Source organism: Acidipropionibacterium jensenii (genome assembly GCF_005890135.1).
Taxonomy (GTDB): Bacteria; Actinomycetota; Actinomycetes; order Propionibacteriales; family Propionibacteriaceae; genus Acidipropionibacterium; species Acidipropionibacterium jensenii.
On record NZ_CP040635.1, the window covers coordinates 1,780,433 to 1,837,537 of the forward strand.

At 67.7% G+C, this 57,105-nt stretch carries 56 protein-coding genes (1 of these 56 running past the window's edge); 48 read left to right on the forward strand and 8 right to left on the reverse strand.

Annotated features, from left to right (window positions below; all coding sequences use genetic code 11):
• Positions 1-261: 261 nt before the first annotated feature.
• The 3 genes from rpoB (at position 262) to FEZ32_RS13545 (ending at position 9,083) form a co-directional block, all read left to right on the forward strand.
• Positions 262-3,744 (forward strand): DNA-directed RNA polymerase subunit beta, encoded by a 3,483-nt coding sequence (gene rpoB / locus FEZ32_RS07875; protein ID WP_175415762.1) that lies wholly within the window; start codon positions 262-264, stop codon positions 3,742-3,744.
• A gap of 224 nt (positions 3,745-3,968) precedes the next feature.
• Positions 3,969-7,847 (forward strand): DNA-directed RNA polymerase subunit beta', encoded by a 3,879-nt coding sequence (locus FEZ32_RS07880; protein WP_138680369.1) that lies wholly within the window; start codon positions 3,969-3,971, stop codon positions 7,845-7,847.
• Between the two features lie 180 nt (positions 7,848-8,027).
• Positions 8,028-9,083 carry a hypothetical protein gene (locus tag FEZ32_RS13545; protein WP_175415763.1) on the forward strand — a complete coding sequence of 352 codons (1,056 nt, stop codon included), beginning with the start codon at positions 8,028-8,030 and terminating at the stop codon, positions 9,081-9,083.
• A 13-nt stretch (positions 9,084-9,096) separates the two neighbouring features.
• Here FEZ32_RS13545 and FEZ32_RS07885 read toward each other — a convergent pair whose 3' ends face one another.
• The gene (locus tag FEZ32_RS07885) at positions 9,097-10,116 is read right to left on the reverse strand and encodes a Gfo/Idh/MocA family protein (protein WP_138680370.1); all 1,020 of its coding nucleotides are present in this window, start codon (positions 10,114-10,116) and stop codon (positions 9,097-9,099) included.
• A 259-nt stretch (positions 10,117-10,375) separates the two neighbouring features.
• Here FEZ32_RS07885 and rpsL point away from each other — a divergent pair, with 259 nt between their 5' ends.
• The 4 genes from rpsL to tuf all read left to right on the forward strand — a co-directional run bounded on the left by rpsL (position 10,376) and on the right by tuf (position 15,015).
• Positions 10,376-10,747, forward strand: coding sequence for a 30S ribosomal protein S12 (gene rpsL, locus FEZ32_RS07890; RefSeq protein ID WP_027587840.1), 372 nt, complete (start codon positions 10,376-10,378; stop codon positions 10,745-10,747).
• Positions 10,748-10,750: 3 nt separating this feature from the next.
• The gene (gene rpsG, locus FEZ32_RS07895) at positions 10,751-11,221 is read left to right on the forward strand and encodes a 30S ribosomal protein S7 (protein ID WP_028702626.1); all 471 of its coding nucleotides are present in this window, start codon (positions 10,751-10,753) and stop codon (positions 11,219-11,221) included.
• A gap of 218 nt (positions 11,222-11,439) precedes the next feature.
• A complete protein-coding gene (gene fusA, locus FEZ32_RS07900; RefSeq protein ID WP_028702625.1) occupies positions 11,440-13,533 on the forward strand; it encodes an elongation factor G in 2,094 nt (697 codons plus the stop codon).
• 288 nt (positions 13,534-13,821) lie between these two features.
• Positions 13,822-15,015, forward strand: coding sequence for an elongation factor Tu (tuf, locus tag FEZ32_RS07905; protein ID WP_028702624.1), 1,194 nt, complete (start codon positions 13,822-13,824; stop codon positions 15,013-15,015).
• Positions 15,016-15,142: 127 nt separating this feature from the next.
• On the opposite strand, the gene FEZ32_RS07910 is transcribed toward tuf, so the two are convergent.
• From FEZ32_RS07910 to FEZ32_RS07925, 4 genes are read right to left on the reverse strand one after another with little or no spacing between them, the layout of a single operon-like run.
• Positions 15,143-16,954, reverse strand: a complete 1,812-nt coding sequence (locus FEZ32_RS07910) for an alpha/beta hydrolase (protein ID WP_138680371.1) — start codon at positions 16,952-16,954, stop codon at positions 15,143-15,145.
• The gene (locus FEZ32_RS07915) at positions 16,951-17,481 is read right to left on the reverse strand and encodes a mycothiol transferase (protein WP_028702623.1); all 531 of its coding nucleotides are present in this window, start codon (positions 17,479-17,481) and stop codon (positions 16,951-16,953) included. Before FEZ32_RS07915 ends, FEZ32_RS07910 begins: the two co-directional genes overlap by 4 nt.
• Before the next feature lie 30 nt (positions 17,482-17,511).
• The gene (locus tag FEZ32_RS07920) at positions 17,512-19,290 is read right to left on the reverse strand and encodes a bifunctional metallophosphatase/5'-nucleotidase (RefSeq protein WP_138680372.1); all 1,779 of its coding nucleotides are present in this window, start codon (positions 19,288-19,290) and stop codon (positions 17,512-17,514) included.
• Positions 19,291-19,300: 10 nt separating this feature from the next.
• The gene (locus tag FEZ32_RS07925; RefSeq protein ID WP_138680373.1) at positions 19,301-21,052 is read right to left on the reverse strand and encodes a glutamine--tRNA ligase/YqeY domain fusion protein; all 1,752 of its coding nucleotides are present in this window, start codon (positions 21,050-21,052) and stop codon (positions 19,301-19,303) included.
• A 187-nt stretch (positions 21,053-21,239) separates the two neighbouring features.
• On the opposite strand from FEZ32_RS07925, the gene gltX reads away from it, so the two are divergent.
• From gltX to rpsQ, 12 genes are all read left to right on the forward strand, one after another.
• The gene (gene gltX, locus FEZ32_RS07930) at positions 21,240-22,649 is read left to right on the forward strand and encodes a glutamate--tRNA ligase (RefSeq protein WP_028702621.1); all 1,410 of its coding nucleotides are present in this window, start codon (positions 21,240-21,242) and stop codon (positions 22,647-22,649) included.
• 516 nt (positions 22,650-23,165) lie between these two features.
• Positions 23,166-23,477: a 30S ribosomal protein S10 gene (gene rpsJ, locus FEZ32_RS07935; protein ID WP_015071250.1), complete on the forward strand. Its 312-nt coding sequence runs from the start codon at positions 23,166-23,168 to the stop codon at positions 23,475-23,477.
• Positions 23,478-23,488: 11 nt separating this feature from the next.
• The gene (rplC, locus tag FEZ32_RS07940; protein WP_028702620.1) at positions 23,489-24,160 is read left to right on the forward strand and encodes a 50S ribosomal protein L3; all 672 of its coding nucleotides are present in this window, start codon (positions 23,489-23,491) and stop codon (positions 24,158-24,160) included.
• On the forward strand, positions 24,157-25,056 hold the full coding sequence (gene rplD, locus FEZ32_RS07945) for a 50S ribosomal protein L4, sunset domain variant (RefSeq protein WP_028702619.1): 900 nt from the start codon (positions 24,157-24,159) through the stop codon (positions 25,054-25,056). Before rplC ends, rplD begins: the two co-directional genes overlap by 4 nt.
• Positions 25,053-25,361 carry a 50S ribosomal protein L23 gene (gene rplW / locus FEZ32_RS07950; protein WP_028702618.1) on the forward strand — a complete coding sequence of 103 codons (309 nt, stop codon included), beginning with the start codon at positions 25,053-25,055 and terminating at the stop codon, positions 25,359-25,361. The genes rplD and rplW overlap by 4 nt, the downstream gene beginning before the upstream one ends.
• A gap of 33 nt (positions 25,362-25,394) precedes the next feature.
• On the forward strand, positions 25,395-26,231 hold the full coding sequence (gene rplB, locus FEZ32_RS07955; RefSeq protein ID WP_028702617.1) for a 50S ribosomal protein L2: 837 nt from the start codon (positions 25,395-25,397) through the stop codon (positions 26,229-26,231).
• A gap of 15 nt (positions 26,232-26,246) precedes the next feature.
• On the forward strand, positions 26,247-26,528 hold the full coding sequence (gene rpsS, locus FEZ32_RS07960) for a 30S ribosomal protein S19 (RefSeq protein ID WP_015071245.1): 282 nt from the start codon (positions 26,247-26,249) through the stop codon (positions 26,526-26,528).
• 18 nt (positions 26,529-26,546) lie between these two features.
• Complete coding sequence (rplV, locus tag FEZ32_RS07965) at positions 26,547-27,014, forward strand: 50S ribosomal protein L22 (RefSeq protein WP_138680374.1); 468 nt, start codon at positions 26,547-26,549, stop codon at positions 27,012-27,014.
• Between the two features lie 3 nt (positions 27,015-27,017).
• Positions 27,018-27,839 carry a 30S ribosomal protein S3 gene (rpsC, locus tag FEZ32_RS07970; protein ID WP_028702615.1) on the forward strand — a complete coding sequence of 274 codons (822 nt, stop codon included), beginning with the start codon at positions 27,018-27,020 and terminating at the stop codon, positions 27,837-27,839.
• A 1-nt stretch (position 27,840) separates the two neighbouring features.
• Positions 27,841-28,260 (forward strand): 50S ribosomal protein L16, encoded by a 420-nt coding sequence (gene rplP / locus FEZ32_RS07975; protein ID WP_028702614.1) that lies wholly within the window; start codon positions 27,841-27,843, stop codon positions 28,258-28,260.
• Complete coding sequence (rpmC, locus tag FEZ32_RS07980; protein ID WP_028702613.1) at positions 28,260-28,502, forward strand: 50S ribosomal protein L29; 243 nt, start codon at positions 28,260-28,262, stop codon at positions 28,500-28,502. Before rplP ends, rpmC begins: the two co-directional genes overlap by 1 nt.
• Positions 28,499-28,774, forward strand: coding sequence for a 30S ribosomal protein S17 (gene rpsQ, locus FEZ32_RS07985; RefSeq protein ID WP_097798429.1), 276 nt, complete (start codon positions 28,499-28,501; stop codon positions 28,772-28,774). Before rpmC ends, rpsQ begins: the two co-directional genes overlap by 4 nt.
• 110 nt (positions 28,775-28,884) lie before the next feature.
• Here the strand turns inward: rpsQ and FEZ32_RS07990 are convergent, their stop codons facing one another.
• A complete protein-coding gene (locus FEZ32_RS07990; RefSeq protein ID WP_138680375.1) occupies positions 28,885-30,786 on the reverse strand; it encodes a glycoside hydrolase family 2 protein in 1,902 nt (633 codons plus the stop codon).
• 144 nt (positions 30,787-30,930) lie between these two features.
• Between FEZ32_RS07990 and FEZ32_RS07995 the strand changes: the two genes are divergently transcribed.
• The 15 genes from FEZ32_RS07995 to FEZ32_RS08065 all read left to right on the forward strand — a co-directional run bounded on the left by FEZ32_RS07995 (position 30,931) and on the right by FEZ32_RS08065 (position 44,535).
• Positions 30,931-33,408: an excinuclease ABC subunit UvrA gene (locus FEZ32_RS07995; protein WP_232020921.1), complete on the forward strand. Its 2,478-nt coding sequence runs from the start codon at positions 30,931-30,933 to the stop codon at positions 33,406-33,408.
• A 302-nt stretch (positions 33,409-33,710) separates the two neighbouring features.
• Positions 33,711-34,079 carry a 50S ribosomal protein L14 gene (rplN, locus tag FEZ32_RS08000; RefSeq protein WP_028702608.1) on the forward strand — a complete coding sequence of 123 codons (369 nt, stop codon included), beginning with the start codon at positions 33,711-33,713 and terminating at the stop codon, positions 34,077-34,079.
• A complete protein-coding gene (gene rplX / locus FEZ32_RS08005) occupies positions 34,080-34,448 on the forward strand; it encodes a 50S ribosomal protein L24 (protein ID WP_028702607.1) in 369 nt (122 codons plus the stop codon).
• Entirely contained in the window at positions 34,445-35,080 is a 636-nt protein-coding gene (rplE, locus tag FEZ32_RS08010) for a 50S ribosomal protein L5 (protein WP_097798432.1), read from the forward strand. Before rplX ends, rplE begins: the two co-directional genes overlap by 4 nt.
• A gap of 13 nt (positions 35,081-35,093) precedes the next feature.
• On the forward strand, positions 35,094-35,279 hold the full coding sequence (locus FEZ32_RS08015) for a type Z 30S ribosomal protein S14 (RefSeq protein ID WP_028702605.1): 186 nt from the start codon (positions 35,094-35,096) through the stop codon (positions 35,277-35,279).
• Between the two features lie 193 nt (positions 35,280-35,472).
• Entirely contained in the window at positions 35,473-35,880 is a 408-nt protein-coding gene (rpsH, locus tag FEZ32_RS08020; protein ID WP_028702604.1) for a 30S ribosomal protein S8, read from the forward strand.
• A gap of 31 nt (positions 35,881-35,911) precedes the next feature.
• The gene (gene rplF, locus FEZ32_RS08025) at positions 35,912-36,454 is read left to right on the forward strand and encodes a 50S ribosomal protein L6 (RefSeq protein ID WP_028702603.1); all 543 of its coding nucleotides are present in this window, start codon (positions 35,912-35,914) and stop codon (positions 36,452-36,454) included.
• The gene (rplR, locus tag FEZ32_RS08030) at positions 36,454-36,837 is read left to right on the forward strand and encodes a 50S ribosomal protein L18 (RefSeq protein ID WP_028702602.1); all 384 of its coding nucleotides are present in this window, start codon (positions 36,454-36,456) and stop codon (positions 36,835-36,837) included. The genes rplF and rplR overlap by 1 nt, the downstream gene beginning before the upstream one ends.
• Positions 36,838-36,860: 23 nt before the next feature.
• Entirely contained in the window at positions 36,861-37,505 is a 645-nt protein-coding gene (gene rpsE / locus FEZ32_RS08035) for a 30S ribosomal protein S5 (RefSeq protein WP_028702601.1), read from the forward strand.
• A complete protein-coding gene (rpmD, locus tag FEZ32_RS08040; RefSeq protein ID WP_028702600.1) occupies positions 37,502-37,684 on the forward strand; it encodes a 50S ribosomal protein L30 in 183 nt (60 codons plus the stop codon). Before rpsE ends, rpmD begins: the two co-directional genes overlap by 4 nt.
• A 1-nt stretch (position 37,685) precedes the next feature.
• Positions 37,686-38,126: a 50S ribosomal protein L15 gene (gene rplO / locus FEZ32_RS08045; protein WP_138680376.1), complete on the forward strand. Its 441-nt coding sequence runs from the start codon at positions 37,686-37,688 to the stop codon at positions 38,124-38,126.
• A gap of 366 nt (positions 38,127-38,492) precedes the next feature.
• Entirely contained in the window at positions 38,493-39,482 is a 990-nt protein-coding gene (locus FEZ32_RS08050) for an ABC transporter permease (RefSeq protein WP_236082554.1), read from the forward strand.
• 10 nt (positions 39,483-39,492) lie between these two features.
• On the forward strand, positions 39,493-40,482 hold the full coding sequence (locus tag FEZ32_RS08055) for an ABC transporter permease (RefSeq protein WP_138680377.1): 990 nt from the start codon (positions 39,493-39,495) through the stop codon (positions 40,480-40,482).
• On the forward strand, positions 40,479-42,593 hold the full coding sequence (locus FEZ32_RS08060) for an ABC transporter ATP-binding protein (RefSeq protein WP_138680378.1): 2,115 nt from the start codon (positions 40,479-40,481) through the stop codon (positions 42,591-42,593). The genes FEZ32_RS08055 and FEZ32_RS08060 overlap by 4 nt, the downstream gene beginning before the upstream one ends.
• Before the next feature lie 226 nt (positions 42,594-42,819).
• Positions 42,820-44,535: an ABC transporter family substrate-binding protein gene (locus FEZ32_RS08065; RefSeq protein WP_138680379.1), complete on the forward strand. Its 1,716-nt coding sequence runs from the start codon at positions 42,820-42,822 to the stop codon at positions 44,533-44,535.
• 252 nt (positions 44,536-44,787) lie between these two features.
• On the opposite strand, the gene FEZ32_RS08070 is transcribed toward FEZ32_RS08065, so the two are convergent.
• Positions 44,788-45,462, reverse strand: a complete 675-nt coding sequence (locus tag FEZ32_RS08070) for a hypothetical protein (protein ID WP_036981048.1) — start codon at positions 45,460-45,462, stop codon at positions 44,788-44,790.
• Between the two features lie 143 nt (positions 45,463-45,605).
• Between FEZ32_RS08070 and secY the strand changes: the two genes are divergently transcribed.
• The 14 genes from secY (at position 45,606) to FEZ32_RS08145 (ending at position 56,701) form a co-directional block, all read left to right on the forward strand.
• Positions 45,606-46,931, forward strand: coding sequence for a preprotein translocase subunit SecY (gene secY, locus FEZ32_RS08075; RefSeq protein WP_028702593.1), 1,326 nt, complete (start codon positions 45,606-45,608; stop codon positions 46,929-46,931).
• Complete coding sequence (locus FEZ32_RS08080) at positions 46,928-47,497, forward strand: adenylate kinase (RefSeq protein ID WP_097798437.1); 570 nt, start codon at positions 46,928-46,930, stop codon at positions 47,495-47,497. Before secY ends, FEZ32_RS08080 begins: the two co-directional genes overlap by 4 nt.
• Positions 47,497-48,336: a type I methionyl aminopeptidase gene (gene map, locus FEZ32_RS08085; protein ID WP_028702591.1), complete on the forward strand. Its 840-nt coding sequence runs from the start codon at positions 47,497-47,499 to the stop codon at positions 48,334-48,336. Before FEZ32_RS08080 ends, map begins: the two co-directional genes overlap by 1 nt.
• A gap of 447 nt (positions 48,337-48,783) precedes the next feature.
• Positions 48,784-49,641, forward strand: a complete 858-nt coding sequence (locus FEZ32_RS08090; RefSeq protein ID WP_051238170.1) for an endonuclease domain-containing protein — start codon at positions 48,784-48,786, stop codon at positions 49,639-49,641.
• Positions 49,642-49,651: 10 nt separating this feature from the next.
• A complete protein-coding gene (locus tag FEZ32_RS08095) occupies positions 49,652-50,020 on the forward strand; it encodes a DUF1707 SHOCT-like domain-containing protein (protein WP_051238169.1) in 369 nt (122 codons plus the stop codon).
• Between the two features lie 132 nt (positions 50,021-50,152).
• Positions 50,153-50,374: a translation initiation factor IF-1 gene (gene infA, locus FEZ32_RS08100; RefSeq protein ID WP_002514837.1), complete on the forward strand. Its 222-nt coding sequence runs from the start codon at positions 50,153-50,155 to the stop codon at positions 50,372-50,374.
• 91 nt (positions 50,375-50,465) lie between these two features.
• Entirely contained in the window at positions 50,466-50,579 is a 114-nt protein-coding gene (gene rpmJ / locus FEZ32_RS08105) for a 50S ribosomal protein L36 (RefSeq protein ID WP_028702589.1), read from the forward strand.
• Positions 50,580-51,052: 473 nt separating this feature from the next.
• A complete protein-coding gene (gene rpsM / locus FEZ32_RS08115) occupies positions 51,053-51,427 on the forward strand; it encodes a 30S ribosomal protein S13 (RefSeq protein WP_028702588.1) in 375 nt (124 codons plus the stop codon).
• Between the two features lie 72 nt (positions 51,428-51,499).
• Positions 51,500-51,907, forward strand: coding sequence for a 30S ribosomal protein S11 (rpsK, locus tag FEZ32_RS08120; RefSeq protein WP_028702587.1), 408 nt, complete (start codon positions 51,500-51,502; stop codon positions 51,905-51,907).
• A gap of 35 nt (positions 51,908-51,942) precedes the next feature.
• The gene (rpsD, locus tag FEZ32_RS08125; RefSeq protein ID WP_028702586.1) at positions 51,943-52,548 is read left to right on the forward strand and encodes a 30S ribosomal protein S4; all 606 of its coding nucleotides are present in this window, start codon (positions 51,943-51,945) and stop codon (positions 52,546-52,548) included.
• Positions 52,549-52,730: 182 nt separating this feature from the next.
• A complete protein-coding gene (locus tag FEZ32_RS08130) occupies positions 52,731-53,753 on the forward strand; it encodes a DNA-directed RNA polymerase subunit alpha (protein WP_028702585.1) in 1,023 nt (340 codons plus the stop codon).
• Positions 53,754-54,032: 279 nt separating this feature from the next.
• Positions 54,033-54,584, forward strand: a complete 552-nt coding sequence (gene rplQ / locus FEZ32_RS08135; protein ID WP_028702584.1) for a 50S ribosomal protein L17 — start codon at positions 54,033-54,035, stop codon at positions 54,582-54,584.
• Between the two features lie 210 nt (positions 54,585-54,794).
• Positions 54,795-55,979 (forward strand): glycosyltransferase, encoded by a 1,185-nt coding sequence (locus FEZ32_RS08140; RefSeq protein WP_051238183.1) that lies wholly within the window; start codon positions 54,795-54,797, stop codon positions 55,977-55,979.
• The gene (locus FEZ32_RS08145; protein WP_028702583.1) at positions 55,976-56,701 is read left to right on the forward strand and encodes a hypothetical protein; all 726 of its coding nucleotides are present in this window, start codon (positions 55,976-55,978) and stop codon (positions 56,699-56,701) included. Before FEZ32_RS08140 ends, FEZ32_RS08145 begins: the two co-directional genes overlap by 4 nt.
• 69 nt (positions 56,702-56,770) lie before the next feature.
• On the opposite strand, the gene FEZ32_RS08150 is transcribed toward FEZ32_RS08145, so the two are convergent.
• A protein-coding gene (locus tag FEZ32_RS08150; protein WP_138680380.1) for a glutamine amidotransferase crosses the window boundary here: on the reverse strand, positions 56,771-57,105 show its 3' portion. Its footprint extends 352 nt past the window's final position; only the last 335 of its 687 coding nucleotides appear in the window; its start codon lies beyond the right edge, outside the window; the stop codon is at positions 56,771-56,773.

Here is a 57,105-nt window from a genome sequence, read left to right on the forward strand (position 1 = left end):
CCGCCCGGGATTCCGGGCGGGCTCCTCGCGTCTGTGGGCGCGGGCACCGGCCGGGTTGCGCGGGACCCGCTCGGTACGGCACAGTGCAGGAGAACCCGCAGGGCCACGGTGTGGTGGTCCCGACTTGTGCTGTGGTACAGTACGGTCTATTCTGTCTTCTTGCCCCAAATGACAACGAAAGCCCGTGCTTGACATGGGCCTTTCTGCATGCCGCCAGACTGGTGTCACCCACCACTCAGGAGTTCTCGGAAGGACCGCACCTTGGCCGCCACGCGCACCGCGTCGAAGAACACCAACGTCATCTCCCCTCAGAGCGGGAGAATCTCATTCGCCAAGATTCGCGAACCACTCGAACTGCCCAACCTGCTTGACCTGCAGGTCGAGTCGTTCAACTGGCTCGTGGGAAACGATATCTGGCAGTCCCATGTCGAGGAGGCGCTGGCCCAGGGTCGCACCGACGTCAACACCAAGTCGGGACTGGAGGAGGTCTTCGAGGAGATCTCCCCGATCGAGGACTACGGCGAGACGATGTCGCTGTCCTTCCGCGATCACCGGTTCGAGGATCCCAAGCACACCGTCGACGAGTGCAAGGACCGCGACGCCACCTATGCGGCGCCGCTCTTCGTGACCGCGGAGTTCACCAACAACGAGACCGGTGAGATCAAGTCCCAGACCGTGTTCATCGGCGACTTCCCGCTGATGACCGCCAAGGGCACCTTCATCGTCAACGGCACCGAGCGGGTGGTCGTCTCCCAGCTGGTCCGGTCCCCGGGCGTGTACTTCGAGCGCACCCCCGACAAGACCTCCGACAAGGACATCTACACCTGCAAGGTGATCCCCAGCAGGGGCGCCTGGCTGGAGTTCGAGATCGACAAGCGCGACACCGTCGGCGTGCGACTCGACCGCAAGCGCAAGCAGAACATCACCGTCTTCCTCAAGGCTCTCGGGTGGACCCCCGAGCGGATCCTCGAGGAGTTCGGCCAGTACGAGGCGATCCGTCAGACCCTGGATAAGGATCACGGGATCGAGACCCAGGACCAGGCTCTTCTCGACATCTACAAGAAGCTGCGTCCCGGTGAGCCGCCGGCCCGCGATGCCGCCCAGCAGCTGCTGGAGAACTACTACTTCAACTCCAAGCGCTACGACCTGGCCAAGGTCGGCCGGTACAAGATCAACAAGAAGCTCGGTCTCGACCTGCCCTTCGACACCCAGGTGCTGACCATCGACGACATCGTCGCGGCCATCCACTACATCTGCGAGCTGCACGAGGGAACCGACGAGATCCCGCGCGAGGGCCGCCCGAACCTCATCGTGGAGCCCGACGACATCGACCACTTCGGCAATCGTCGACTGCGCACGGTCGGTGAGCTGATCCAGAACCAGCTGCGCACCGGCATGGGCCGGATGGAGCGCGTGGTCCGCGACCGGATGACCACTCAGGACATCGAGGCGATCACCCCGCAGACCCTGATCAACATCCGCCCGGTGACCGCCGCGATCAAGGAGTTCTTCGGAACCTCCCAGCTGTCGCAGTTCATGGACCAGAACAACCCGCTGGCCGAGATGACTCACAAGCGCCGCCTGTCGGCCCTGGGCCCCGGCGGCATCTCCCGTGACCGCGCCCAGATGGAGGTCCGCGACGTCCACCCGTCGCACTACGGCCGGATGTGCCCGATCGAGACCCCTGAGGGCCCCAACATCGGACTGATCGGTTCGCTGGCCTCCTTCGCCCGGGTCAACGCCTTCGGGTTCATCGAGACCCCCTACCGCAAGGTGATCGACGGTGTCGTGACCGACGACGTCGACTACCTCACCGCCGACGAGGAGGAGCACTTCCTCATCGCCCAGGCCAATGACCCGCTGAACGACGACGGCACCTTCGCCGACGACCGCGTCCTGGTGCGCAAGCGCCACGGCGACCCCGACGAGGTTCCGCCCTCCGACGTCAACTACATGGACGTCTCCCCGCGCCAGATGGTGTCGGTGGGTTCGGCGCTGATCCCGTTCCTGGAGCACGACGACGCATCGCGAGCCCTGATGGGCGCCAACATGCAGCGCCAGGCGGTCCCGCTCATCAAGACCGAGGCCCCCCTGGTCGGTACCGGCATGGAGTACCGCTGCGCGACCGACGTCGGCGAGGTCACCCTGGCCGAGAAGGCCGGCAGCGTGCTGTCGGTCTCGGCCGACCTGGTCGACATCGCCTGCGACGACGGCACCTACCAGACCTACAAGCTGGAGAAGTTCCGCCGTTCCAACGCCGGCACCTGCATCAACCAGCGTCCGGTCGTGGAGGCCGGTCAGCGCGTCGAGGTCGGCACCCCGCTGGCCGACGGCCCGTCGACCGATCGTGGCGAGCTGGCCCTGGGCCGCAACGTGCTCACCGCCTTCATGCCCTGGCAGGGTCTGAACTACGAGGACGCCATCGTGCTGTCCCAGCGGATCGTTCAGGACGACGTCCTCACCTCGATCCACATCGAGGAGCACGAGGTCGACGCCCGCGACACCAAGCTGGGCGCCGAGGAGATCACCCGGGACATTCCGAACGTCTCCGACGACATGCTGGCCAACCTCGACGAGAACGGCATCGTCCGGATCGGCGCCGAGGTCGGCACCGGTGACATCCTGGTCGGCAAGGTCACCCCGAAGGGGGAGACCGAGCTCACCCCCGAGGAGCGCCTGCTGCGCGCCATCTTCGGCGAGAAGGCCCGCGAGGTCCGCGACACCTCCCTCAAGGTGCCGCACGGCGAGGAGGGCACCGTCATCGGCGTGCGCATCTTCGACGCCGACGAGGGCGACGAGCTGGCCCCCGGGGTCAACCAGATGGTCCGCGTCTACGTGGCCCAGAAGCGCAAGATCCAGGTGGGTGACAAGCTCTCCGGCCGGCACGGCAACAAGGGCGTCATCTCGAAGATCCTGCCGATCGAGGACATGCCCTTCATGGAGGACGGCACCCCGGTCGACATGGTCCTCAACCCGCTGGGCGTGCCCTCCCGGATGAACGTCGGCCAGGTGCTCGAGATGCACCTGGGTTGGATCGCCCACTCCGGCTGGGACATCACCCAGGCCGAGGGCGACTGGGCCGAGCGGCTGCGCGATGTCGGACTGGCCCAGGTCGGTCCGGACTCCCGTCTGGCCACCCCGGTCTTCGACGGTGCCAAGGAGTACGAGATCACCGGGCTGCTCACCAACGGCATCCCGGACCGCGACGGCAACCGGCTGGTCGACCCGGACGGCAAGGCCATCATGTACGACGGCCGCACCGGGGAGCCCTTCCCCAAAAAGGTCGGCGTCGGCTACATGTACGAGCTGAAGCTGCACCACCTGGTCGACGACAAGATCCACGCCCGTTCCACCGGCCCCTACTCGATGATCACCCAGCAGCCGCTGGGCGGTAAGGCCCAGTTCGGCGGACAGCGGTTCGGCGAGATGGAGGTCTGGGCGATGGAGGCCTACGGGGCCGCCTGGGCCCTGCAGGAGCTGCTGACCATCAAGTCCGACGACGTGCCCGGCCGCGTCAAGGTCTACGAGGCGATCGTCAAGGGCGAGAACATCTCGGAGCCCGGTATCCCGGAGTCCTTCAAGGTGCTCGTCAAGGAGATGAAGTCGCTGTGCCTGAACGTGGAGGTGTTGAACTCCGAGGGCATGGAGATCGACCTGCGCGAGTCCGATGAGGACCTGAGGCCCTCCGGTCTGGGCATCGACCTGTCGCGCCGTCCCGGCGCCGACAACGCGATGGCGGACTGACCGCGACCCCCTGCCGATCCGAGGGGGTCGGCAGGGGGTGACCGCGGGGCGGGACCGGGAGGTCCTCCCCGCAGCCACTTCATCCTGAATCACTTCACCCTCAACAACTTTCACACGGGGTGACGGAGGGCCTGGACAACCCGCCGCCGCAGACGCCCCGACAGGGACCTCTCCTGGCGAGGAGGGGCTACCGCCCACCCACGGGTGGGGGAAAGAGAAGCACTGTGCTGGACACCAACTACTACGACAGACTGCAGATCGGCCTGGCCACCGCAGATCAGATCCGTGAGTGGAGCCACGGCGAGGTCAAGAAGCCTGAGACGATCAACTACCGCACCCTGAAGCCGGAGCGCGACGGGCTGTTCTGCGAGAAGATCTTCGGACCGACCCGCGACTGGGAGTGCTACTGCGGCAAGTACAAGCGGGTGCGCTTCAAGGGCATCATCTGCGAGCGCTGCGGCGTCGAGGTCACCCGGTCCAACGTCCGCCGCGAGCGGATGGGCCACATCGAGCTGGCCGCCCCGGTCACCCACATCTGGTACTTCAAGGGTGTCCCCTCGCGTCTGGGCTACCTGCTGGACATCGCCCCGAAGGACCTCGAGAAGGTCATCTACTTCGCGGCCTACATGATCACCTCGGTCGACGACGAGGCGCGCCACCGCGATCTGCCCTCCCTGGAGGCCAAGATCCAGGCCGAGCGCGATCACCTCACCCGGCGCCGGGACAACGAGCTGGAGGCCCGACGGACCAAGCTCGAGGAGGACCTCGCCCAGCTGGAGGCCGAGGGCGCCAAGGCCGACACCCGCCGCAAGGTCAAGGACGGCGGGGAGAAGGAGATCCGCCAGATCGACCACCGCGCCCAGCGTCAGCTGGACCGCCTGGATGCGGTCTGGGACCGGTTCAAGAGCCTCAAGGTTCAGGACCTCGAGGGCGACGAGGTGCTCTACCGGGAGATGAAGAACCGGTTCAGCAAGTACTTCGAGGGGTTCATGGGGGCCGAGGCCGTCAAGCGCCGCCTCCAGGACTTCGACCTGGCCGCCGAGTCCGAGACCCTGCGCGACATCATCAAGAACGGCAAGGGTCAGAAGAAGACCCGCGCCCTCAAGCGCCTCAAGGTCGTCCAGGCCTTCCTGGAGTCGGGCAACTCGCCGGTCGGCATGGTGCTGGACGCCGTCCCGGTCATCCCTCCGGACCTGCGCCCGATGGTGCAGCTGGACGGCGGACGGTTCGCCACCTCCGACCTCAACGACCTGTACCGCCGCGTCATCAACCGCAACAACCGGTTGAAGAGGCTGCTGGACCTGGGCGCCCCGGAGATCATCGTCAACAACGAGAAGCGGATGCTCCAGGAGGCCGTCGACTCGCTGTTCGACAACGGTCGCCGTGGCCGTCCGGTCTCTGGACCGGGCAACCGCCCGCTGAAGTCGCTGTCCGACATGCTCAAGGGCAAGCAGGGCCGGTTCCGCCAGAACCTGCTCGGCAAGCGCGTCGACTACTCCGGCCGTTCGGTCATCGTGGTCGGCCCGCAGCTCAAGATGCACCAGTGCGGTCTGCCCAAGGCGATGGCCCTGGAGCTGTTCAAGCCCTTCGTGATGAAGCGGCTGGCCGATCTGGAGCACGCCCAGAACGTCAAGTCCGCCAAGCGGATGGTGGAACGTCAGCGTCCGGTGGTCTGGGATGTCCTCGAGGAGGTCATCAAGGAGCACCCGGTGCTGCTGAACCGCGCACCCACCCTGCACCGACTGGGCATCCAGGCCTTCGAGCCTCAGCTCATCGAGGGCAAGGCCATCCAGCTCCACCCGCTGGTCTGCTCGGCCTTCAACGCCGACTTCGACGGCGACCAGATGGCAGTCCACCTGCCGCTGAGCGCCGAGGCCCAGGCCGAGGCCCGGATCCTGATGCTGTCGACCAACAACATCCTCAAGCCGGCTGACGGCCGTCCGGTCGCCCTGCCCAGCCACGAGATGATCATCGGCGCCTACTACCTCACGATGGCCCTGGACGGGCTCAAGGGTGAGGGGAAGGCCTTCTCCTCGGTCGCCGAGGCGATCATGGCCCACGACCTGGGCGAGCTGGAGATCGGCGCCAAGATCAAGCTGCGTCTGCACGACATCACCGCGCCGCACGGCGAGGCGGTGCGCGCCGACGGGTCGGTCATTCTCAACACCACGCTGGGACAGGCTCTGTTCAACGAGGCGCTGCCGAAGGACTACCCCTACGTGGACTACCTGGTCGGCAAGAAGCAGATCGGCAAGATCGTCAACGACCTGGCCGAGGACCGCTCGCAGCTGGATGTCGCGGTGATCCTCGACCGGCTCAAGGACGTCGGCTTCCGCTGGGGTTCGCTGTCGGGCGTCACGGTGTCCATCGGCGATGTGCAGACCCCGCCCACCAAGCCGCAGATCCTGGCCGGCTACGAGTCCCGCGCCGACAAGGTCGACCGCGAGTACGAGCGCGGTGCGGTCACCGAGGACGAGCGTCGTCAGGACCTCATCCAGATCTGGACCGAGGCCACCGCCGAGCTCACCAAGGCGATGGAGGCGAACTTCACCCAGACCAACCCGATCTACATGATGGTGCACTCGGGCGCACGAGGGAATATGACCCAGATGCGTCAGATCGCCGCCATGCGAGGTCTGGTGGCCGACCCGAAGGGCGAGATCATCGCCCGACCCATCAAGTCAAACTTCCGTGAGGGCCTGACGGTCCTGGAGTACTTCATCTCCACCCACGGCGGTCGAAAGGGTCAGGCCGACACCGCTCTGCGTACCGCCGACTCCGGCTACCTCACCCGTCGTCTGGTCGACGTCTCCCAGGACGTCATCGTCCGCGAGGAGGACTGCGGGACCACCCGCGGGATGCCGAAGACCATCGCGGTCGACGATGGCAAGGGCACGCTGGTCCCGGTCGGCGATCTGGAGACCTCGGTCTACTCGAGGTGCCTGGCCGCCGATGCGGTGGACGCCGACGGCACGGTCGTGGTCGCGGCGAACTCCGACCTCGGCGACGCCGAGATCACCGAGCTCATCAAGCACGGGATCAGCCAGATCAAGGTGCGCTCGGTGCTCACCTGCGCGGCTCCCCAGGGGTGCTGCGCCCGGTGCTACGGACGATCCCTGTCGACCGGAAATCTGGTCGACGTCGGCGAGGCGGTCGGTATCATCGCCGCCCAGTCGATCGGCGAGCCCGGCACCCAGCTGACGATGCGTACCTTCCACACCGGTGGTGTGGCCGGCGACGACATCACCCAGGGACTTCCCCGCGTGGTCGAGCTCTTCGAGGCCCGTACCCCGAAGGGCAAGTCCGCGATCGCCGAGGCGGCCGGTGTCATCAGGCTCGACGACTCCGAGTCGCGGCGCAAGCTGATCCTGGTCCGTGACGACGGCGAGGAGGATGTCGAGTACCCGCTGCCCAGGCGGGCCCGTCTGGAGTTCGACGCCGACGGCAAGCACTTCGTGATGCGCGACGGCACGCAGGTGGAGGCCGGCCAGCAGTTGATGGGCGGCACCCTCGACCCGCAGGACGTGCTTCGCGTCCTCGGCGTGCGCAAGGTGGAGGAGCATCTCGTCTCCGAGGTCCAGAAGGTGTACAACACCCAGGGCGCCGGTATCCACGAGAAGCACATCGAGATCGTCATCCGGCAGATGCTGCGCAGGGTCACGGTCATCGAGTCCGGCGACACCCCGATGATGCCCGGCGAGCTGGTGGACCGTCCGCACTACGAGGCGGCCAACCGCAAGGCGGTCTCGGAGGGCGGTCGTCCCGCCGAGGGCCGTCCGGTCCTGATGGGCATCACGAAGGCCTCCCTGGCCACCGACTCGTGGCTGTCGGCGGCCTCCTTCCAGGAGACCACCAAGGTCCTCACCGATGCGGCGATCAACGGCAAGACCGACACCCTGGTCGGTCTCAAGGAGAACGTCATCCTCGGCAAGCTGATCCCCGCCGGCACCGGTCTGGAGCGCTACCGCAACCTGCGCGTGGAGCCCACCGCCGAGGCCAAGGCAGCCGCCTTCACGATGAACTACGACCCGTTCGACTACGACTTCGGGTCCAGCTCATCGGCGGTACCGCTGGATGATCTCGATTTCGGCGACATGGACTGACACCGACAGGTTCGGTCAGGGGCCGCGGGCATCCTCCTCAGGGAGGTGGCCCGCGGCCCCTGTCATGTCTCCCGCTCGGCCCGACATGTCGCCGATGGATGCGATCTGGCTCGGCGATGCGATAGCGTTCGCAGCGACGCCCGTGAACCGGGTTCAGCAGTCGTCGAGAGAGGCCGACCCATGTCCCGCAGCAGGTATCTCGTGTCCGGATCTGTGTGCCTGGCGATGCTGACAGGCCCCCTCGGCGCCTCCCTGGCGATGGCCGACGACCCAGCGGCCGGCGCCACCTCCTTCCAGACCTCCGCCACCCCCTCGGCCGGCGGGGACGGTTCGGGATCGGCCCCCTCGGCCGGGGCCGGGCAGTCCGCCGGTACCACCTCGGCCCCTGCCAGTCCCGCAGACCCTGCCAGCCCCACCGACTCGGCCGGTTCCGCGGACCCGACCCCCACGGGTTCCCCCTCCGGGGCGACGGACCCCTCCGGCTCGGCCTCGATCCCCGCCGACTCCGACGACCCCACGGACGACCCCTCCGACGAGGGCCTGGACCTGCCGACCCCGACGGTGGTGGCCAGCCCCGCCGAGGGAGACGCCCCGATGACGATCACCTTCACGGTGACCGGCTGCCAGACGCCGGCGACTGGCATCGAGCTGGCGGTCCTGGGTCCCGAGGCGGACGACTGGGACGACGCCGACGTCACCGACTTCACCACCGCCAGCGCCACCACGACGGTGACGGCCAGGACCCCGGGGTGGTACTCGGCGGTCGCGGTGTGCGTGATCGGCGACGAGTACCACGGCGACGAGTCGGAACAGGCCGACGTGCTGGCCTTCCCGACCGGCATCGGCTTCTCCAGGAGCAGCTGGCACCGCAATGACAGGATCACCCTCACCAGCTACGGGTTCACCGACGGCGAGCGGGTGACCTTCACGGTCTCCCGGGCCGGCGGCGGATCGAGGAGCTGGACGACGACGGCCACCGCGACCGGCGACGCGCGCCGCAATGTCTTCCCCGATGTGACCCTGCCCTACCTGGGCGGCGGGTCGTACACGATCACCATCAAGGGATCGACCTACACCAGGACGGCCGGGTTCTCCTGGGCCGAGTCCGACAGCGCCGGACCCGGTGGGGCCAGCGCCCCGACCCGACCGGTCGCACCGATCTCCACGGTGACGACGTCGACCCCGCAGAGTTCCGGGACCGGCGGGCGGCCCGGTCTGCCCAGCACCGGCGCCTGATCCGACCCGAAGCTCAGCTGCCCGCCAGCCGGACACCCGTGCGGCGACGGATCTCGGCCATCAGGTCGAGCCGCTGGGCCGTCCAGCGCTGGGGGAGTGAGCAGCGGGAGGGATCCTCCACGGCGTCGGCGAAGGCCTCCAACTCGTGACCCATGTCGCGGATCCGGCGGCGCGGGATCTCGATCACCTGGCGCGACCCCCTGGCGGTGAGGGTGAGCTGCGAGGGGTCCTCGATGGAGTCGGCGGTGAGGGTGGCGTCCTCCCCCTGAATCACGCTCGGGGCACTGGAGTCGCTGATCTTCGACCAGGTCACCGTGCACAGATGGCCGGGGTACCGGGCGGTCAGGACGCCAGCCCCGTCGATCGACGGATCGAGCGGTCGATCCTGCCGGTCGGCGGTCCCGGGCTGCTGGTGCCCGATGAGAACGGCCTCGGTGCTGAAGGTCGGGGGCTGGCCGAAGAGCTCGATCATCGCCTCCAGGGCGTAGGTGCCGATGTCCATCAGGGCACCGGCCCCCATCGCCGGGTCGAAGATCCCCGGGGTCTGGCCGGCCAGGAACCGGTCGTACCGGCTGGACCGCTGGCAGTAGCCCAGCTGGGACAGCCGGATCCTGCCGAGCCGGGGGAGTGCCTCGCGCAGGGCCGCGGTGCCCGGGTGCCACACCGAGTTGCGGTTGGCCTCCAGCAGGGCCAGCCCCCTGGCCCGGGCGAGGTCGACCAGATCCTGCCAGCCGGCGGGGGTGACGCAGGCCGACTTCTCGACCAGGACGTGCTTGCCGGCCCGCAGCATGGCCCGGGCCTGGTCGTGGTGCAGGGCACTGGGGCTGGCGATGTAGACCGCGTCGATCCCGGACCCGGCGAGCTCCTCGAGGGTGGTCACCACCCGGTCGACGCCGACCTGGTCGGCGAAGGCCCGGCCGCGGGCGGCGCTGCGGGAGTGGACGACGGTGTGGCGGATCCGGGAACTGTCGGCGACGGCGTCGAGCAGATGCTCGGTGATGGCGCTGGTCCCGATGGTGGCGAGCGAGATCATGACCGAGAGCCTACGACCGACCGTCTTTGCCAATCGGGCCGCGCAGAGATATTCTTCACTACCGTGTCCGGTGTGCCCGGACACTGTGTGCGTGCCCTGGCACGGCGACACGACCTCTCGAGTTGCTGCGAGACGGTCCGCCGGTGCGGAGTTCGTACAGTATCTGAGACGCCAGAGCGAGGGACAGCGGTGATCCCGACGCCGGTGCACCAGGTGCGCAGCCAGGGAACAAGAACCCAACGGAAAGAGATACCAGCCGGTGCCTACAATCCAGCAGTTGGTCCGAAAGGGCCGCACTGACAAGATCAGCAAGAACAAGACGCCTGCCCTCAAGGGCTCCCCGCAGCGCCGTGGCGTGTGCACCCGCGTCTACACCACCACCCCGAAGAAGCCGAACTCGGCCCTTCGCAAGGTTGCGCGTGTGCGCCTGTCCTCGGGTATCGAGGTCACGGCCTACATCCCCGGGATCGGTCACAACCTGCAGGAGCACTCGATGGTGCTCGTGCGCGGCGGCCGTGTCAAGGACCTCCCCGGCGTCCGGTACAAGATCGTCCGCGGCTCCCTCGACACCCAGGGTGTCAAGGGCCGCAAGCAGGCCCGTAGCCACTACGGCGCCAAAAAGGAGAAGTGAGCCATGCCTCGTAAGGGACCGGCGCCCAAGCGCCCCGTGATGGTCGACCCGGTGTACGGGTCTCCGATCGTCTCCCAGCTGGTGAGCAAGATCCTCAAGGACGGCAAGAAGACCGTCGCCCAGGACATCGTCTACACCGCCCTCGAGGGCTGCCGCACCAAGACCAACACCGATCCGGTGCAGACTCTCAAGCGCGCTCTCGACAACATCAAGCCCTCCCTGGAGGTCAAGTCCCGGCGAGTCGGCGGCGCCACCTACCAGGTGCCCGTCGAGGTCAAGCCCGCCCGCGCCACCACCCTGTCGATGCGCTGGCTGGTCGGGTTCTCCCGCGAGCGTCGCGAGAAGACCATGGCCGAGCGGCTCATGAATGAGATCCTCGATGCCTCCAACGGCCTCGGCGCTTCGGTGAAGCGTCGCGAGGACACCCACAAGATGGCCGAGGCCAACCGCGCCTTCGCGCACTACCGCTGGTGATTCTCCGCCCCCTCGTCGATGGACGAGGGGGCACCACCATGCAGTCAGCAGCAGAATGTGCGCCGATGGGCCTGCCGGGCGATGTCCCGGGCTCATCGGCGCCTGCCTGCTCATCACACATCTCGCGGGTTCCCCGGTCGCAGTTCCGCCTCCGGCTCATCCGTGCCAGGAATCAACCCGCCCAGACGACTCATTCAGAGATTTGAGGTTTGAACACTGTGGCCACCACAGACCTGACCAAGGTTCGCAATATCGGCATCATGGCCCACATCGACGCCGGTAAGACCACGACGACCGAGCGCATCCTCTACTACACCGGAAAGTCCTACAAGATCGGCGAGGTCCACGACGGCGCCGCCACCATGGACTGGATGGAGCAGGAGCAGGAGCGAGGGATCACCATCACCTCGGCCGCCACCACCACCTTCTGGCATGACATCCAGATCAACATCATCGACACCCCCGGACACGTCGACTTCACCGTCGAGGTGGAGCGTGCGCTGCGCGTTCTCGACGGCGCTGTCGCTGTCTTCGACGGCGTCGCCGGTGTCGAGCCGCAGTCGATGACCGTCTGGCGCCAGGCTGCTCACTACGGTGTTCCGCGCATCTGTTACATCAACAAGATGGACCGCACCGGCGCCTCCTTCGAGCACTGCGTGACGACCATCAAGGAGCGTCTGCACGCCATTCCGGTGCTCCTCCAGCTGCCGATCGGCGCCGAGGAGAACTTCATCGGCATCATCGACCTCATCGACATGGACGCCAAGACCTGGCGCGGCGAGACCGAGCTCGGCGCCCACTTCGAGACCGAGGAGATCCCCGCCGATCTCAAGGAGGCCGCCGAGGCCGCCCGCGCCGAGATGCTGGAGACCGTCGCCGAGAACGACGAGGAGTTCATGGAGGTCTACCTCGATGACCCCGACTCGGTGACCAAGGAGCAGATCAAGGCGGCGATCCGCCGCGGCGTCATCGCCAACGTGTTCACCGCCGTCACCTGCGGCACCTCCTTCAAGAACAAGGGCGTCCAGCCCCTGCTCGACGCCATCGTCGACTACCTGCCCTCCCCCGAGGACGTCCCGGCGATCAAGGGCTTCAAGCCCGGCGACGAGTCGGTCGAGATCGACCGCAAGCCCACCGATGACGACCCGCTGTCGGTGCTGGCCTTCAAGATCGCCACCGACCCGCACCTGGGCAAGCTGACCTATGTGCGGATCTACTCCGGAGTCCTCAAGGCCGGCGAGCAGGTGCTCAACGCCACCAAGGACAAGAAGGAGCGGATCGGCAAGATCTACCTGATGCACGCCAACAAGCGTCAGGAGGTCGCCGAGCTGGGCGCCGGCATGATCGGCGCGGTGATGGGTCTGAAGGACACCACCACCGGCGAGACCCTGTGCGACCCGGCACACCCGATCGTGCTGGAGTCGATGGTCTTCCCGAACCCGGTCATCGAGCAGGCCATCGAGCCGAAGTCGAAGGCCGACCAGGAGAAGCTGGCCGCCGCGATTCAGCACCTCGTCGAGGAGGACCCGACCTTCCGGGTGCACACCGACGAGGAGACCGGCCAGACCATCATCGCCGGCATGGGCGAGCTGCACCTGGACGTCTTCATCGACCGGATGAAGCGCGAGTTCCACGTGGAGGCCAACATCGGCAAGCCGCAGGTGGCCTACCGCGAGACCATTCACAAGAAGGTCGACAAGTACGAGTACACCCACAAGAAGCAGACCGGTGGTTCCGGCCAGTTCGCGCGGGTGGTCATCTCCATCGAGCCGACCGAGCCCGGCTCCGGCTACGAGTTCGTCAACGCCGTCACCGGCGGCCGCATCCCCAAGGAGTACATCCCCTCGGTGGACGCCGGTGTCCGTGACGCCATGCAGTTCGGTGTGCTGGCCGGCTACCCGATGGAGGATCTCAAGTGCACCCTCCTCGACGGCGCCTACCATGAGGTCGACTCCTCCGAGATGGCCTTCAAGATCGCCGGATCGATGGCCTTCAAGGAGGCTGCCCGCAAGGCTCAGCCCGGAATCCTGGAGCCGCTGATGGCGGTGGAGGTGACCACTCCCGAGGACTACCTGGGCACCGTGATCGGCGACCTCAACGCCCGCCGCGGCCAGATCCAGGAGATGGTGGAGGAGCACGGGAACAAGGTGGTCCGGGCGCTGGTCCCGCTGTCCGAGATGTTCGGATATGTCGGCGACCTGCGGTCCAAGACCTCCGGCCAGGCCTCCTACTCGATGGAGTTCGACTCCTACGGTGAGACCCCGACCTCCGTGGCCGAGGAGATCATCGCGAAGGCCAACGGCACCAAGTGACCGCTGGCAGTACCTCCCGACGGGGGTACTGTCCACGGTGTCGGGCGGGGGAGCAACCTTCCCCGCCCGGCGTCATGACCGCCGAATGGACCCGGGGGACCGGGCCTGTTCTGTCGGCGTATTCTCATGGGTCCGTCAGTTTGACTGAGGGCAGCCCATGCAGCAGACTAGGACGAGTTCCCTGACCTCGGGTCGGGGCCGTCCAGAAGATGTCCGTGGGATCCGCCTACGGGCAACCACACGACGCGCACCGCGCAAGAGCGGGCGACATTTTCAGAAGGAGCCCCAGTGGCAAAGGCCAAGTTCGAGCGGACCAAGCCGCACGTCAACATCGGCACCATCGGACACATCGACCACGGCAAGACGACGCTCACCGCGGCGATCTCCAAGGTGCTGCACGACAAGTACCCGGAACTCAACGAGGAGTCGGCGTTCGATCAGATCGACAAGGCCCCTGAAGAGCGCCAGCGCGGCATCACCATCTCGATCGCTCACATCGAGTACCAGACCGAGAAGCGTCACTACGCGCACGTCGACTGCCCCGGGCACGCCGACTACGTCAAGAACATGATCACCGGTGCCGCCCAGATGGACGGTGCGATCCTCGTGGTGGCCGCCACCGACGGCCCGATGCCCCAGACCCGCGAGCACGTCCTGCTCGCCCGCCAGGTCGGCGTCCCCGCCATCGTCGTCGCCCTCAACAAGTGCGACATGGTCGATGACGAGGAGCTCATCGAGCTCGTCGAGATGGAGGTCCGCGAGCTGCTGACCTCTCAGGAGTTCGACGGCGACAACTGCCCGGTCGTCCGGGTGTCCGCCTTCCAGGCTCTGCAGGGTGACCCGAAGTGGACCCAGTCCATCCTCGATCTGATGGACGCGGTCGACGAGTACATCCCGACCCCGAAGCGTGAGCTGGACAAGCCCTTCCTGATGCCGATCGAGGATGTCTTCACCATCACCGGTCGTGGCACCGTGGTGACCGGCCGTGTCGAGCGCGGCATCGTCAAGACGGGCGAGGAGATCGAGATCGTGGGCGTCCACGACACGACCACCAAGACCACCGTCACCGGTGTCGAGATGTTCCGTAAGATCCTCGACGAGGGCGAGGCCGGCGACAACATCGGCGTCCTGCTCCGTGGCACCAAGAAGGAGGAGGTACAGCGTGGAATGGTGCTGTGCAAGCCGGGTACCACCACTCCGCACACCGACTTCGAGGGTCAGGTCTACGTGCTGAAGAAGGAGGAGGGTGGCCGTCACAAGCCGTTCTTCTCCCACTACAGCCCGCAGTTCTACTTCCGGACCACCGACATCACCGGAACCGTCGAGCTGCCCGAGGGCACCGAGATGGTGATGCCCGGTGACAACACCGAGATGACCGTTCACCTGATCCACCCCATCGCCATGGAGGAGCAGCTGAAGTTCGCTATCCGCGAGGGCGGCCGCACCGTCGGCGCCGGTCGTGTGACCAAGATCCTCAAGTGATCTGATTCCTGTTCGCAGGGCCGTGGCCCGTCCCCCGAGGGGGACGGGCCACTGTGCGTTTCGGGGACTGTGCGTTCCGGGGTGCTGCCGTGTCAACAGCGGTGCGTGTGCGGCACGTGGGAGGAGTTCAGTCCCCGGCGCGGATGGTCCTGGGAACCTGCTCCTTGATCCGCTGGAGCTGGGCCTGCGAGGAGCGAGTGCCCAGCACCTGGGCCCAGGCGTCGACCAGTTCCTCGTGGTAGCTGTGGCCGTGGCCGCCGGGGGTGGCCACCGAGATGGCCATGTCGGCGGTGACCTGCCAGAAGGTGGACCAGGGAGTCCAGGAGATCCTCGGGTTGACGTCGATGCCGGCCCTCTCCCGGATCCAGTCGGGTTCGCGCCAGATGAGCGAGGGGGACCACCACACCACCGGGTCGGAGGTGTGCTGCAGGTAGATTACCCGCGGCGTCTGCCAGCTGCCGTAGGGGGATCCCCAGCGGTTGCGGTCCAGATACCGCGGGGTGGGGGCGAAGCGGATGTGACGGCCGTTGTCGATCACCGGTGCGACCTCGGGGGAGCCCTGCTGCCGTGAGGCGTTGAGATCTCTCCAGATCGGGGTGAATCCCGGGGTGCCCACCCACACCGCACCGTCGACTCTCGACATCATCTCGCTGGCGGAGCTGAAGGCCGCCTGACCGCCGTAGGAACCCAGCGAGACCCCGGCGGCGTAGAGCCGGGGACGATGGACCGGATCCAGTCGACTCCAGTAGGCGTGCACGGTGTCGAGGAGCACCGTCCCGGCTCGCTGGGCGGAACTGCGGTCCAGCAGGAAGGCCGCCGGACTGCCGAGAAAGCTGTACTGCATCGTGGCGGTGGCGCAGTCGCCGCCGGTGAGGTACTCCACCGATGCCACCGACCACTCCTCCACCCAGCCGGCGCCGGTGGTGGTGTGCAGAACCAGCACCTTGCGGTCGAAGGCGCGGGTCCGGATGAGCTCGGCGAGGACGGTCCGCGCCCCGGCGGACAGGTCGTGGTCGGCCGGCAGTCTCGCATAGACCCGGATGGGTTCCTTCGCCGGGTGACCGGTCAGCTCGGCGATGTCGGCGGCCGAGGGTCCGTCGCTGATGTAGTTCTGGCCCTTGCGGCCCAGGTTCGACCAGCTCTCCACCGATCCCGGGCCTCCCGATCTCAGCGTCGAGTCGGGTCGTCGGGCACCGGGAGTGGTCCGGTCGTTGATGACGCTCATCTGATGGGCGACGGCATTCGCAGCCGTCGTGACGATGACATTGTTGGTGGCGATGAGCAGCACCACCAGTCCGAGGATGAGCACACCGCCGGCGGCCACCGGCTGGGTGATGAACCGGCGGACACCGGCGTAGAGCAGTGCCACGCCGTGCCTGAGGGCCCGCACCAGGCCGATCGAGGCGACGACAGCCGCCAGACCCACCACCGCCCCGACCGTCTGGCTCCACCAGATCCGGCCCGGCAGGTGGACCGTCCGGGAGATGTCGCGCTGCTGCTGGATGCTCCAGAACCACACCACGACCGTGGTGGCGACCAGTACCCCGTAGCCGATCCGGCGCAGCACGGCCACCGCTCGCGAGGAGGCGGTGACCCGCAGCCCGATGAGCCGGGCGAATCCTCGTGCGCAGGCCCCCACCAGCACTCCGACCCCGTAGGCGAACAGGGTGGACAGGAAGACGCTGGCGGCGGTCATCCACCAGGTCCGGGAGATGAGGCTGGGGGTCAGTGCGGTCCAGAAGCCGAACAGCCCGAGCACCACCCCGACCACCGAGGCGTCGCTGAACACTCGACGGGCCAGGGTGCGCTGGGTGCTGTTCCATCTCTCGACGAGCAGCGCGATGCGGCCCTCCTCAGAACGCTGGGCGGGGGCCGGCGGCTGGTGGGCGAGATCCTGAGTGGTGTCCTCCGGCGACCCCGGGGAGGAGGGGAGGCTCACTCAGCGGCTGCCCGTTCCGCGATGCCGCGCAGGAATCCCGCCTGGCCCAGATGCTGGAGGCAGTCGGTGATGATCGAGACGATGCGCACCGACAGGGTGACCGGCGGGGTGTAGCTGTCGTCGACGACCCGGTCCAGATCGGCCTGGTCGAGGGCCCCGACCAGTGCTGCGGCATCCTCGCAGGCGGCCTCAAGGTAGGCCCGCAGGTCCTGCACCGGGGCGACCACGTGGATGACATCCTCGGGTCGTTGACCGTAGCCGGTGGCGCCGGCCCCCAGCCGACTGTCCGGAAGCGGCAGCCCGAGTCTCTCGGCCCACTCATCGGCCCACAACTGGTCGCCGCCGAGCACGTCGTGGAGCTGGGCGTCGAGTCCGCGGGCGGTGTGCCACAGCAGCCAGCAGATGGTGTTGGTGGCGGGAGCCGCCTGGTAGCGGGCCAGCTCGTCGTCCAGTCCGTCGCAGACCCGGCCCCCCTCGTCGCGGATGCGACCGATGAAGTCCGTCAGTACAGCGATCGAGTCAGTCATGGGGCCAACACTAGTTGTCCGGGCGGGGACTCAGCGGCCGGCGACGACCTCCCAGTTCCTGGTGAAGAAGTCGGCCGGGTCGATGACCCCGCGTTCGGTCACGGTTTCGATGAGCAGCTGGCGGATCTCCAGCTGGCCGTCCCACAGCACCGGGGCCTGGCGCACGTGCGGGAATCCGCCGCCGCCGTTGAGCCGGTAGTTGTTGACGGCCAGCGCGAAGGGCTGGTCGGTGGCCAGTTCCGTGCCCTGCCAGGCCAGGTCGCAGATCCTGGACCCGACCGGTCGGGTGATGTCGATCCGGTAGGTCACCCCGGTGAGGGCGTCGAAGTTGTAGTCCCAGACCGTGCGGCCCTGGCGGCTGGCCCGGGTGATGCCTCCCTCGGCGACCGGTCTCGGATCGATCGGTGTGCCGGGGGCCACCTGCCCGAAGTAGGACGCCGAGTGCTCCAGGTAGTCGCGCAGCTGACCGCCGGTGAGCCGGATCGCGGCCAGGGTGTTCTCGAAGGGGTACATCCCGGCGATGTCGCGCAGTCTCACCTGGCCGGCGGGCAGTTCGGCGGTCCGGGAGAAGGGGGAGACCTGGGCGATCACCGGCAGGTCGGTGTCCTCGCCGCCGAGATCGGCCAGCGCCCGGGCCACGGCGTCGACCTGGGTCTGGGCCACCAGGTCGAGGATCGGGGTGTCGCGGACGGTCGCCGACCGGGCGCTCAGCGTGGTGGTGCACCGGGCGACCGGGGTGTTGACATAGGCCACCGTCCGGCGGTGGGCGGCCGCCAGCTGCGGGTCGGCGACCAGGCTGGGGTCGTCGTCCTGCCCGGCGGTGGGACAGATGGTGACCCAGTCCGGTACGGCCGAGTGGTCGACCCGGACGGCCGGGCTCCGGTCCGGCTGCGCGGGGTCGCCGAGGAGCAGCGGGATGTCGACGCGGGCGATGGCGCTGGCCCATGCCCCCGGCTGGGCGATGAGCACCCGGTGTCCGGAGGCTCCCTCGACGACCCTCGACAGCGGGGCGGCGTGGGTGTGGCCGGCGATCACCAGATCGATGTCGGGAACCGTGCCGGCCAGCGAGGTGGCGCAGTTCTCCGCCATCTGGCGGTAGATCGGCGGGCGGTCGGCCTCGTCCAGCCCGCTGTGGGCGAGCACCACGACGACATCGGCGCCGGCCCGGCGCAACCGGCCGGCCTGGTGGGCGGCCGCCTCGATGGGATCGGTCAGTGCCACCCGACCGTCCAGGTGGCTGCGGTCCCAGACCGCCGAACCCGGCGTCGTGACCCCGATCACCCCGAGCAGCACCCGGTGGCCGGCCACCGTCTTCTCCACCAGGGCGGTGGCGCGGGTGAGCGGCTCACCGGTGGACCGGTCGATGACATTGGCTCCCAGCAGCGGTGCGGTGAGGCTGCGGGTATGGGCCGCGAGCACCTCGAGACCGGCGTTGAACTCGTGGTTGCCGATCACCGCGGCGTCGTAGCCCATCAGGTCCATCGCCCGCGCCATCGGGTCGCAGTCCAGCTGCTGGTCCTTGCCCGCCCGCTCGGGATGGGCCCACAGATAGGTCAGCGGGGTGCCCTGGATGGTGTCGCCGTTGTCCAGCAGGGCGACCGCCCCGGGAGCCCGTTCGGCTCGGACCCGTGCCACGATGGTCGACATCCGGGCCAGCCCCAGCGGCGGCTGGGCCTGCCCCCCGGTCGACCGGGGGTCGGCGGGGAAGGGGGCGTCGCTGAAATAGTCCCAGTTGTACAGGTGCCCGTGCACATCGGTGCTGGCCAGGATGGTCAGCACTGCGGACGAGACACCGCCGCTGGCGGTCATCGGACCATCCTCACTTGGCCTGCTGCTTCTGGATGTGGGCCCACTCGTCGCGCAGCCCCACCGTCCGGTGGAAGAGCATCGGCTGATCGGTGTCGGCGGCGAAGTAGCCGAGCCGCTCGAACTGGATCACCTCTCCGGGGTCGGTCTGGGCCGCGGCGGGCTCCAGCTTGCAGCCGGTCAGCGTCTCCCGGGAGGCCGGGTTGAGGTCGTCGAGGGCCTCTCCGGTCGCCTCGCCGGGCACCTCGACGGTGAACAGCCGGTCGTAGAGCCGCACCTCGGCCTCCACGGCATGGGCCGCCGAGACCCAGTGCATGGTGGACTTCACCTTCCGGCCGTCGGGGGCATTGCCCCCGCGCGACTGCGGGTCGTAGCTGGCGTGCACCGCCACGACATCGCCCGCCTCGTCCTTGACGACGTCGGTGGCGGTCACCAGGTAGGCCCCGCGCAGCCTCACCTCGCGTCCCGGCGAGAGCCGGAAGTACTTGCGCGGCGGATTCTCCCGGAAGTCGTCCTGCTCGATCCACAGGGTTCCGGTGAAGGGGACCTTGCGGACCCCGTCGTCGGGGTTCTCCGGGTTGTTGACGATCTCGAAGTACTCGACGACCGGGTTGCCCTCGGCATCGGTGGGCCAGCCGTCCAGGATCAGCGCCAGGGGCCGGAGCACCGCCATCCGACGCAGCGCCGTGCGGTTGAGCTCTTTGCGCACGAAGGACTCGAACTCCTCGATGGCACGCACCGAGTTGTTGCGGGTGGTGCCGATCGCGGTGCAGAAGTCGCGGATCGCGGCGGCCGGGTAGCCGCGTCGGCGCATTCCCCGCAGGGTGGGCATCCGCGGATCATCCCAGCCGTCGACCAGCCGGTCGTCGACCAGTTTCTTGAGGCGGCGCTTGGAGGTGATGGTGTGGGTCAGCTCCAGGCGGGCGAACTCGCGCTGCTTGGGAGCCGGACGATCCAGCGGCAGGTGCGCCAGGAACCACTCGTAGAGCGGACGGTGACTGTTGAACTCCAGGGAGCACAGCGAGTGGGTGACCCCCTCGATGGCGTCGGACTGGCCGTGCGCCCAGTCGTAGGTGGGGTAGATCTTCCACTTCTCGCCGGTGCTGTGGTGGCTCAGGTGACGGATCCGGTACATCACCGGGTCGCGCAGCCACATGTTCTCGTCCTGCATGTCGATCCTGGCTCGCAGGCAGCGGGAACCGTCCGGGAACTCCCCGGCGCGCATCCTCTCCAGCAGGTCCAGGCTCTCGGCGGCCGGTCGGTCCCGGTAGGGGCTCTCGACGCCGGGACGGCCGTAGCCGCCGCGCTGGGCCGAGATCGTCTCGGGGTCCTGGTCGTCGACATAGGCCAGGCCCTGCTCGATGAGGTACTGCGCCCACCGGTAGAGCTGCTCGAAGTAGTCGGAGGCGTGCACCACCCTGCCGGGGACGTATCCCAGCCAGGCGATGTCGTCGACGATCGCCTGGACGTACTCGGTCTCCTCGGTGCCGGGGTTGGTGTCGTCGAGACGCAGATTGCACACCCCGTCGAAGTCGGCGGCGATGCCGAAGTCGGTGACGATGGCCTTGGCGTGGCCGATGTGGAGGTAGCCGTTCGGCTCCGGGGGGAAGCGGGTCTGGACCCGGCCGTCGTAGGTGCCCTGCTCATTGTCCTCGCGGATCACCTCGCGGATGAAGTCCGAGGGAGCGGCCGGGGCGGGTGCGGGCTGCTCGGCCGGTCTCCGGTGGGAGGGGGCGCTGACGGGTGAGGGGGTGGGTTCTGCCATGACCCGAAAATTACCAGTACTCGGCCGGACCCCGGGCAACGCGGCACCCGGGTCCCGGGGAGACGGCGGGCCCCAGGGGCCGGCCGGAAAGTACAGTGTCCTCATCATGACTGATTCCCCGCAGACTCCCGCGCGCACCCGCGTCGCCCCCTCCCCGACCGGCGATCCCCATGTCGGAACGGCCTACATGGCCCTGTTCGACAAGGCATGGGCCCGTCAGACCGGCGGGCAGTTTGTGCTGCGGATCGAGGACACCGACCGCAACCGACTGGTCCAGGGATCCGAGGAGCAGATCTACCAGACCCTCGACTGGCTGGGGCTGGGCCCCGACGAGAGCCCCCTGCTGGGCGGCCCCTACGCCCCGTACAAGCAGTCCGAGCGGCTGGACACCTACCGGCCCTATGTCGAGCGGCTGCTCGCCGAGGGCCACGCCTACCACTGCTGGTGCTCCCCCGAGAGGCTGGCCCAGCTGAGGGCCGAGCGGGCCGCCGCGAAGTCCCCCGACACCGGATACGACCGGATGTGCCTGGGGATGACCAAGGAGGAGCGCTCGAAGCTGCCTGGATTCACCGAGACCCCGGTGGTCCGGATGCTGATCCCCGACGACGTCGAGCTCGGCTTCCACGACCTCATCCGCGGCGAGGTGCGGGCACCCCACCCCGACGACCAGGTCATCCTCAAGGCCGACGGCTTCCCGACCTATCACCTGGCCGTCGTCGTCGACGACCACCTGATGGGCATCAACACGGTGGTCCGCGGCGAGGAGTGGATCTCCTCGACCCCCAAGCACCTGCTGCTCTACCGCTGGCTCGGCTGGCAGGCGCCGCAGTTCGCCCACATGCCGCTGCTGCGCAACACCGACAAGTCGAAGATCTCCAAGCGCAAGAATCCGGCCGCCCGGCTGATGTGGTTCCGCGAGCAGGGGTATCTTCCCGAGGCGCTGCGCAACTTCCTCCAGCTGCTCGCCTACCCGACGATCGCCGAGGGTCAGGAGGTGGAGAGCTTCCAGTCCTTCACCCACCGGTTCCGCTGGCAGGACATCTCCACCGGCGGACCGGTCTTCGACGTCACCAAGCTGGACTGGCTCAACGGCCAGTACATCCGCAGCCTGGAGACCGGGGAGCTGGCCGACCGGGTGCTCGCCCACGCCACCTCCGCCGGGCAGCTGGTCGACCCCTCGCAGCGCACCACCGACCTCATCCGGGCCGGCGTGCCGCTCATCCAGGAGCGGCTCACCCTGCTGTCGGAGGCGGTGCCGAAGCTGTCCTTCCTGCTGGTCGCCGATGACGAGCTGACCTTCGACCAGGACTCCACCGCCAAGCTGAAGGGAGACCCGGCGGCCATCCTGGCGGCCGGGATCGCCGCCCTGGAGCAGCTCACCGATGAGCAGTTCACCGCCGAGCCGATCCAGCAGGCGCTGCGCACCGGGGTGTGCGAGGAGCTGGGGATCAAGCCGCGGGTCGGGTTCGCCCCGATCCGGGTCGGCGTCACGGGCAACCGGGTCTCCCCGCCGCTCTTCGAGTCGATGGAGATCCTGGGTCGCCAGTCCTGCCTGGCCAGGCTCCGCCGGTTCGCCGAGGTCATCGCCGCGCGCTGAGCGGGCCGCGTCCCGTCCGGGGGTGGGGACCGAACACGGATCCCTCTCGATTTGGCCTCGGGCGGGATGCGTGAGAGACTGTCCGGGTTGCTCCGAAGCGGGCCTCGGTGCGCTGTCCAGTGATTCGTGGAATCCCGGGAAGGCATCGGAGCCCACACCACTCATCGTGGCGGTCGTCCCAGGACGGTCCGATGCGATGTCCGCCCCACAGCGGGTGTGGCGCCTCGGAGGATGCACAAATGCACAGTGTTCCCCGGTAGTGATGTCCGTTCCCCGGTACATGGCCAGGAGAGCTCAGGTGCAGTGCGTCCCTCAGGTGCGCGACACACCCGACCTCGGGGGCCGGTGGAGGAGCTGGAAGGAGCCTCGTGGATCTTCCGATGACCTGGACGGTCGTCGGAACCATTCACCTGGATCTGACAATGCGGGACGCGGCCTCAGCCGGGTCCCATGCCGGAACCCTCTGAACGCACCGGAGTAATCCGGGTGTGGCAGGGACGAGTAGAAGGAACAACTGTGGCGGGACAAAAGATCCGCATCAGGCTGCGGGCCTACGACCACGAGGTCATCGACTCGTCGGCGCGCAAGATCGTCGACACGGTGACCCGTACGGGGGCCAAGGTCGCAGGCCCGGTGCCGCTTCCTACTGAGAAGAACGTGTTCTGTGTAATCCGTTCGCCCCACAAGTACAAGGACAGCCGCGAGCACTTCGAGATGCGCACCCACAAGCGGCTCATCGACATTCTCGACCCGACCCCCAAGACGGTTGACTCGCTGATGCGTCTCGACCTGCCGGCCGGCGTCGACATCGAGATCAAGCTTCCGTGAGGTTGAGCACCATGAGCAATGAACGCAAAGTGAAGGGCGTGCTGGGCACCAAGCTCGGCATGACCCAGCTGTGGGACGAGAACAACAAGGTCGTTCCCGTCACCGTGATCCAGGCCGGGCCCTGTGTGGTCACCCAGGTGCGCACCCCCGAGACCGACGGCTACTCCGCCGTCCAGCTCGGCTTCGGCGCCGTCAAGGCCAAGAAGGTCACCAAGCCGGAGTCCGGCCACTTCGAGCGTGCCGGGGTCACCCCCCGCAAGCACCTCGTCGAGCTGCGGACCTCCGACGCCTCCGAGTACACCCTCGGACAGGAGATCACCGCCGACGTCTTCGAGGCCGCCGAGATCGTCGATGTCACTGGCACCAGCAAGGGCCACGGCACCGCCGGCGTCATGAAGCGCCACGGGTTCAAGGGCCTGCGCGCCAGCCACGGCGTCCACCGCAAGCACCGCTCACCCGGTTCCATCGGTGGCTGCTCCACCCCTGGCAAGGTGCTCAAGGGCATGCGGATGGCCGGCCGGATGGGCAATGACCGGATCACCGTCCAGAACCTTCCGGTGCACTCGGTCGATTCCGAGCGCGGGATCATCCTGGTCCGGGGCGCCGTTCCCGGTGCCAAGGGCTCCCTCGTGGTCGTCCGCAGCGCCGCCAAGCAGGCTGCCAAGAATGGGGATGCCGCATGAGTGAGAACAAGACCGTCGACGTCCTGAACGCGAAGGGCAAGAAGTCCGGCTCCGTCGAGCTTCCGGCCCACGTCTTCGACGTCGCCACCAACATTCCGCTGATCCACCAGGTCGTGGTGGCCCAGCAGGCCGCCGCTCGCCAGGGCACCCACGCCACCAAGACCCGGGCCATGGTGTCCGGCGGTGGCAAGAAGCCGTGGCGCCAGAAGGGCACCGGCCGCGCCCGTCAGGGTTCCACCCGCGCCCCCCAGTGGGTCGGTGGTGGAGTCGTGCACGGTCCGCAGCCCCGCTCCTACGCCCAGCGCACCCCCAAGAAGATGGTCGCCGCCGCCCTGCGCGGGGCGCTGTCGGACCGGGCTCGCGACGGGCAGCTGTTCGTGCTGACCTCCCTGGTCGAGGGCGACAAGCCCTCCACCAAGGCCGCCAAGGCCGTGCTCGCCTCGATCGGCGAGCTCAACAAGGTCCTGGTCGTGCTGGGACGCCAGGAGGAGAACTCCTGGCTGTCGGTGCGCAACCTCGCCGAGGTGCACGTGCTGGCCGCTGACCAGCTCAACGCCTACGACGTCGTCAAGTCCGACCAGGTGGTCTTCACCCGGGCCGCCTTCGACGCCTTCGTCGGCGCCGGCACGGATGCCGCCGAGGTCGAGGTCCCCGAGACCGACACCGCAGACCTGCACCCCTTCGGTTCGGACTCCTTCCGCGGGGACAACCCGCCCGAGGGATTCGACATCAAGGGCAATGAGAGCTCCATGAAGTTCCACACCCCGGAGTCGCCCTGGTACGGGCGCACCATCGCCGAGGTCTGGTTCGCCACCACCGAGGCCGCTGAGGCCGCTGGTTTCGTCAACGCCGTCAAGTCCGCCAAGGCGGGCTCCGATGAGGAGGACGCCAAGTGAGCGATCTGAAGATTCGCGACCCGCGGGACATCATCCTCGCGCCGGTCGTCTCCGAGAAGAGCTACGGCCTGCTCGACCAGAACGCCTACACCTTCCTGGTGCGGCCGACGGCCAACAAGACCGAGATCAAGATCGCCATCGAGCAGATCTTCGGCGTCAAGGTCGTCGGGGTCAACACGATGAACCGCAAGGGCAAGGCGCGTCGCACCCGCGACGGTCTTGGCCGTCGCAAGGACACCAAGCGCGCGATCGTGACGGTGGCCGAGGGAGATCGCATCGACATCTTCGCCGGCCAGGGCGAGTGAGCCCGAGCAGCGAAAGACAAGGAACGAAGATCCATGGGTATCCGAAAGCACAAGCCGACAACCCCGGGCCGTCGTGGCTCGAGCGTGTCGGACTTCGTTGAACTGACTCGCTCCACCCCCGAGAAGTCGCTGCTGGTCTCCAAGTCGAAGACCGGTGGTCGCAACAACTCCGGGCGGATCACCACCCGTCACATCGGTGGTGGCCACAAGCAGGCCTACCGCATCATCGATTTCAAGCGGTACGACAAGGACGGCGTGCCGGCCAAGGTCGCTCACATCGAGTACGACCCGAACCGCAACGCCCGCATCGCCCTGCTGCACTTCGCCGATGGCGCCAAGCGCTACATCATCGCTCCGCTGGGCGTCGCCCAGGGTGCGAAGATCGAGTCCGGCGTCGAGGCCGACATCAAGCCCGGCAACAACCTGCCGCTGCGCAACATCCCGGTCGGCACCACGGTGCACGCCGTGGAGCTGCGCCCCGGTGGTGGCGCCAAGATGGGTCGCGCGGCCGGTGCCGCCGTCCAGCTGGTAGCCCGCGAGGGCAAGTACGCCACTCTGCGTCTGCCCTCGGGTGAGATGCGGATGGTCGACATCCGCTGCCGCGCCACGATCGGCGAGGTCGGCAATGCCGAGCAGTCCAACATCAACTGGGGCAAGGCCGGCCGCACCCGGTGGAAGGGCGTCCGCCCGACCGTCCGCGGTGTCGTGATGAACCCCGTCGACCACCCCCACGGTGGTGGCGAGGGCCGCACCTCCGGTGGCCGTCACCCGGTGAGCCCCTGGGGCAAGCCCGAGGGCCGCACCCGCAACAAGAAAAAGGCGAGCAGCCGTCTGATCGTGCGTCGCCGCAAGTCCGGCAAGAAGCGCTGATTGGGAGTCTGAGGTATGCCACGCAGTCTTAAGAAGGGCCCCTTCGTCGATGAGCACCTGGCCAAGAAGGTCGATGCTCAGAACGAGGCGGGTACGCACAACGTCATCAAGACATGGTCGCGCCGTTCCATGGTGACCCCCGACATGATCGGGCACACCATTGGCGTGCACGACGGCCGCAAGCATGTGCCGGTCTTCGTCACCGAGGCGATGGTCGGGCACAAGCTCGGAGAGTTCGCCCCGACGAGGACCTTCCGGGGTCACGTGAAGGACGACAAGAAGGCGCGCAGGCGCTGACGAGAGGGAAGCTGATTCATGAGCAACACAGAGAATGAGCCCAGCCGTCGCCGCACCGCGCTGCTCGGCGACCGCCCGGGATCCTTCGCGATCGCCCGGCACGTCCGGATGAGCGCCACGAAGTGCCGCCGGGTCGTCGACCTGGTGCGCGGGATGGACGCCACCGACGCGGTGACGATGTTGAAGTTCCAGCCGCAGGCAGCCGCTGAGCCGGTGGGCAAGGTGGTCGCCTCGGCGATCGCCAATGCCGAGCAGACCGAGGGCCTGCGGGCCAACGACCTGTACATCTCGCAGGCTTTCGTCGATGAGGGCGTCACCATGCGCCGGATTCGCCCGAGGGCCAAGGGTTCGGCGAGCCGGATCCTCAAGCGCGCCGCCCACATCACCGTGGTGGTCGAGCCCAAGGAAGCCCGTCCTGAGCACAAGAAGGCCAAGAAGGGCCGTCCTGCAACCACCGTCAAGACCAAGACCGAGAAGGGAGCCTGACACATGGGCCAGAAGATCAATCCCCATGGTTTCCGTCTTGGTGTGACGACCGATCACACAACCCGCTGGTACGCCGAGAAGCAGTACGCAGAGCTCGTGGGTGAGGATGTCAAGATCCGTGACTGGCTCAAGAAGAATCTTGAGCGTGCCGGGATCTCGTCCATCGAGATCGAGCGTCGCTCCGAGCGAGTGACCATTTACCTCTACGCCGCCCGTCCGGGCATCGTCATCGGCCGTAACGGCGCCGAGGCGGAGCGCGTGCGCGGCGAGCTCGAGAAGCTCACCGGCAAGCAGATCCAGCTGAACATCCTCGAGGTCAAGAACCCCGAGACCGACGCGCAGCTGGTCGCCCAGGGCATCGCCGAGCAGCTCGCTGCCCGCGTCGCCTTCCGTCGCGCCATGCGCAAGGCCCAGCAGTCGGCCATGCGTTCGGGCGCCAAGGGCATCCGCATCAAGTGCTCCGGCCGTCTGGGCGGAGCCGAGATGAGCCGCTCCGAGGGTTACCGCGAGGGTCGTGTCCCGCTGCACACGCTGCGCGCCGACATCGACTACGGCTTCTTCGAGGCCCGCACCACCTTCGGGCGGATCGGCGTCAAGGTCTGGATCTACAAGGGCGATGTGACCGGCACCCGTGCCGAGCGCGCAGCCCAGAAGGCCGCTCGCAACGCCCAGCAGGGCGCTGGACGCGGCGGAAACCGTGGCCGTCGCGGCCGTGGCGACCGTGGTGACCGTCCCGATCGCGGAGGTCGTCGTCGCGCCGAGGCCGCCAAGCAGCCCGCAGAGGCCGGCGCCAAGGCGCCCGAGTCTGAGAACGCAGGAGCCTGACATGTTGATTCCTCGTCGAGTGAAGTACCGCAAGCAGCACCACCCGGGCCGTCGCGGCCTGTCCAAGGGCGGCAATGAGCTGGCTTTCGGTGACTTCGGGATCCAGGCCCTCGAGCCCGCCTACCTGACCAACCGTCAGATCGAGGCCGCTCGTATCGCCATGACCCGTTACATCAAGCGTGGCGGCAAGGTGTGGATCAACGTCTACCCCGACCGCCCGATGACCAAGCACCCCGCCGAGTCCCGGATGGGTTCCGGCAAGGGCACCCCGGAGTGGTGGATCGCCAACGTCAAGCCGGGCCGCGTGCTCTTCGAGCTCGCCGGTGTCCCGGAGGAGATTGCCCGCGAGGCCATGCGCCTGGCGATCCACAAGCTCCCGATGAAGGCCCGTTTCATCTCTCGTGAAGGCGGTGAGAACTGATGGCGAAGAAGACCACTGCAGCAGATCTGCGCGCCCTGTCCGGAGACGATCTCCGGGCCAAGGTGAGCGAGCTGAAGGAGGAGCTGTTCGGGCTCCGCTTCCAGTCCGCCACCGGACAGCTGGAGAACAGTGCCAGACTGCGCGAGGTCCGCAAGGACATCGCCCGGATCTACACCGTGCTCCAGGAGCGCAGCCTCCATATTGTTGACGATCCCGATGCCCCGAAGGAGGCCGCTGAATGAGCGAGAAGACCGCTGAGGAGCGGACCACCCGGCGCAAGGTGCGCGAGGGCCTGGTCGTCTCCGACAAGATGGACAAGACGATCATCGTGGCCGTCGAGGACCGGGTCAAGCACCCCCTCTACGGCAAGGTGATGACCAAGACCGTCCGCCTCAAGGCGCACGACGAGTCCAATGAGGCCGGCGAGGGCGACCGCGTGCGGATCATGGAGACCCGCCCGCTGTCGGCCACCAAGCGCTGGCGCCTGCTCGATGTCGTCGAGAAGGCCAAGTGATCTGAGCCGACCGGCCGACGCCGGTCGGTGACCGATCGAGCCTGTGAAGGGCCCGCTCCCCAGGGAGCGGGCCCTTCATCGCGTCTTCAGGGGCGGGGATCGGGGCTCGGCTACTGGTCGGCCGGGTCGGACTCGTAGGCGGCCGGGCGCTGCTGGGCGGCCCGTACCCGGTCGACGTCCAGCTTGGCGGAGCGGTCGAACCGGTAGATCCCGTTCCTCTCCTGGAAGACGTCGGTCAACTGGGTGTAGCAGTAGCCGAACATCTGCGGATCCGACCTCAGGACGCCGGTGAGGCCGGCGAACCGGTCCTGGAACTCCTCCTCGGAGGCCACCCGGTCGCCGTACCCCCAGGACTGTCGGAGGTCGTCGCCGCCGACCTGTCCGGCCGCCTGGGGATCCCACCAGATCCCGCCGAACTCGCTGATGAAGTAGGGCTGGCCGGCATAGCCCGCAGACCACTGCGAGCCCTCGGGACCGCGGTTGGCGAAGGGACGCCCCTCGGCCAGCCCGCCGACCTGTTCGGCGAACCTGGCAGGGTCCTGTTCGTAGTTGTGGGCGTCCCAGATGTCGGTTCCGGGGTCACGGTGGGAGTAGCCGCTGGCGTCGAGCACCGGGCGGGTGCCGTCGGCCAGCCGGGCGGTGCTGACCATCGCACGGGTGACGTCGTCCAGCACGGTGAGGTGGTCGGTGAGGTCCTGGAAGGTCTCGTTGAGGGGGCACCAGCCGACGATCGAGGGGTGCGAGCGGTCCCGCTCCAGCTCCTCGGCCCACTGGGTGATGAAGGACGGCGTCGGGTGATGGTGGTCGCCCGCTCGGCCTGCGGTGTGGGCCCCCCAGTCGGGAAACTCCGCCCAGACCAGATACCCGAGCCGGTCGGCGTGGAAGAGGAAGCGCTCCTCGAAGACCTTCTGGTGCAGCCGGGCGCCGTTGAACCCGGCGGCCATCGACAGCTCGATGTCGCCGCGCAGATCCTCGTCGGTCGGGGCGGTCATCAGCGACTGCGGCCAGTAGCCCTGGTCCAGCACCAGACGCTGGAAGACCGGTTCGCCGTTGATCAGCACCGACCGGTCGCGCAGGGTCACCGAGCGCAGCCCCGCGTAGCTGGCGACCCGGTCGACCAGGGCGCCGTGCTCGTCGAACAGCCTCAGGTCGAGGTCGTAGAGATCGGGGTGCCCCGGGCCCCAGAGCCGCACCTGGCCGGCAGGGATCGGCAGCCACAGGGCGGGCTCCCGGTCCAGGTCGGCGCGCACCCCGGCCTCGCCGGCGGGTCTGCCGTCGGGATCACTCAGGGTCGCCCGGACCGACCATCCGGGCCGGTTGGCGGTGACCGGAACCCGCACCCGGAATCCGCCGGCGGCGACGTCGGGGATCACGATCGGCCGGCCCATCCGGGTGGCCGGCACCGGTTCGGCCCACACGCTCTGCCAGATCCCGGTGGTCCGGGTGTAGTAGCAGCCGTCATTGCCGTACTCGGTGGACTGCTTGCCCCTGGCCTGGGCGCCGCTGCGGGGATCGCGGGCCCGCACCACCAGGGTCACCTCATCCCCGGGACCGGCGATCCCGTGCAGGTCGGCGGTGAATGGCGTGAAGCCGCCGCGGTGGCGGGCCACCTCGATCCCGGCGGCCCACACGGTGGCGTCCTGGTCGACCGCCCCGAAGTGCACCAGCACGTGGACGTCGTCGGCCACCTGTCGCCAGGACTCGGGAAGGATGATCCGACGCCGGTACCAGACCGCCGCCATGAAATCGGTGTCGGCGACCCCGGAGAGTTCGGACTCCGGGGCGAAGGGCACCGTGATCCGACCGGAGAGCTCCCGGTCGACCATTCCGCGCTCCCGGCCGGAGTCAGACCGGTCGATCTCGAACTGCCAGCTCCCGTTGAGAGTCATCCAGCGGTCGCGCACCATGCTGGGGCGCGGGTACTCCGGGCGGGGGACCGGGCCTGCACCGGGGCCGGGATCCTCGGGGTGCAGATCCTCGCAGCGGTGCGAGGTGGGCTCATTGCTCGTCATGGCCCCATCCTTCGCGTCGGCGCGGCATCTGGCCAGGATCGGCTCGCCGGCAGTGAGCGAGGTCGCCCCGCCACCCCCGGAGGGCAGGATGGAGGCGGGGCAGGATCGAGGGTGGGCAGGATGGAGGCGGGGCAGGATGGAGCCATGGACAAACCCACTGCGATCCAGATCCGCGGAGCCCGCGTGCACAATCTGCGGGGCATCGACGTCGACATCCCGCTGGGCGAACTGGTGGGAATCGCCGGGGTGTCGGGGTCGGGGAAGTCCTCGCTGGCGCTCGGAGTGCTCTACGCCGAGGGGTCGAGGCGCTATCTGGAGGCGCTGTCCACCTACACCCGACGCCGACTGCCCCAGGCGGCCCGGGCCGCCGTCGACCAGGTGCAGTACGTCCCCGCCGCCCTGGCCCTTCGTCAGCGTCCCGGGGTCCCCGGGGTGCGCAGCACCTTCGGGACCTCCACCGAGCTGCTCAACAGCCTGCGGCTGCTCTACTCGCGCCTCGGCCGGCACCGCTGCCCCAACGGCCACTATCTGGCGCCCACCACCGAGGTGGCCCTGGACCGGCCGCTGACCTGCCCCCGGTGTGGGGCCACTTTCCGGGCCCCGGGAGCCGAGTCGCTGGCCTTCAACTCGGCCGGCGCCTGCCCGCGGTGCTCGGGCACCGGGGTGGTCCGCGACGTCGACGACGCCACCCTGGTCCCCGACGAGTCGCTGACCATCGAGCAGGGAGCCGTCGAGTCCTGGAAGATCATGGGGTCCACCCCCAATCCCCGGGTGGTCGCCGAGATGGGGGTACGTACCGACGTGCCCTTCGCCGACCTCACCGCCGAGGAGCGCCAGATCGTGATGGCCGGTCCGCGGGTCAAGCGCCACATCATGCTGCCCTCGAAGAACGGCCGGGTCTTCGACCTGAACTGGACCTACCGCAACGCCCGGGTGGCCGTCCAGGAGGCACTGGCCGGGGCGAAGTCGGAGAAGGGGCTGCAGCGGATCAACAAGTTCCTGTCGGTCCAGACGTGCCCCGACTGCGAGGGGACGCGGCTCAGCGAGGCGGCCCGGGCGCCGCTGGTCGACGGCCGCAATCTGGCGCAGGCCACCGCCATGACCCTGGCCGAGATCGTCGACTGGCTGCCCGGGCTGGTGGAGACGATGCCCGCAGAGATGACCGCGATGGCCACCGAGATCATCTCCCAGATGGTCGAGACCGCCCAGCGGCTGCTCCAGCTCGGCCTGGGCTACCTCGGTCTGGACCGGGCCTCGGCCACTCTGTCGACCGGTGAGAGGCAGCGGGTCCAGCTGGCCCGGGCGGTGCGCAACCGCACCACCGGCGTCCTCTACGTCCTCGACGAACCCTCCATCGGACTGCACCCCTCCAACATTGACGGACTGCTCGGCGTCATCGACGATCTGCTCGCCGACGGCAACTCGGTGGTGATGGTCGACCACGACGTCCAGGTGCTGCGCCGGGCCGACCACATCGTCGAGATCGGCCCCGGATCGGGGGCCGACGGCGGCACCCTGGTGGCCCAGGGCAGCGTCGAGGAGGTCGCCGCCGACCCGGCCTCGCGGATCGGGCCCTTCCTCAGCGGGGCGGCCCGGGTCCAGATGGACCGGCCGGCAGAGCCTGGGCGCAGCGGGCGGATCCGGATGCGGACCGGGCCGCTGCACACCGTCGGCCCGCTGGACGTGGAGATCCCCCAGGGACGACTCACCGTGGTCACCGGCGTCTCCGGTTCGGGCAAGACCACGATGGTCCTGGAGAGCCTGGTGCCCGGCCTGACCGCCCTGGTCGAGGGACGCACCCCGCCCTCCCCGGTGCGCCGGATCCAGGCACCCGGGATCCGACGGGTGAACCTCATCGACTCCACCCCGATCGGGGTCAATGTGCGCTCCACCGTGGCGACCTACTCCGGGGTGATGGACGACCTGCGCAAGGCCTGGGCGCAGACCCCCGAGGCCCGGCAGGGCGGGCACCGGGCCGGGGACTTCTCCTACAACACCGGGTCCCTGCGCTGCCCGACCTGCAACGGCACCGGCGAGATCTCCCTGGACGTGCAGTTCCTGCCCGACGTCGACATCGTGTGCACCGACTGCAACGGCTCCCGGTTCCGCCCCGAGGCCGGACAGATCCACCGCAGCGCCCCGGATGGATCCCCCATCACCCTGCCCGAGGTGCTCGGCATGACGGTCGCCACAGCCCTGAGAGCGGTCGGCGACATCACGGCGGTGCACCACCGGCTGGCGACCCTGGTCGACCTCGGGCTGGGATACCTCACCCTGGGGGAGTCCACCCCGGCCCTGTCGGGAGGGGAGGCCCAGCGGCTGAAACTGGCCTCGGAGATGTCGCGGGACCAGCACCGGACGGTCTTCGTCTTCGACGAGCCGACCGTCGGACTGCACCCGCTGGATGTTGCAACCCTGCTCGGAGTGCTGGGCCGACTGCTGGCCCACGGCGCCACCGTGGTGGTCATCGAGCACGACCTGGACGTCATCTGTCACGCCGACCAGATCATCGACATGGGGCCGGGCGGGGGCAGCGCCGGCGGCCGGATCGTCGCCCGGGGCACCGTCGCCGAGATCGCCGCCGACCCGAACTCGGTGACCGGTCGCTATCTGCACCCCTGAGCGCCGACGACCCGGGGTTGACACCGGCCCCGGATTTCCCCGCGCCCCGGCCGGTGGGGTATGCTGCCCAAGTTGCCTTGTGACCGTGCCCTTGTTCGGCAGGCCATGGCTGGACCGCCCTGCGGCGATCCGCCGGGGTCGGGTGCTCCATCCACCGAACGGTGGGGACCTCTCACGGGCGATGACCGCGTGCCCACGGTTCAACCGATGGTACGGGTCGCCTCCTGGCACAATCCAGGGGGTTCGTGCTCAACAGTTCCGCAAGGCCTCCACGGGGGAACCGGTGGGACAGAGGAGAAGACATGATCCAGCAGGAGACGCGACTCAAGGTCGCCGACAACACGGGGGCGAAAGAGCTGCTCACCATCCGTGTACTCGGTGGATCCAAGCGTCGCTACGCCGGGCTCGGTGACACCATCGTGTGCACCGTCAAGGACGCCATCCCCGGCGGCAACGTCAAGAAGGGCGAGGTCGTCAAGGCGGTCGTCGTCCGCACCGTCAAGTCGCACCGTCGTCCCGACGGCTCGTACATCAAGTTCGATGAGAACGCCGCGGTGCTCATCGGAACCGACGGGCAGCCCCGCGGTACCCGCATCTTCGGGCCGATCGCCCGTGAGCTGCGAGACAAGAAGTTCATGCGCATCATCTCACTCGCACCGGAGGTGATCTGAGTGAAGTCCCTCAACATCAAGAAGGGTGACCGCGTCAAGGTCATCGCCGGAAACGACAAGGGCACCATCGGTGAGGTGCTGTCGGTCGACCCCCAGCGCGAGCGCGTGGTCGTCCAGGGCGTCAACATCCGCAAGCACCATCGTCGTGACACCCCGAACGCCGACGGCACCGCCCAGAAGGGCGGCATCGTCAGCTCCGAGGCCCCGGTCCACGTGTCGAACGTCCAGCTCGTCACCAAGGTCGACGGCGAGGACGTCGTGACCCGCGTCGGCCACCGTCGCGAGGACGTCACCAAGCGCCGCTCCGACGGTTCCGAGTACGCCGCCAAGCGCAGCGTCCGCTACCTCAAGAAGGAGGAGGCCAAGTGAGCGCCGAAGCACCCGAGAAAGCCAGCTACCAGGGTCCGCGGCTCAAGAAGCGTTACCGCGAGGAGATCGTCGCCGCCCTGCAGGACGAGTTCCACTACGCCAACCCGATGCTCGTTCCCGGCCTCGTCAAGGTCGTCGTGAACATGGGTGTCGGCGACGCCGCCCACGACTCCAAGGTGATGGATGGTGCGATCCGCGACATCACCGCGATCACCGGCCAGAAGCCGCAGGTCACCAAGGCCCGCAAGTCGATCGCCCAGTTCAAGCTGCGCGAGGGACAGCCGATCGGCTGCCACGTCACCATGCGCGGCGACCGGATGTGGGAGTTCGCCGACCGGCTGCTCACCCTGGCCCTGCCCCGGATCCGCGACTTCCGCGGACTCAACGGCAACCAGTTCGACGGCCAGGGCAACTACACCTTCGGACTGTCCGAGCAGGTGATGTTCCTGGAGATCGATCAGGACAGCATCGACCGGACCCGTGGCATGGACATCACCTTCGTCACGACCGCGAAGACCAATGAGGAGGGAAAGGCCCTTCTCAAGCACCTCGGCTTCCCCTTCAAGGCCCAGGATGATCCGAAGACCAGGGCCAAGCGCGGCCCGGCCTACTACGCCAAGAAGAAGAAGTGAGGCAGGAGTTCCCATGGCCAAGACAGCACTGAAGGTCAAGGCGTCTCGTCAGCCGAAGTTCGCAGTTCGGGCGTACACCCGCTGCCAGCGCTGCGGCCGACCGCACTCGGTCTACCGCAAGTTCAAGCTGTGCCGCATCTGCCTTCGCGAGATGGCTCACGCGGGCGAGCTCCCCGGCATCACCAAGTCCTCCTGGTGAGCGAGCGGATCTGATCCGACCAGCTCCGAGGACACCGTCGGCATGTCGGTGTCCACCGGGCGAAGGGCCTCGCGGCCCTCGGCGGGCAGAACCGCCACCCACACATCTGAACGACGCAGCAGGTCCCGACCGCGCCAGGTCCACGAGGATCCGGCAGGACGGGAAACCGCTGTGAGAAAGAGGCCAACCAGCCATGACCATGACTGATCCGATCGCAGACATGCTGACCCGTCTGCGTAACGCCAATCAGGCGTTCCACGACTCGACGACGATGCCCCACTCCAAGATCAAGGCGGGAATCGCCGACATCCTGAAGTCCGAGGGGTACATCGCCGGGTACGAGGTCAACGAACCCGCCGAGGGACAGGTCGGCAAGACCCTGACCCTCGAGCTCAAGTACGGCGAGGACCGCAAGCGTTCGATCGCTGGCATTCGCCGCATCAGCAAGCCCGGACTTCGCGTCTACGCGAAGTCCACCGCACTGCCGAAGGTTCTCGGCGGCCTGGGAATCGCCATCATCTCGACCTCCCAGGGCCTCCTCACAGACCGACAGGCACACACGAAGTCGGTGGGCGGGGAAGTCCTCGCCTACGTCTGGTGACCGGTCCGAGACAGTAGTAAGGAGTTAAGTAATGTCACGTATTGGCAGGCTCCCCATCACCGTCCCGTCCGGTGTTGAGGTCAAGCTCGATGGGCAGGACGTCGAGGTGAAGGGACCCAAGGGGACCCTCAACTTCAGCGTCGCCGAGCCCATCTCGGTGAGTAAGAACGATGAGGGCCAGATCGTGGTCGCCCGTCCGAACGACGAGCGTGAGAACCGCTCGCTGCACGGGCTGAGCCGCACTCTCATCAACAACATGGTGATCGGCGTCACCCAGGGATACGAGAAGAAGCTCGAGATCCAGGGTGTCGGCTACCGAGTCATCTCCAAGGGCCCCAAGCAGCTCGAGTTCAACCTCGGCTTCTCCCACCCGGTGATCGTCGACGCCCCCGAGGGCATCAGCTTCACCGTGGAGAATCCCACGAAGTTCTCGGTGCAGGGCATCGACAAGCAGACCGTCGGAGAGGTTGCGGCCAACATCCGCAAGATCCGCAAGCCCGAGCCCTACAAGGGCAAGGGCGTGCGCTACGCCGACGAGAACGTCCGCCGCAAGGTCGGAAAGGCAGGTAAGTGATGGCTGTCTCCCTGAAGTCTGGGAAGAACCTGACCAAGCGGGCCGCTTCTCGTGCGCGCCGCCAGATCCGTGGCCGCAAGAAGATCTACGGCAGTGTCGAGCGTCCCCGGATGGTCGTCACCCGTTCCTCCAAGCACGTCTTCGTCCAGGTGATCGACGACGTCGCGGGCCACACTCTGGCCTCCGCGTCCTCGATGGAGGCCGATGTGCGCGCTCTCGACGGTGACAAGACCGCCAGGGCCACCAAGGTCGGCACCCTCATCGGTGAGCGGGCCAAGGAGGCCGGGATCGACAAGGTCGTCTTCGACAAGGCCGGCAATCAGTACCACGGCAGGATCGCTGCGCTGGCCGATGCGGCCCGCGAGGCCGGTCTCGACTTCTGACCACGAAAGGTAAGTGAGTAGCGATGAGTGGAACCCAGCGCCGCGGTGGCGGTGCAGGTGGCGAGCGTCGCGGCCGCGACGACCGTCGTGGCCGGAACGACCGTGACAACAAGAACGAGTACTTGGAGCGCGTGGTTGCGATCAACCGCGTCGCCAAGGTGGTCCAGGGTGGCCGCCGCTTCAGCTTCACCGCGCTGGTCGTGGTGGGCGACGGCGAGGGCATGGTGGGCGTCGGATACGGCAAGGCCAAGGAGGTGCCCGCGGCGATCGCCAAGGGCGTCGAGGAGGCCCGCAAGCACTTCTTCAAGGTGCCGCTGATCGGACGGACCATCACCCATCCGGTGAAGGGCGAGAAGGCAGCCGGCGTCGTCCTGCTGCGTCCGGCCTCCCCCGGTACCGGCGTCATCGCCGGCGGCTCGGCTCGCGCCGTGCTGGAGTGCGCGGGCGTCCAGGACGTCCTGGCGAAGTCCCTCGGATCGTCCAACGCGATCAACGTCGTGCACGCGACCGTCGAGGCCCTCCAGCAGCTCGAGGAGCCCGAGGAGGTGGCCCGTCGTCGCGGCAAGTCCGTCGAGGAGGTCGCCCCCAGGGCCCTGCTGCAGGCCCGCAAGGACGCCGAGGAGGCGGCCGCACAGGCCAAGGCCGAGAAGGCGGGAGCGAAGGCATGAGCAACCTCAAGGTGACCCAGGTGAAGTCTGGGGCAGGCGCCAAGCCCAAGCACCGCGAGACCCTGCGAAGCCTGGGCCTGCGGCGAATCGGTGACGTTGTGGTGAAGGAGGACCGCCCGGACTTCCGGGGCATGGTCCAGGCCGTGCGTCACCTCGTGACTGTTGAAGAGGTGGACTGAGATGGCAATCAAGCTTCATGACCTGAGGCCTGCCCCCGGAGCCAAGACCGCCAAGACCCGCGTGGGTCGTGGCGAGGCCTCCAAGGGCAAGACCGCCGGCCGCGGTACCAAGGGAACCGGCGCTCGCAAGAACGTTCCGGAGAACTTCGAGGGTGGCTCGATGCCGCTGCACATGCAGCTGCCGAAGCTGCGCGGGTTCAAGAACCCGTTCCGCACCGAGTACCAGGTGGTCAACCTGGACAAGGTGGCGGCGTTGTTCCCCGAGGGCGGGACGGTCGGCGTCGAGGACCTGGTCGCCAAGGGCGCGGTTCGCGACAACGAGCTGGTCAAGCTGCTCGGCACCGGCGAGATCGCCGTCAAGGTCGATCTGCACGTCGATGCCTGGTCGGCCTCGGCCAAGGTCAAGGTGGAGAAGGCCGGCGGGTCCGTGTCGGCCCGCTGAGCCGCTTGGACCCGACTCGGCACCATCGAATCGGACTGCCCCTGACGGCCATTTTGCAGGGGCAGGGCAATTCATTCGTGGCGGGAAGATCCCTCAGGGGATCTTCCCGCCACGGCCATTTTCCGACGGGGAATCCGGCGCCCCGGGCAAATGTTGCAAGATGGTATCGAACTGGGGGTTCTCCTACCCGCACGTGTACCATCGCTTCAGCCGAGGGGGCTGCCGACACGTCCGTGCGACACCCCACGGGCCCATCGGGCGCCGTCGACGGATCCGTGAGATCCGCAGTGACACCCACGGTCGATTCCTGGATGCGCGGTTGTGCCGCCACCGGGGTCTGGCTCCGGCCCGCCCTTCCAGGAAAGGATGTTCGTGCTCAGATATCTGGTGCGCCGCATCGTCAACTACGCGGTTCTGTTGTTCATTGCGGTGTCTCTGGCCTATCTGGTGGCCTCGTCCGCGCTGGATCCGAGGAATGCTTTCGACAGGCAGAATCCGAATCTGAACTGGGCGGCGGTCAACGCCTCCCTCAATGAGTACAACATCAATCCGGACACCAGTATCTGGGTCCGTTACGGACGTTGGCTCGAGATGGTCTTCCTGCACTGGAACTGGGGCTGGACCCCTCGGGGCGACGCCATCAACGCCCTCATCGCCACCCGCATCGGGGTCTCGGTGAGACTGGTGACGATCGGCACGATCATCTCCCTGGTCGGCGGCGTGGCCGTCGGCGCCTGGTCGGCCGTGCGGCAGTACCACTGGAGCGACCGGATCGTCTCGCTGATCTGCATGCTGCTGATCTCCACCCCGACCATGGTGCTCGCGGTGGTGATGCAGCTGGGGGCCACGAAGTTCAACCAGATGACCGGCACCCAGTTCTTCCAGTTCATCGGAGAGACCGGCCAGCACGGCAGCTACTTCGGTGCGGAGTTCATCAGTCGACTCCAGCACCTGCTGTTACCGACCGTCTCGCTGGCGGCGCTGAGCCTGGCCACCTACTCGCGGTACCAGCGCAACCTGATGCTCGACACCCTGGGGGCCGACTACGTGCGGACCGCCCGGGCCAAGGGGCTGCGCAAGTCCAAGGCGATCCGGCACCACGCGCTGCGCAACGCCATCATCCCGATGGCCACCTACTTCGCCTTCGGGGTCGCCCAGGTCTTCGTGGGTGCCACCATCACTGAGCAGGTCTACGGCTGGAACGGGATGGGCCTGTACTCGGTCACCTCGATCCAGAACCAGGACATCAACGGAACCGTCGCGGTGGTCGCCTTCTCCGGCGTCTGCGTGCTGGCCGGTGCCCTGCTGAGTGACCTGTTGATAGCCGTCGTCGACCCGCGCGTCCGCGCCCGCTGAGGAGAGAGCCATGGTTGAACCGAACTTCTCCTCCGGCCGCGCCGCCGATCGCCCCGAGGGGGCCGTCGACTCCGCGCCGCTGACCGAACCGGTCCTGGACCCCGGTCAGGAGCCGCAGGGCCGCAAGGGTGCCAAGCACCTGTCCCGCGGCCGACTCATCTGGCGCAGATTCTGGCGCGCCCCGGGCGGCAAGATCGGCCTCATCGGCCTCTCCCTGGTCCTCGCCCTGGCCCTCTTCGGGACCTTCTTCGAGCGCTGGGACTACTGGGTGGTCGACTACGACGCCTTCCTCAGCGCACCCTCGGCCAGCCACTGGTTCGGCACGAACCAGGGCGGCTTCGACATCTTCGCGATGACCATCGAGGGGCTGCGCAAGTCCCTCATCATCGGATTCGCGGTGGCCGCGATCGTCGAGATCCTGGCGGCCATGATCGGCGCCTCGGCGGCCTACTTCGGCAAGCGGGTGGGGGCGATCCTGCAGTGGATCACCGACCTGCTGCTGGTGATCCCGTCCTTCCTCATCATCGCGATCATCTCCCAGCACACCGCCGGCTCGAAGAACTCCACCTGGCTGCTCATCGTGCTGCTGTCGGCCTTCTCCTGGATGATCTCGGCGCGAGTGGTGCGAGCGATGACCCTGTCCCTGGTGAATCTGGACTACGTCAACGCGGCCAAGTTCATGTCGGTGCCCTCCTTCGTGGTGATCGTCAAGCACGTCATCCCGAATGTCGCCTCCTACCTCATCATCGACTTCACCCTCGGCGTGGTGAGCGCGGTCTTCAGCGAGACGACGCTGTCCTTCTTCGGATTCGGCGTCCAGAAGCCGGAGACCTCGCTGGGCACCCTGCTGGGAGACGGAATGGCATCGGCCACCACCTCACCGTGGATCTTCCTCTTCCCGGCCGGGATCCTGGTGGTCCTGCTGCTGTGCGTGAACTTCATGGGTGACGCCCTGCGAGACGCCATCGACCCCTCCTCCAAGTCTGGCGGTGCAGCATGAGCAAGAAGAACAAGCCCGTCTTCGAGTCCGAGGCGCTACCGGAGCGCACTCCCGGCGTCCCGGTGCTCCAGATCAAGGGCCTGCACGTCCGGTTCCCCTCCGAGGACGGCGTCGTGCACGCCGTGCGCGGGGTCGACCTGACGGTCAACGCCGGGGAGGTCGTCGGCCTGGTCGGCGAGTCCGGATCCGGCAAGTCGGTCACCTCGATGTCGGTGATGGGACTGCTCGACGAGAACGCCGCCGTCGAGGGATCCATCAAGCTTCACGGCACCGAGCTGCTGGGACGCGACGACAACTGGATGAGCGAGGTGCGCGGCAAGAAGGTCGCGATGGTCTTCCAGGACCCGCTGAGCGCCCTCACCCCCGTCTACACCGTCGGCGACCAGATCGTCGAGGCCCTCCAGGTGCACGGCCACTACTCGGACCGGCAGGCCTGGGACCGGGCCCTGGAACTGCTCGGGATGGTCGGCATCCCCAACCCCGAGGTGCGGGCCAAGAGCTTCCCCCACGAGTTCTCCGGGGGCATGCGCCAGCGCGTCATCATCGCGATGGCGATCGCCAACGACCCCGACCTGATCATCGCCGACGAGCCGACCACCGCCCTGGACGTCACGATCCAGGCCCAGATCCTGGACCTGCTGAGGGTCGCCCAGCGTGAGACCCATGCCGGTGTGGTGATGATCACCCACGACCTGGGTGTGGTCGCCGGTCTGGCCGACCGGGTCGCCGTGATGTACGCCGGACGGATCGTGGAGCGGGCCGACGTCAACGACGTCTTCTACCACTCGCGCCACCCCTACACGGTCGGACTGCTGGGCTCCCTGCCCCGTCCCGACCTCGACAAGGACGAGCCCCTCACCCCGGTGGAGGGCAATCCGCCCTCCCTGCTGGCGCTGCCGCCGGGCTGCCCCTTCGCCCCCCGCTGCCCGATGGCCGCGGCCGAGTGCCTGGCCGCCGAACCAGACCTGGTGGACACCGACCTGGCCGGGCACACCTCGGCGTGCATCAAGTTCGACGAGCTGGCCGGCAAGAGGTACGACGAGATCTATCCGCGCGAGGAGATCCCTTCCTTCGGTGCGAAGGTCGACCGGGCAGATGCCGATGTGATCCTTCACGTCGACGGTCTGGTCAAGACCTACCCGCTGATGAAGGGGGCGGTGTTCAAGCGCCGGGTCGGCACCGTGCACGCCGTCGACCACATCTCCTTCGACATCCGCGCCGGGGAGACCCTTGGCCTGGTGGGGGAGTCCGGCTGCGGCAAGACCACCACCATCATGTCGATCCTGGAGCTCGCCAGGCCCGAGGAGGGCAAGGTGGTGGTGCTCGGCCACGACACCGCCGAGCTGTCGGCCTCCGAGCGCAAGAAGGTCCGCCAGGACCTGCAGGTGGTCTTCCAGGACCCGATGGCCTCGCTGGACCCCCGGCTGCCGATCTTCGACATCATCGCCGAGCCGCTGAAGTACAACGGCTACCCGCGGGCGAGGATCGCCGCCAGGGTGGAGGAGCTGATGGCCCTGGTGGGTCTGGAGCCGGCCCACGCCAACCGCTACCCGCGCAACTTCTCCGGAGGTCAGAAGCAGCGCGTCGGGATCGCCCGGGCGCTCGCTCTGGAGCCCAAGCTGCTGGTCCTCGACGAGCCGGTCTCGGCCCTGGATGTGTCGATCCAGGCCGGCGTGCTCAACCTGCTGGAACGGCTGCGGGTCGACATGGGGCTGTCCTACCTGTTCGTCGCCCACGACCTGTCGGTGGTGCGTCACATCGCCCACCGGGTCGCGGTGATGTACCTGGGGCGGATCGTGGAGCTCGGTCCGGTGGGGGAGGTCTTCGACCATCCGGAGCACCCCTACTCCCAGTCCCTGCTGTCGGCGATCCCGATCCCCGATCCGGTCAAGGAGCGCAAGCGCTCCCGGATCCTGCTCGAGGGGGACCTGCCCTCTCCGGCCAACCCGCCCTCGGGATGCCCTTTCCACACCCGCTGCCCGAAGTTCAAGACCCTCGACGAGGCCGACCAGGCGCGGTGCACGGGCGAGACGCCGCTGCTGGCCAGCGCCGACGGCCGCGAGGACCGGGCGGTGGCCTGCCACTTCCCGGAGGTCGTGGAGGTCTTCTGAGTCCGGACCGGTGGTGGCTCCACGAGGCCGGCGCATCACGGATGCGCCGGCCTCGGCCGTCTCGTGTGATCGGGTGTTCCGTGTGACGGGGGTGTCGTCACGTTCCGATAACGATTGCCGCGCAGGGCCGTCCAGAAGTGAGGGATCGGCGAGCGGCAGTGACAGGCTCAGGACTGTAAAGAAGTGCGAGCAGTACCTGCCCGCCGTCAAATCTGGAGGTTTTACCGTGCGTAAGCCCGTCATGACTGCCATCGCCTTCCTGGCGGTGGGGTCTCTTGCCCTGACCGGTTGCGGTCAGAAGAATCAGAGCAGCAGCTCGAGCAGTGCAAGCTCGGCGCCCAAGGCGCTCCCGCTGGCCCAGATGAACCCGGCCCAGCGCGACCAGGTCAAGGACGGCGGCACGCTGCGGTTCGCGATCAGCCAGCTCCCGACCGCATGGAACGGATTCGAGGTCGACAACAACAACGTCGACCTCAACTCCACCATCTGGAGCTTCGTCGGCGCGACGAACTTCGACATCGGTAAGGATGCCGCGGCCACCCCGAACAAGAACTTCCTGCAGTCCTACGACGTCAAGAAGGCCTCCGACAACGGAGGACACCAGCAGGTCACGCTGCACCTGAACCCGAACGCCAAGTGGAACTCGGGCCGGACGATCGACTACACCGACTACGTCGCCACCTGGAAGGCCAACAACGGGTCGAACCCGGCCTTCAAGCCGGCCACCACCGACGGCTTCAACCAGATCACCTCGATCACCAAGGGTGACAAGCCGACCGACGTCGTCATGACCTTCAAGACCTCCTACCCGGACTGGACCGCCACCTGGAGCACCGTCCTGCCGAAGGAGGGCGCCTCCTCCCCGGCCGTCTTCAACTCCGGCTGGAAGACCTTCAACCCGAACTGGTTCACCGGTCCGTTCACCCTCGACAAGGTCGACCAGGCTCAGAAGACCCTCACCGTCAAGCGCAACGACAAGTGGTGGGGCGACAAGGCCAAGCTCGACTCCGTCTCCTTCAAGGAGCTGGACGACGCCACGACGACCAAGGCCTTCGCCAACAAGGAGATCGACGTCGTCAGCACCATCATCACCAAGGATGGCTACGACACCGCCAAGAAGCGTACCGACGGCGAGCTGCGCGAGGCCGGCTCCCCGCAGTGGCGTCACTTCACCTTCAACACCAGGTCCAACGGGCTCACCGACAAGGCGGTCCGTCAGGCCATCGTCAAGGGCATCAACCGCCAGGCGATCGCCAAGTCCGACCTCGCGGGGCTTCCGGTCGACGGCAACGCCGTGATGCTCGGCAACCACTTCTTCATGCCCGGCCAGGCCGGCTACAAGGACAACTCGACCGACTACAACTACGACCCGGAGCAGGCCAAGAAGGAACTGGACGCCGCCGGCTGGAAGCTGAACGGAAACGTCCGCGAGAAGGACGGCAAGAAGCTCACCATCGACTACGCGATGCTGACCGGCGTGCCGACCTCCGAGAACGAGGGCGCGCTGCTCAAGCAGAACATGGCGGCGATCGGCGTCACCGTGAACCTGGTCAACACCCCGTCCGACTCGATGAACCAGGTGCTGTCGAGCCACTCCTTCGGGATCATCGCCTTCACCTGGCAGTCCACCCCCTACCCGATGAACAACGTCCGTCAGATCTACGGCGCTGCGTCCGAGGGTTCCAAGGAGGCCAGCCAGTCGAACTTCTCGCAGCTCGTCGATCCGCAGATCGAGAAGCTCATCCCGCAGATCGACACCGAGGAGGACGTCACCAAGCGTCAGGACCTCACCAACCAGGTCGACAAGATCATCTGGGACAACGTGATGACCCTGCCGCTGTACCGCCGCGTGCAGTTCTCCGCCGTTCCGAAGAACCTGGCGAACTTCGGTGCCTCGACCTTCCAGAGCTACCGCAGTGAGGACATCGGCTTCACCAAGTGATCTGAGAAGCCCAGATCCGGCGGCCTGAAGGGGTCCCCGGAGTCTCGACAGGGGGCGGCCCGCATCTGCGGGCCGCCCCCAGTCGCGCTGCGAGGCGTCTCTGAGGTGCGAGGCGTCACTGAGGTTCAGGGTGCCGAGCGGACTCGGTTCCGGTGGAGGCCCTGCTCCTGGGCGGCACCTGCCTCTGCCAAGGCCCTGATCGTGGGCGGCACCCGATGCTGGCAGGAGCCAGACCCTGGGCGGTGTTCCCGCTCAGGCCAGCACGGCCAGGATCACCAGGACGCCGGAGATGATGACGGTCGGCCAGTTGACCCGAACCCGCACCGGCGCGGCGTCCGAGGATGTTGCACCTGCTCTGCGCTGAATCTGCTCGATCTCGATGAGTCGGGCCGCCGCGAAGGCGTCGAGGCTGATCCGGATCGGCTCGTGACCCTGGTCCGGGATGATCGGCAACTCCCGGTCGGTCCCGATGATCTTCCCGGCGGTGCCCTTCGCCGGGGCCGCCCAGGCGCGGATGCTGTGGCCCCTGGCGGGCCGGGTTTCGCCCGTCCCGGGCGTGCCGCCCGCCCCGGTCGACTCGGATGTCCCGGTCGTCTCTGAGTTCTCGGGAGCTCGTGAGGAGTCCTGCGGGAGGGTGGTGAGGGTCACTCCCCAGCGACCGGTGACTGTCTTCAGTTGCGCCCACGGCACATCCCAGATCCGCAGCTGGTTGATGACGTGCACCCCGTCGTTGTCGATCCGGATCGAGGCCAGCCCCCAGAAGATCCAGGCGCACCACACGAACAGAGCCACGAAGGGGGCGTTGACGAGGGCCTGGAGCAGTCCGGCCCGGGTGGCGTCCCACACCAGCAGGGCCAGCGCCGCCACCGCCAGTGCGGCGGTCCCGATCCGACCCGATCGCGATGTGATGACCACTGGCGGACGCATGGGGCTCCTTCGTCGGGATGTCACGTGATGGCGACAAGTTGATAGGCTACCTGCGCTGTTGTCCTTGCCCGCTCGGCGACCGACCGCCAGGCCGATCCACCGAGCCGCCCGCAGGGCGTGTCGTCAAACCCTAGAGAGCCCGAATGCTTTCCGCCTTCGCCAGTGCCTTCAAGACGCCGGATCTGCGCAAGAAGATCTTCTTCACGCTGTTCATCCTCGCGATCTTCAGGGTCGGCTCCACCATCCCGGTGCCCAACGTCGACGTCGCCAAGATCAACGCCTGCGTCACCCAGTCCCAGTCCAGCGACGCCGCCGGGCTGTACTCGATGATCAACCTGTTCTCCGGCGGTGCGCTGCTGCAGCTGGCGATCTTCGCCCTGGGCATCATGCCCTACATCACCTCGTCGATCATTCTGCAGCTGCTGACGGTCGTCATCCCCAAGCTCGAGGCCCTCAAGAAGGAGGGCGCCTCCGGGCAGAACAAGATCACCCAGTACACCCGGTACCTCACCTTGGTGCTCGGCGTCCTGCAGGCCACCGCCTTCACCACTCTGGCCACCTCGGGGCGGCTGTTCAGCTCCTGCTCCGACCCGATCGTGGTCCACGACACCTCGGTCTTCCCGGTCATCGTGATGGTGCTGACCATGACCGCCGGCACCACGATCGTGATGTGGATGGGCGAGCTCATCACCGACCGCGGCATCGGCAACGGCATGTCGATCATGATCTTCACCCAGATCGCGGCCCGCTTCCCCGACTCCCTGTGGCAGATCAAGGTCACCCGCAACAGCCAGGGCGAGGCGCACGCCTGGTTCATCTTCTTCACCGTCATCGCGATCGGGCTCATCGTGATGGCCGGCGTGGTGTTCATGGAGCAGGGGCAGCGGCGCATCCCGGTCCAGTACGCCAAGCGGATGGTGGGCCGGCGGATGTTCGGTGGCACCAGCACCTACATCCCGCTGAAGGTGAACCAGTCCGGCGTCATCCCGGTGATCTTCGCCTCCTCGATCATGTACCTGCCGGTGCTGTACGCGACCTTCCGGCCGGAGGGCAGAGCCGCGCAGTGGATCGGTCAGAACTTCACCCGCGGTGACCATCCGCTGTACAACCTCATCTACTTCCTGCTCATCATCTTCTTCTGCTACTTCTACGTGGCGATCACCTTCGACCCCGTCGAGATGAGCGACAACATGAAGAAGTACGGCGGATTCATCCCGGGGATCCGGGCCGGCAAGCCCACCGAGGACTACCTGGCCTTCGTGCTGTCGCGACTGACGGCTCCCGGCTCCCTGTACCTCGGACTGATCTCCTTGATACCGACCCTGGCGTTCGTCTTCCTCAACGCCAATCAGAACTTCCCGTTCGGCGGCACCAGCATCCTCATTGTCGTGGGTGTCGGTCTCGACACCGTCAAACAGGTTGAGAGCAAGCTCCAGCAACGAAGTTACGAAGGATTCCTGACATCATGAGGCTTCTCATCATTGGCGCCCCCGGCGCCGGCAAAGGCACCCAGGCCAGCTCGATCGCCGAGCACTACGGGATCCCCGCGATCTCGACCGGCGACATCTTCCGGGCGAACATCAAGGGCGGCACCGAACTCGGCAAGAAAGTCAAGGCGATCATGGACGCCGGAGACCTGGTCCCCGACGTGGTGACCGACGAGATCGTCGTCGACCGGCTCGGCCAGTCCGACGCGGCCGAGGGGTTCCTGCTCGACGGCTACCCGCGCAATCTCCACCAGGTCGAGGCCCTCGACGGCTACCTGAGTGCCAACGGTCTGGCTCTGGACGCGGTGGTGAGCCTGGAGGTCGACCCGGAGCTGCTCACCGCCCGGCTGCTCAAGCGCGCCCAGATCGAGGGACGGGCCGACGACAACGAGGAGACCATCCGCAACCGGATGGACGTCTACACCTCCCAGACCGCTCCCCTCATCGACCACTACCGCCAGGCGGGTCTGCTGGTGCCGGTCGACGGGGTCGGCGAGATCTCCGATGTCCGCGACCGGATCTTCTCCGCCCTGGACGCCCGCGCCTGATGCTCGGACGCCACAGGATCCAGATCAAGGACGATGACCAGATCCGCGTGATGCGTCGCGCCGGGCTGGTGGTCGCCGAGGGGCTGGCCGAGATGGTGGCCGCCGCGGTCCCCGGTGCGACCACCGCGGACCTCGACCGCATCGGCAGGGAGGTGATCGCCCGTCACGGCGCGACCTCGAACTTCCTGGGGTACGGCGCCGAGTGGGGGATCCAGCCCTACCCCGGAGTGGCCTGCATCAGCGTCAACGAGGTCATCGTGCACGGGATTCCCGACGAGCGGGAGCTGCACGACGGGGACATCGTCTCGATCGACTACGGCGCCATCGTGGACGGCTGGCACGGCGATGCGGCCCGCACCGCCCTGGTCGGCGAGGTCTCCGATGAGGTGAGGGAGCTGTCGGAGGCGACCCGCAAGTCGATGTGGGACGGGATCGCCCAGATCGCTCCGGGAGCACGGATCGGTGATGTCTCGTCGGCGGTCCAGGTGTCCCTGGAGTCCCACGAGCACGACTACGGGATCATCCGCGACTACACCGGTCACGGCATCGGCACTGAGATGCACATGGATCCCGATGTGCCGAACTGGGGCCGGGCCCACCGGGGGCCGAGAATCACCGAGGGGATGTGCCTGTGCGTGGAGCCGATGGCCACCCTCGGCGATGAGGAGAATGTCACCCTGGATGACGACTGGACGGTGCGCAGCCTCGACGGTTCGTGGTCGAGCCACTGGGAGAACACGGTGGCCGTCACGCGGAACGGGCTGTGGGTGCTCACCGAGCCCGATGGCGGCGAGGCCGAGCTGACGGCGCGAGGGGTGGCCTTCGGTCCACTGGACTGAGAGGGGCCGGCCGCGCCGGTAGCCATGAGATCTGCCACTGAGAAGGCACACACCTGGATAGTCCACGTGGGTGCGGTCTTGGTGGCAGATCTCGTTTTTGTGCTCGGGGGGTCTCCGGTGAGTTCTGCCATCTGTGGGCTGGCGGCTGGATAGTCCAGGTGGGTGCGGTCTTGGTGGCAGATCTCGTTTTTGTGCTCGGGGGGTCTCCGGTGAGTTCTGCCATCTGTGGGCTGGCGGCTGGATAGTCCAGGCGGGTGCCTTCTCAGTGGCAGATCTCGTTTCTGTCCAGGGTGGGGTTCCGGTGAGTCCGGGGTGCGGTTCCAGTGAGTTCTGTCATCCCCGGGGCCGGCGACTGCCCATCCACAGCCCGCTCCATGGGTGGCAGAAGTTGTCCCCAGATTGGCGCACGGGCGGCAGATCGGGGTTGCGGCCCCGATAAGTGGAGGCATGAAGCACTACGACATCCCACCCCAGCTGCGCCCCGGCGGTGTGGTCTCCACCAGAGTCCTGCGGAGTGCGGGCTACTCCTATCCCGACATCAGCAAGCTGCACCTCTCCGGCGATCTGGTCGAGAACCTGAGGCCCGGGTGGTGGAGCCTGCGCGATGCCGACCCGGAGGTGGTCGCCGCGGTGCGCGCCGGCGGTGTGATGACCTGTGTCTCTGCCCTGGCCAGATTCGGAGTGTTCCGGCCGTTCGGCGACACCGCGCTGCATGTGAGGGCGAGCCGGGGCACGACCGGTTCAAAGCGTGTCCAGGAGTGCTCGCCGGGGCGCAGACCGGCACCGATACGGGCGATCGACGATCCGCTGGTCGCCGTGCGAGCGGCCATCCGATGCCTGGACCGGGACAACGGGGTGGCGGTTCTGGACTCGATGGTGAATCTGCGGGTGGCGACCATGGCCGATCTGGCACTGGAGCTCGCGGACTCGCCCAGGGCACGCGCCCTGCTGTCCCAGTGCGACCGCGCCGAGTCCGGGACCGAGACCCTGGTGAGGATCAGACTGCGTGGCCACAACGTCCAGGTCGCCTCACAGGTGACGATCCCCGGGGTGGGCCGGGTTGATCTGCTGGTGGGGGAGAGGCTCGTCATCGAGGTCGACTCGCGAGCTCACCACACCAGCGAACAGAGCTACCAAGCCGACCGGGTCCGGGACCGGCGGCTGCTTGCGCTGGGGTACCGGGTGATGAGGCTCACCTGGGAGGATGTCATGTTCGGCTGGCCACAGGCCCAGGAGCAGATCCTCACAGTGGTCCGGCGCGGTGACCACCACTGGCCCAGGAGGCGTGCCCACCGGGGTCGGTAGCCTTGGGACCGTGAAAGAGCTGCCGCCATCCTCCCGATATGTCGCCCGCGCCTCCGAACCGGTGACCGATGCCGACCGGACCGAGATCAACACCTGGCTCAATGACGCCTTCAGCGCCGGGACACTCGACGAGCAGACCTTCCAGCACCACCTGGATGCCCTCTACGCCGCCACCACCCTGGGAGATCTCGCCCCGGTGGTCGCCGATCTGCCCGCCAGGGCCACCCACAATGTCCCGCAGAACATCGAACAGAGCACCGCGGCGCCCGGGGAGCTGACCCCGTCCCGGCCGATGTCGGGGAGGACCATGGCCACCCTGGTCGGCGGTGGCGGCCTGGTCGTGGTGCTGCTGATCATCATTCTGGCCATCCTGCTGTGACACCCGGGCGTCACCGGGCCCAGGAATCAGATTTTGATCGGTCGTGGCCCTCGGGTAGGCTTACTCGTCGGTCCCCGTGTAGGCGGAGACAGTCACGCCCAGATGGGCACACCGATTGACAGATTGGACGCAATGGCCAAGAAAGAGGGAGCGCTCGAGCTCGAAGGCACAGTGGTGGAGGCTCTTCCCAACGCCATGTTCCGTGTCGAGCTCAAGAACGGACACCGTGTCCTTGCCACGATCAGCGGCAAGATGCGTCAGCACTACATCAGGATCCTTCCGTCGGACCGGGTCGTGGTGGAGCTGTCTCCTTATGACCTGACCCGCGGACGCATCGTCTACCGGCACAAGTGACCGCCGTCAACCACTGACCATGGTCGTCCCCGTCGGGGACGATCTCCATCCAGGTTCCCCCCGGGGGACCGTTACGCGAAAGAGAAGCTCGATGAAGGTTCGTCCGAGCATCAAGAAGATGTGCGACAAGTGCAAGGTCATTCGTCGCCATGGTCGCGTGATGATCATCTGCGAGAACCCGCGTCACAAGCAGCGCCAGGGCTGAGCCCTCGCCGCGACGGGATCGCAGGTCGTCATCGCCGGGAGCTCATCCCGGTGCTGTGACCAGCAGGAATGCAGGGGTTCGACCCCTGAGGTCCACCGTCGGGTCCACCATCCAGGTGGACGCGGTGATGCCGACAAGAAAACTGAACAGTGAACAACTGAACAGAATGACAACTGAACACGGCTGAGTCGGAGGATGGGTCGACCATCATCGAGCCATCCTCTTCCCACTCAGCTCACCCGGACCGCGAGGTCCGGGAACACCGTGGAAGCACGTCCCGGAACCCCGTTCGAAACCATCGAACACGGATCTGGGCCACCACCCCCGGGCGAAGGCCGGGGCCCCGTCGGACGAGCAGATCTCGTCCGTCGCCGAGAGGCTTGGAGGATCTCCTCCGGGCTGACCAGTGACGGGGACGCTCCACGCCAGACACCTTCGCGGCCCCTCGGGGCCGGAGACGAAAGGGATGCCACATGGCACGCCTCATCGGAGTGGACCTGCCGCGCGACAAGCGCCTCGAGGTCGCACTGACCTACATCTACGGCATCGGGCGCACCCGTGCCGCCGAGACCCTCAAGGCCACCGGACTCAGTGGTGACCTCCGCGTGAACAAGCTGAGCGACGATCAGCTGGTGACACTGCGCGACTACATCGAGAGCAACTACCACGTCGAGGGTGACCTTCGTCGTGAGGTGGCCGCCGACATCCGTCGCAAGATCGAGATCGGCAGCTACCAGGGCCGTCGTCACCGCAGTGGCCTGCCGGTTCGTGGTCAGCGCACCCGGACCAACGCCCGCACCCGCAAGGGTCGGAAGAAGGCCGTCGCCGGAAAGAAGAAGGTCAAGTGATCCAAGACGCCCCGCGTCTGGACACCCCCTTCTCCCACGCTGAGATCACACTGACTCCAGGAGAGACAACACATGGCTACTGCAGGCCGTAAGACCGCGCCCAAGGCAAAGGTGCGCCGCAAGGAGAAGAAGAACGTCGTCGCCGGCCAGGCGCACATCAAGAGCACGTTCAACAACACGATCATCGCGATCACCGACCCCGCCGGTCAGGTCATCGCATGGGCCTCTGCCGGCACCGTCGGCTTCAAGGGCTCGCGCAAGTCCACCCCGTTCGCCGCCCAGATGGCCGCCGAGGCCGCCGGACGTCGTGCCATGGAGCACGGAATGAAGCGGGTCGACGTCTTCGTCAAGGGGCCCGGATCGGGCCGCGAGACCGCCATTCGTTCGCTGGGGGCCGTCGGCCTGGAGATCGGACCGATCTCCGACGTCACCCCCGTTCCGCACAACGGATGCCGGCCGCCGAAGCGCCGCCGCGTCTGATCCCCTCCGAGAGCACATTTAAGGACTGATACACAATGGCCCGTTACACCGGCCCCCTGACCAAGAAGTCCCGTCGCCTCGGGACTGACCTTGTCGGAAACGACAAGTCATTCGAGCGTCGCCCCTACCCGCCGGGCGTCCACGGCCGCGGCCGTACCAAGGACTCTGAGTACTCCCTGCAGCTGCGCGAGAAGCAGAAGGCGCGTTACGCCTACGGCGTTCTCGAGAAGCAGTTCAGCCGTTACTACGAGGAGGCGGCCCGCGGCACCGGCAAGACCGGTGACCTGCTGCTGCAGATCCTCGAGTCCCGCCTGGACAACGTGGTGTACCGCTCCGGACTGGCCGCCACCCGGCGCCAGGCCCGCCAGCTCGTGACCCACGGTCACTTCCTGGTCAACGGCAAGAAGGTGAACATCCCGTCGTTCCGCGTCACCGCCCACGACATCATCGATGTCCGCCCGAAGTCCAAGGACCTCCACCCGATCGTGGTGGCCCGCGAGACCTTCGAGACCCGCGACGTGCCGGCATGGCTCGACGTGCGCCCCAACCGCGGACGCATCCTCGTGCACCAGCTGCCGACCCGCGAGCAGATCGTCCTCGACGTCAACGAGCAGGCCATCGTCGAGCTCTACTCGAAGTGATCCTGCGGTGCGGGGGCCGGTCCTGACCGGCCCCCGCACGCACCCCACCGGTGGTGTCGCCGATCATGCTCCGGCATGGTCGCGGCACCGCGGAGGGCCGCACTGTTCCACTCCCGGTGGGGGAGTTCCCCACCATCCCCATTTGCGCCTTCATATAGCGGTTGGCGCGGAAGGAATGTCACATGCTCATCGCTCAGCGCCCCACCCTCACCGAGGAGCCCGTCTCCGACTTCCGGTCCCGGTTCGTCATCGAGCCCCTGGAGCCCGGCTTCGGCTACACCCTGGGTAACTCGCTGCGTCGCACGCTGCTGTCGTCGATCCCCGGCGCCTCGGTCACCAGCATCAAGATCGAGGGTGTCCGCCACGAGTTCGCCACCCTGGAGGGCGTCGTCGAGGACGTCACCGAGATCATCCTCAACCTCAAGGAGCTGGTGCTGTCCTCCGAGGAGGACGAGCCGGTGGCCATGTACCTGCGCAAGTCGGGTGCCGGTGAGGTCACCGCGGCCGACATCAACCCGCCGGCCGGGGTGGTCATCTACAACCCCGATCTGCACATCGCCACCCTCAACGAGGACGGCAAGATCGAGATGGAGCTGGTCGTCGAGCGCGGCCGCGGCTACGTCTCCAGCGTCCTCAACGATGATCCGGAGGCCGAGCTGGACCGGATCGCCGTCGACTCGATCTACTCCCCGGTGCTCAAGGTCACCTACAAGGTGGAGGCCACCCGTGTCGCCACCCGTACCGACTTCGACCGCCTCATCCTGGACGTCGAGACCAAGCTGTCGATGCTGCCGCGCGACGCCGTCGCCTCGGCCGGGCGCACCCTCGTCGAGCTGTTCGGGCTAACCCGGGAGCTCAACATGGACGCCGAGGGCATCGAGGTCGGCCCGTCGCCGGTCGACGAGCAGTACGCCGAGAACCTCGCGGTGCCGGTCGAGAACCTCAACCTCACCGTCCGCTCCTACAACTGCCTCAAGCGCGAGGGCATCCACACCGTGGGTGAGCTGGTCTCCCGCTCCGAGCAGGATCTCCTCGACATCCGGAACTTCGGTTCCAAGTCGATCGACGAGGTCAAGGAGAAGCTCGCCGAGATGGGGCTGTCCCTCAAGGACTCCGCCCCCGGCTTCGATCCCATCGCCGCCGCCGACAACTACGAGGAGGGGGAGTCCCCCGAGGACGACCTCGCCGAGACCGAGCAGTACTGAGTCTGTCGGAGCCGGGATCCCGCGCTCTCCCCTCGGGTCCGGACGTCGATGACGCCCGGACCGGGGAGGCCGGGGAACCGGTCCCCGATCACCGGCCCTCGCACCTGAGGGACGTCACAACCGAATAACCTGCCGTTCTGCGAGACGGTGGCCAGGGGGGTGGACCCTGGCCGAACCCCTGGCCCGTCCGGGTGCAGGGAGGGGAGGACGAGAGTCCTCCCTCCAGCCGGAACGCACCGGGTCCACCTGCCCGGAGCACCGACACACAAGGAGAAAAGAATGCCCAAGCCCACGAAGGGTCCCAGGCTCGGCGGAACGCCGGCCCACGAGCGGATCATCCTGCGCAACCTGGCGAGCCAGCTCTTCGAGCACGGCCGCATCGTGACCACGGTCACCAAGGCCAAGCGCGTCCGTCCGCTCGCCGAGAAGCTCATCACCCGGGCCAAGACCGACACGGTGGCCAACCGCCGCGAGGTGAACAAGACGATCCTCGACAAGGGCATCGTCTACACCCTGTTCGCCGAGATCGCCCCCTCGATGGAGGGACGCGACGGCGGCTACACCCGGATCACCCGGATCGGCAACCGCAAGGGCGACAACGCCCCGCTGGCCGTCCTCGAGATCGTCACCGAGAAGCTCGCCCCGGCCACCCCGGCCACGGTCGACCAGACCAAGGCCGAGATCAACGCCGCCGCCGCTGCCGTGGAGGCCGCGAAGGTCGCCGCCGACGAGGTCGAGGAGGAGAAGGCCGCCGAGGGTCACCCGGTCGACGCCGAGGCTCCCGCCGCTGAGGCCGAGGCCCCCGAGGCCGAGGACAAGCCCACGGCCTGACACCCAGCTGCGACGCGGCCGCCCCGGTACCCACCGGGGCGGCCGCGCTGCGTCCAGGGGCGTCTGCGATCCGTCGGGAGGCGTCGTCCAAGGCTCAGTGCGCAACCCGTCGGGGTTCCGGCCCCGGTGGCCGCGGCATAGGCTGGGCCGGTGACGACCCGACTGCGCATCGCCCAACTCGCCAACTTCGTGGGCCCGGTCTCCGGGGGGATGAAGGTCGCCATCGATCAGCTCGGACAGGGCTATGTCCGTGCCGGTCATGACCGGATCCTGGTGATCCCCGGGCCACAGGACCGTGTCGAGGAGGGGGAGGGCGGCATCGTCGTCCAGGTGGCCGCCCCCAGGGTCTCCCGGGAGTACCGGATGATCGCCACCCCGTGGCGAGCGCTGCGGATCCTGGACCGCTTCCACCCCACCTCCATCGAGTCCTCCGACAAGTGGACCCTCAGTCCGGCGGCGGGCTGGGCGCGACGCCGGGGGATCGGGTCGGCCCTGTTCAGCCACGAACGGCTCGACGACATGCTCTCCCTGCTCGTCCGGCGCCAGTTCGGCGTGGAGGCCGCGGTGGGAGCCCTGAACCGGCACCTGTCGAAGGCCTTCGACGTCGTGGTGGTCACCTCCGACTACTCCGCCGGGGAGTTCGCCGACACCGATGCCCGGCTGTTCAAGGTCCCGTTGGGCGTGGACCTGGTGACCTTCAACCCCGACAAGCGCGATCCCGGGGCCCTCAGCCCGGATCCGGACGGCGTCCTGAGGCTGTGCTACGTGGGACGGATGTCCCACGAGAAGAGCCCCCAGCTGGCGGTGGCGGCGGCCGTGGAGCTGCACCGCCGAGGAGTTCCGATGCGGCTGGACATGTACGGGGTGGGGCCCGACATGGAGGCGATGCGCGAGCAGGCCGGCGACGCCCCGGTGGTCTTCCACGGGTTCGTGGACTCCCGCGACGACGTCGCCCGGGCCTTCGCGGCGGCCGACATCTCGATGTCGGTGTGCCCGGCCGAGACCTTCGGCCTGGCCGTGCTGGAGGCGCTGGCCTGCGGCACCCCGGTCGTGACCTCCAACCGCGGCGGGGCCCACGAACTGGTCGACGAGACCTCCGGGGAGTCGGCCGCACCCGACCCGGAGGGGCTGGCCGACGCCGTCCAGCGGCTCGCCGCCCGGCTCGGCCCCGACCTTCGTGCCGCCGCCCGGGCCCGGGCCGAGAAGTACACCTGGCAGTCATCGGTCGACCGGATGCTGGAACTGCACACGATGCTCGCCGAGACCGTCACCCGCAAGCCCTACTGGCGTGCCGACCTGCATGCCCGGATGGACGCCCACAGCGGTCTGGCCGACCTGCCGACCCCCGAGAACCTGGGTCCCGAACACCTCCACCGCAAGGAGCGTCGATCATGAAGAAGTCCGCACTGCTGGCGGTCGCGGGGATCGCCGCGGCCCTCGTGCTGCCGGTGGTGGCGAGTGCACCGCGACCCGAGCCGGCGCTGCCGGACTCCCGGATGCCCGACCATCTGATGGCAGACAACGAGATGACAGACGACCAGGTGTCGGGCGGCCAGATCCTCGATAGCCAGATGACCGACGGGGGATCGACCCCGCTGCGCACCGTCGACGACGTCGTGGACGCCTGCCGTGCCTCGGGTCTGCAGGGCTGGCCGCTGGTCGACCTGGCCACCTCACTGGTCCACCGGATGTACACCCGCTACTCCTGCTGGCACCTGTGGCTCAGCCCGGCCCGGTCCCTGGCGGCGGGGCAGGGCTGCTCCACCCAGTACAACCTGGCTCTGGCCCAGATCCTGCGTCGCCTCGGACTGTCGGTGCACGTGGTGCACGCCTCCCGGGTGAGGATGGAGCACCATCCCTGGTTCCACACCGGTCACACCTGGCTGCAGGTGGTCTGCGAGGGACGCCGACTGGACGTCTGCGCCTCCCGGCCCGGCAACCGCGCCGGCGAGGTGGCCTTCGTCCCGATCACCGAGGTGCGGCCCTTCCGCCGGCTCACCCACCTCGACACCACCCTGGCCCTGGCGCCGATCGTGGTCGCCGGGTGGTGGCGCAGCCGGCTGCAGCGCCGTCCGGTGCCGCGGTGGATGTACCGGCCCTTCGGGCAGAGCGCCTGACGGCCCTTCGGAGGTGGGGGTCGTGGGGTCGGAGCGCCTGACGGCCATGCGGCCGGGGCGCCCGGGGGCTCACAGCCCGGAGACCCACTCCTGGATCATCTGCCGGGCCGCCGATCCCAGCCGGGTCGAGTACCGCTCGGCGTCCTGACGGATCTGGACCGGCGAGACGTCGTGGGCCGCGAGCTCGTGGGCATGGCCGATCAGCCAGCGTTCGATGTGGGAGGGCTCGGCCTCGACGTGGAACTGGAGTCCCAGGATCCGCGGGCCGATCGAGAAGGCCTGGTCGGCCGTCTCGGTGCGGGCCAGTCGGACCGCCCGAGAGGGCGTGGTGAACCGGTCCCCGTGCCAGTGCAGGACCGGCACGCCGTCGAGATGTCGCAGCACCGATGAGCGGCCCTGGTCGG

Coding starts and splice junctions, on each gene's coding strand:
- rpsG (WP_028702626.1), top strand. CDS start 10,751: ATGCCTCGTAAGGGACCGGCGCCCAAGCGCCCCGTGATGGTCGACCCG.
- rplP (WP_028702614.1), top strand. CDS start 27,841: ATGTTGATTCCTCGTCGAGTGAAGTACCGCAAGCAGCACCACCCGGGC.
- gltX (WP_028702621.1), top strand. CDS start 21,240: ATGGCCCTGTTCGACAAGGCATGGGCCCGTCAGACCGGCGGGCAGTTT.
- rplB (WP_028702617.1), top strand. CDS start 25,395: ATGGGTATCCGAAAGCACAAGCCGACAACCCCGGGCCGTCGTGGCTCG.
- FEZ32_RS08130 (WP_028702585.1), top strand. CDS start 52,731: ATGCTCATCGCTCAGCGCCCCACCCTCACCGAGGAGCCCGTCTCCGAC.
- rpsC (WP_028702615.1), top strand. CDS start 27,018: ATGGGCCAGAAGATCAATCCCCATGGTTTCCGTCTTGGTGTGACGACC.
- FEZ32_RS07915 (WP_028702623.1), bottom strand. CDS start 17,481: ATGACTGACTCGATCGCTGTACTGACGGACTTCATCGGTCGCATCCGC.
- rpsE (WP_028702601.1), top strand. CDS start 36,861: ATGAGTGGAACCCAGCGCCGCGGTGGCGGTGCAGGTGGCGAGCGTCGC.
- FEZ32_RS07990 (WP_138680375.1), bottom strand. CDS start 30,786: ATGACGAGCAATGAGCCCACCTCGCACCGCTGCGAGGATCTGCACCCC.
- rpsK (WP_028702587.1), top strand. CDS start 51,500: ATGGCTACTGCAGGCCGTAAGACCGCGCCCAAGGCAAAGGTGCGCCGC.
- FEZ32_RS07885 (WP_138680370.1), bottom strand. CDS start 10,116: ATGATCTCGCTCGCCACCATCGGGACCAGCGCCATCACCGAGCATCTG.
- rplR (WP_028702602.1), top strand. CDS start 36,454: ATGGCTGTCTCCCTGAAGTCTGGGAAGAACCTGACCAAGCGGGCCGCT.
- rplC (WP_028702620.1), top strand. CDS start 23,489: ATGAGCAATGAACGCAAAGTGAAGGGCGTGCTGGGCACCAAGCTCGGC.
- FEZ32_RS13545 (WP_175415763.1), top strand. CDS start 8,028: ATGTCCCGCAGCAGGTATCTCGTGTCCGGATCTGTGTGCCTGGCGATG.
- rplF (WP_028702603.1), top strand. CDS start 35,912: ATGTCACGTATTGGCAGGCTCCCCATCACCGTCCCGTCCGGTGTTGAG.
- FEZ32_RS08080 (WP_097798437.1), top strand. CDS start 46,928: ATGAGGCTTCTCATCATTGGCGCCCCCGGCGCCGGCAAAGGCACCCAG.
- secY (WP_028702593.1), top strand. CDS start 45,606: ATGCTTTCCGCCTTCGCCAGTGCCTTCAAGACGCCGGATCTGCGCAAG.
- map (WP_028702591.1), top strand. CDS start 47,497: ATGCTCGGACGCCACAGGATCCAGATCAAGGACGATGACCAGATCCGC.
- FEZ32_RS07920 (WP_138680372.1), bottom strand. CDS start 19,290: ATGACCGCCAGCGGCGGTGTCTCGTCCGCAGTGCTGACCATCCTGGCC.
- FEZ32_RS08015 (WP_028702605.1), top strand. CDS start 35,094: ATGGCCAAGACAGCACTGAAGGTCAAGGCGTCTCGTCAGCCGAAGTTC.
- rpsM (WP_028702588.1), top strand. CDS start 51,053: ATGGCACGCCTCATCGGAGTGGACCTGCCGCGCGACAAGCGCCTCGAG.
- rpmC (WP_028702613.1), top strand. CDS start 28,260: ATGGCGAAGAAGACCACTGCAGCAGATCTGCGCGCCCTGTCCGGAGAC.
- rpsH (WP_028702604.1), top strand. CDS start 35,473: ATGACCATGACTGATCCGATCGCAGACATGCTGACCCGTCTGCGTAAC.
- FEZ32_RS08060 (WP_138680378.1), top strand. CDS start 40,479: ATGAGCAAGAAGAACAAGCCCGTCTTCGAGTCCGAGGCGCTACCGGAG.
- FEZ32_RS08055 (WP_138680377.1), top strand. CDS start 39,493: ATGGTTGAACCGAACTTCTCCTCCGGCCGCGCCGCCGATCGCCCCGAG.
- FEZ32_RS07995 (WP_232020921.1), top strand. CDS start 30,931: ATGGACAAACCCACTGCGATCCAGATCCGCGGAGCCCGCGTGCACAAT.
- rpsQ (WP_097798429.1), top strand. CDS start 28,499: ATGAGCGAGAAGACCGCTGAGGAGCGGACCACCCGGCGCAAGGTGCGC.
- FEZ32_RS07925 (WP_138680373.1), bottom strand. CDS start 21,052: ATGGCAGAACCCACCCCCTCACCCGTCAGCGCCCCCTCCCACCGGAGA.
- rplQ (WP_028702584.1), top strand. CDS start 54,033: ATGCCCAAGCCCACGAAGGGTCCCAGGCTCGGCGGAACGCCGGCCCAC.
- infA (WP_002514837.1), top strand. CDS start 50,153: ATGGCCAAGAAAGAGGGAGCGCTCGAGCTCGAAGGCACAGTGGTGGAG.
- rplN (WP_028702608.1), top strand. CDS start 33,711: ATGATCCAGCAGGAGACGCGACTCAAGGTCGCCGACAACACGGGGGCG.
- rpmJ (WP_028702589.1), top strand. CDS start 50,466: ATGAAGGTTCGTCCGAGCATCAAGAAGATGTGCGACAAGTGCAAGGTC.
- rpsD (WP_028702586.1), top strand. CDS start 51,943: ATGGCCCGTTACACCGGCCCCCTGACCAAGAAGTCCCGTCGCCTCGGG.
- FEZ32_RS08145 (WP_028702583.1), top strand. CDS start 55,976: ATGAAGAAGTCCGCACTGCTGGCGGTCGCGGGGATCGCCGCGGCCCTC.
- rplO (WP_138680376.1), top strand. CDS start 37,686: ATGGCAATCAAGCTTCATGACCTGAGGCCTGCCCCCGGAGCCAAGACC.
- rplD (WP_028702619.1), top strand. CDS start 24,157: ATGAGTGAGAACAAGACCGTCGACGTCCTGAACGCGAAGGGCAAGAAG.
- FEZ32_RS08070 (WP_036981048.1), bottom strand. CDS start 45,462: ATGCGTCCGCCAGTGGTCATCACATCGCGATCGGGTCGGATCGGGACC.
- rpsS (WP_015071245.1), top strand. CDS start 26,247: ATGCCACGCAGTCTTAAGAAGGGCCCCTTCGTCGATGAGCACCTGGCC.
- FEZ32_RS08090 (WP_051238170.1), top strand. CDS start 48,784: ATGAAGCACTACGACATCCCACCCCAGCTGCGCCCCGGCGGTGTGGTC.
- rpmD (WP_028702600.1), top strand. CDS start 37,502: ATGAGCAACCTCAAGGTGACCCAGGTGAAGTCTGGGGCAGGCGCCAAG.
- FEZ32_RS08140 (WP_051238183.1), top strand. CDS start 54,795: ATGAAGGTCGCCATCGATCAGCTCGGACAGGGCTATGTCCGTGCCGGT.
- FEZ32_RS08050 (WP_236082554.1), top strand. CDS start 38,493: ATGTTCGTGCTCAGATATCTGGTGCGCCGCATCGTCAACTACGCGGTT.
- rplV (WP_138680374.1), top strand. CDS start 26,547: ATGAGCAACACAGAGAATGAGCCCAGCCGTCGCCGCACCGCGCTGCTC.